Source organism: Tannerella forsythia, from assembly GCF_003860135.1.
Taxonomy (GTDB): domain Bacteria; phylum Bacteroidota; class Bacteroidia; order Bacteroidales; family Tannerellaceae; genus Tannerella; species Tannerella forsythia_A.
On the sequence record NZ_RQYN01000013.1, the window covers coordinates 1 to 57,671 of the forward strand.

Here is a 57,671-nt window from a genome sequence, read left to right on the forward strand (position 1 = left end):
TAACTTTATGGATATGGTATACTACATAAACGGAGGAAGGAATTTCCATTACCCACTCAAATCAACATAGAGCCGGAAATCCATGGATTACGACCTTGTTTCATCCTTCGTTTCTGTCTTGATGATACGATTAAACCCGGATTCCGCAATAGAACAAATCATAATGAATTTCATTCAGGCCTTCAGCCCTTGTATGCCCTGCGGACGTTGAAATGTTGAGATGTTTATTTGTTGATTCGTTGAGTTGTTTGATTGTTGAGTTATTGGCCGGCTGACCGCTGATTGCTGTAAAAGCCCTGAAAGGGCATCTTAATTCAGCCCAATGCGAAGCGTTGGGGAAAAAGTCATTGCATCTCGGCGGAGGGCTGTAAGCCTGACATATTCCAATTGTTAATGGTTAATTGTCAATGGTTATGCATGGTACCCGCCGAATCATATACCCGGTGTGACAATTAACATTAAATAATGGTAAACACCGAACCGTGTATCGCGTAATTTGGGATTAAAAAAATCATGTGTATATCCACGAAAAAAAGAAGGATTGAAACGGAAAGAATCTCCTGTTTTGGTTTTTTTAACGGGTAGAGACATGTTTTATTTTGAAAGACGCCTGAAAAATTCCATCTTTGCAACTTCAAATATAATATGTATCGGATCAAATCGAATAATTAATATAATGTTGAAAAATAGTAGATCAGGGCTGATTTTTGTCATCCTTGTCAGCTTAAGTATGTCGCTGTTTGCGCAAAACAGCACGCGTTCACCCTATACGCGCTACGGGTATGGCATGCTGTCCGACCGCTCGTTCGGAGCTGGCCGCTCCATGGGAGGGATAGGCTACGGATTGCGTTCTTCGAAGCAGATTAACCCGATGAATCCAGCCTCGTACACGAGCATGGACTCGCTCACGTTTCTTTTCGATGTGGGAGCTACGGCGCAAATGTCATGGCTCGATGACGGGCTACGCAAACAAAACGATTTGAACGGAAATTTTGAATATGCTGCCATGCAGTTTCGGTTACATAAACGCTTAGCCGTTAGTTTTGGTATTCTTCCGTATTCATCTGTCGGATATGATTATATGGCTCCGAGCCAAGGTAAAGATGGCTATACGGATGTATTTTCCGGCACGGGCGGATTAAACGAAGTGTACGGAGGATTGTCTGTTGAAATATGGAAGAAGCGTCTTTCAGTGGGAGCGAACGTAAGCTATATGTTCGGAAATATAAACCATCGGAGTACAACGAATCTGAATGTTCCGGTATATCGGTTGAATAAAGTGGTTGTACATAATTTGAAATACGATTTGGGGATGCAATACACTCATCCGCTGACGAAAACAGACCGGTTGACGCTCGGATTAGTTTATTCGCCGAAACGCCGTCTGAAAACGACAGCTTACGATATGGTTAGCAACTCCGAGTATTTCGAACGGACGATACAGGGAGATACGTTGCGTAATCAGGGTTTCGATATCCCCAATTCGTACGGCTTGGGTCTCTCCTATACCAAAGATTACAAAATGATACTGGCTGCCGATGTTTCTTATCAGGAATGGTCGGGTGCAAAGTTCTTCAACCGTAATGACGATTTTAAAGATCGTCTCCGTGTTGCTCTCGGAGGAGAGTATATACCGAACAACTTCACCCGTTCGTATCTGAACCGCATCCGTTATCGGGCCGGATTGCATTACAGCAATTCGTATCTGAAAGTGAACGGAAGCGGTTATAAGGAATATGGAGCGACATTGGGCGTAGGCTTCCCCATGTTGGATAATCGTTCGTTCATCAATGCTTCGTTCGAGTATGTGAAAATTGCTCCGGATAGCAAAGCCCTGATCAATGAGCAGTATTTGCGGTTTACGGTCAGCTATACATTTAACGAATATTGGTTCTTTAAATTTAAACAAGATTGATAGAGAGTTGTGGTTTCTTGATTTGTTGAACATAAAAAAAACAGTATAGAGATGAAAATGAAAGGAATTTTAGTTGTCGCCGGTCTTTGGGCGGCAGTAGCAGGTGCCCATGCACAGAAAGGAGTGGATAACGGAACAAGATACGGTTCGGGCGAAGACAGCATTCGCTGCCTGACAAACATCAGCCTGTTTGTTCCTTATGCGAAGGTAAACAATTATCAGGATGCTTATCCGTCCTGGAAGATTGCGTACGAAGAATGTCCGGCTGCGACCAAAGATATTTACCTTTACGGGGTTCGTATCGTGAATTGGCAGATCGAGCAGGAAAAAGACGCAACCAAGAGAGAGGCGCTCATTAACGACTTGATGGCCGTATACGATAAGCGTATCCAATATTTCGGGAACGACCGTAAGTATGGAAAAGACTGGATTACTGCCCGTAAAACGCAGGATTATCTGCGCCTCAAGGGGGATAAGGCCGACATCCCGATGGTTTACGGTTGGTTGGGACAGGTGTTGGATGAATATAAAGAAAAGACGGACGAACTCGCTGTTTCGCAGTACATGTTTGCTTCGCATAAGATGATGGAGAAAGATGAAGCCGGCCATAAGGCAAAATTTGTTCAGGACTTTCTCAAGTGCTCGTCGATCTTTGATACGCAGATCAAGGCTGCTCAGGCTGCCGGCAACCAGAAGCTGGTGGATAACCTGACTGCCATGAAAGTCGGAGTAGAAAAAGGTTTTTCGGGCAGTGGAGCTGCCGATTGCGAAACGTTGCAAAATATCTATGCTGATCAGATCGAGGCCAACAAGGATAATCTGGAATTCCTTAAAGAAACGATTACGCTCATGAGAAGAGCCGGATGTCAGGAAATCGATGCTTATTTTGCTGCTTCCGAGTATGCTTATCAGAAGGAAAAAACAGCGGAGATCGCATGGGGTATGGGTAAGCAATCCGTAAAAAAGAAAGATTATGATGCTGCCGAGCGCTATTTCACCGAAGCGGCTGAAATGGCAACCGACAATGAGATGAAGGAAAACGTATACTTTACGTTGGCGGCTATTGCACTTGAACAGCGGTCGTATCAGAAGATGCGTAACTACTGCAACAAGACACTGAGCATTAATCCGAATAACGGAAAGGCGTATATCATGATCGGAAAGGCGTATGCTGCGACGGCTTCCAGCATCTTCCCCGATGATCCGGTGAAGAAGAAATGCGTGTATTATGCTGCCGTAGATAAGTTCCAGAAGGCTCGCTCGGTCGATTCTTCCGTAGCCAGTGAAGCTGCATCGCTGATCGCCACTTACAGTTCATACTTCCCCACGACGGAAGAAGTGTTCATGCACCCCGACCTGAATAAAGGTCAAAGCTTCATGATCGGAGGCTGGATCGGTGAGCAGACGACGGTAAGATAAACACTCGGAATGACGCATTCGCGCTCAAACAAGAAATCTCGCATAGCAATCCTCTTCGGAGTGATTGCTATGCCTCTTTTATGCGCCCTGGTTTCATGCGGCGGCGAGAAGAAAGAAATCGTAGATGTCGGGTTCGATCCGGACAGCTCGTACACGATGAAGGCGACTCAAATCGTGACGATGGTCTCCGATTCGGGGATTACCCGGTATAAAGTCGTAACTGCAGAATGGCTGATGTTCGACGAAGCGGAGGAGCCGTACTGGTTCTTCCCGCAGAAGGTACATCTGGAAAAGTTCGACTCCCTTTTTCAGGTCGAGGCGAGTGTCGATGCCGATACGGCTTATTATTATAGAGAGAGAGAGCTTTGGAAGCTGTCGGGGAACGTGCGGGTCAAGAATATTGAAGGCGAACAGTTCGAAACCGCACTTTTGTTTTGGGACGATCAAGGAAAGAAAATTTATTCCGATCGTTTTATCCGCATTACCAAAGGCGATTTTGTAAACACCGGCATGGGCTTCGAATCCAACCTCACCCTTACACAATACCGGATTTTCAAGGCCGGGGCAGAGATACCCTTAGAAACAAACAAGGCGGATACGACGCAATCGGAACCGCCGCTTTCGCCGTAAAAATAAAAAAAGAAGGAAATAATTGGGTCATTTCTTTTTTTTTGTACCTTTGTGCCCCTAAATAAAGGATAAATAAATTAAAAACATAGAAAATAGATTAGATGGCTACGTTAGAAAAAATTAGAGGTCATGCTCCGCTTCTTGTTATCGTGGTGGGGCTTGCTTTACTCGGATTTATTGTAGAGGACTTTTTGAATTCCGGATCCACGTATTTCCGGCAATCACAAAATCAGGTGGTGACGGTAGACGGCACCCCGGTCGATTATCAGGATTACCAGCAACGTATTGAGGAAATGACCGAAGTATACAAGCTGCAGTATGGTCTGCAAAGTCTTACGGAAGATCAGACTACACAGTTGCGTCAGAGCGTATACAACTCGATGGTACACGAAATCGTGATGAAAGACGTGTTGGATAAAATCGGTATCGATGTGACCTCAGACGAACTGTTCGACATGATTCAGGGAGACCATGTGCCGCAAATCGTTCAACAGAATCCTTTGTTTATCGACCCTCAGACGCAGCAGTTCAGCAAAACGCGCGCATTGAGCGTGCTCAAAACGCTTGAAAACATAGACGCCGTCCCCGAAGCACAACGTGAGGAAGTATTGCGCATGCGCGATTTTTGGTTGTTCTGGGAACGGAGCATGAAAATGCAGCGGATGCAGGAGAAATATACGAATCTGCTCTCTAAAGCTATCGTGGCCAACCCGCTTGATGCGAAAGATGCGTATGAAGGAGCAACCGAAAGTTCGGATATCGTGTATGCCATGCAGTCGTACGCTTCCATTCCCGATTCGACGGTGAAAGTCAACGATTCCGAAATCCGGAAGATATATGACCGTCGCAAAGAGCAGTATAAGCAAAAAGAAGCGAGAATAGTTGACTATATTGCCGTTGACGTTCGTCCCAGTCAGGACGATTACGAGCAGGTAAGCAAAGAAATCGAAGATGTGAGAACTCAATTGATGGGGACCGACAGCATCGAGCATATCGTGTCCAGATATTCCAGAAATCCGTACATGGATTTCTTCGTGTCGGAAAAAGACATGCGAGACGAAGATTTGAAACGTTTCGTTTCGACAGCCGAAATCGGCGCTGTAGAAGGTCCTATATTTAAAGACGAAAGTTATCGCGTGTATAAACTCGTGGATAAGAAAACCGCTCCGGATTCCGTAAAGATCAGCGATATTTTTCTGGCGTCGCAGGGTGTGGTGACAGACGAACTGACTCGTTTGGCCGACAGCTTGATGACACTTCTGAAAGGTGGAGCCGACATGGACGAACTGGCCAAGAAGTATTCGTCCTTCGGTGCGGCCGAAACGGGTGCTGACTTGGGATGGCTTACCGAGGCTGCCATTGCACAAAGCAATATCGGCGCCGAGTTTCAGCGCGAGGCTTTTTCGGCTCCGCTGAGTCAGCCGGTGATGGTTAAGACGCAGAACGGGTATCACCTGATGAAAGTTACGGAACGTACGGCCAGTGTACCGAAATATAAGGTTGGTTATGTGTATATGGACGTTGCCCCGAGCAATAAGACATACAGCCAGATATTCAACGACCTGAACAGCTTTGTGGCGAAAAACAACACCGCCGATAAGATAACGGAAGCCGTGAAGGAGAGCAATTACGAGTTGGTTCAGAATGTAACGGTGACGACCGAAGAACATCATCTCGGCGGTATTCAGGATGCCCGTCAGGTGGTTCGTTGGGCTTTCGAGCACGAAAAGAAAGGTGAAGTTTCGGATATCAAGGAGTGCAAATCGAGACTGTCGAATACCGACGGTTTCCAAACGACTTACGTCGTGGCCATACTTCGCGACGTGCTGGAAGAAGGGTATCAGCCGATGCAGTCGGTAGCTCCGATGATTCGTATGGAATTGTTGGCGCAGAAGAAAGGCGAGCAGATTGTCAATGAACTGAAGGCCAAAAATCTGACATCGATCGATGCTTACGCCCAAGCGATGGGTTCGCGTATCGACACGGTGAAATACATCACGATGAATACGCCGCGCATTTCGGGTATCGGTATGGAACCCGTACTGAACGCCGGTGTAGCGTATGCCGCACAGAACGAATTGGCCGGTCCGATGGCCGGAAACAATGGCGTGTACGTCTTCAAGGTGTATAATCGCACGAAAGAGAACGTGACGTACGACGAAAAGGAGCAGATGCGTTCGTTGGAAGAAAACATGGGACCGCGTGTCGGTTACTTTGCTATCCAGAAACTGATGGAAGAAGCCGAGGTGAAGGACAACCGGATTCGTTTCGAATAAGCCCCCATCGGGCATGAATGATAAAGGGAGGGTGTGTCAAAAACAAAAAGTTTTGGCACACCCTCTTAAGGTGTGTAAGAAAGGGTAAGATGCAAGAAAATCGGCAATTCGCCTGTTATTGTACACTTCTTTTTATCGTTTTATAGATAAATAATGGAAGTAAAAAAACGTTTGTTGGGCATGACCCTCGCACAATTGCGCGAGGTAGCCGCCGAAGTCGGTCTGCCGGCTTATGCCGCCGGACAGATGGCCGACTGGCTGTATCGGAAACAAGTCGGGGCGATCGCGGAGATGACGAACATCGCCGTGGCGAAACGGCAGTTGCTCGAAACGCACTACGAGGTGGGAGCGGTAGCACCTGCGGAATCGGTACGTTCGGTCGACGGGACGGTCAAATACCTCTTTACCGCCGGCAAGAGACGTGCGGTCGAGTCGGTCTTTATTCCGGCCGAAAACCGGGCGACGCTTTGTGTCTCGTCGCAAGTAGGATGTAAGATGGGCTGCCTGTTTTGCATGACGGGTAAGCAGGGATTCTCGGCCAACTTGACGGCGAACGAGATCTTGAATCAGATCCGGTCGGTTCCCGAAGCAGACAAGCTCACGAATGTCGTCTTTATGGGCATGGGCGAACCGTTCGACAACGCGAACGAGCTGTTCAACGTGCTTGAAATACTGACCGAACCGTACGGTTACGGCTGGAGCCCCAAGCGAATCACGGTATCGACCGTCGGGGTACCCAAAGGCCTGCGCCGTTTTCTCGACGAAAGCACCTGTCATCTGGCCGTCAGTCTGCATTCGCCTTTCCCCGAAGAGCGTCTCTCCTTGATGCCGGTCGAAAAGGCTTATTCGCTCACCGATTTGGTCGGGCTGTTGCGGCAATATGATTTTGCACACCAGCGGCGCGTCTCGTTCGAATACATCCTCTTCGAAGGGCTGAACGACACACCCAAACATGTCAAGGCGCTGGCGGCTTTACTGAAAGGTATTCCGTGCCGCGTGAACCTGATCCGTTTTCATGCCATCCCTTCGGTGCCGCTCAAAAGCTGTACGCCGGCCAAGATGGAGCAGTTTCGCGATGCCCTCAACGCGAAAGGCATCGTCTGTACGATTCGTGCTTCGCGAGGAGAAGATATTTTCGCGGCTTGCGGGATGTTGTCGACCGCCCGTTTGAACGACGAGAAAAAAGATAAACGCTTGTAGAGAAGCAAAATTTTATCGGGCATACGGGTTATACAATCAAATTTTTTATGTACGTTTGTGAACAAAAAAATTTTTATACGATGAAAACTCCGATTTTAACATTTATGGCGGGGCTTCTGTTGGCGTTACTCGGCGCCTGCCATTCAACCCCGTCCGTTATAACGGCTACCGGTATGCCGTATGAGGTGGTGGTGGTCGCCACACCTGTGGTTTGGAACGATACGCTGGGTACAGTCTTGAAAGAAGAGCTGCGCCAGCCCATACGAGGGCTTCCGCAGCCTGAACCGACCATGCGAATCACTTACGTTGAACCGAATGATTTCAGTGGTCTGATGACGTATGTCCGCAATATCTTGATCGTCGACGTAGACGGAGGCAAATATACGAGACTCTCGCTGCGTACGGAAAAAAATCGCTGGGCGGCAGGACAGACCGTCGTCTATCTTACGGCTCCGAACGAAACGGTGCTGACCGACTATCTGAAGTTGCATCAAGAGGTGCTGACCGGTTACTTCACCCGTGTGGAGATGGCACGCATGGCGCAAGTGATGCAGGAAACATACAGCTCTCATGTGATGGATAAGGTGAAAAGCAAATTCAATGTGATGCTCAATGTGCCTTCCGATATTGTTTCGGACAAGGATACGACCGACTTCTACTGGGCATCGAACAATGCCAATACCGGTCGCATGGATGTCGTTGTATATACATTTCCGTATACCGATGCCAACACGTTCTCGCAGGAATATTTGAAAATGATGCGCGATTCGATTCTGGGGGCAAATATTCCCGGAGCATATCCCAACTCGCACATGACGACGGTACCTTTCGGCCTGTCGTATGAAGCAAAGAAAATACAAGGCAAATATTGCGGCGTGTTGCGTGGCTTGTGGAAGATGGAAGGCGACATGATGGGCGGGCCCTTCGTCAGCTTCGCACGTCTCGACGAAGCCAACAACCGCATCGTGGTAGCCGAAGGGTTTGTCTATGCGCCCGAAACGGACAAGCGGAATTATATCCGCCGGCTTGAGGCCTCGTTGCACACCTTGCGTTTGCCGGGCGAATTCGACAATCCGCTGGATGAGGTCGGAGAGATAAGTGAAAAAGAAGAAAACGAATGATAAAGCATAAACGGGAAGAAAAATGATGAAGGTCGGTATTACGCACGGCGATATCAACGGCATAGGGTACGAAGTGATCCTGAAAACATTCGCCGAAGACCGCATGATGGAACTTTGCACGCCGGTGATTTACGGCTCGCTCAAAATCGCTCTTGCGTATCAGAAAACGTTGGGCATCGAACCTTTGAGTTTTAAGGTGATTCAAAAGCCTCAAGAAGCGGTAGAAGGAAAGCTGAATATCATCAATTGTGTGCCGGCCGAACTGACGGCCACCCCCGGCGAATCGACCGAGGAGGGTGGTCAGGCAGCCTTCAAATCTCTTGAGGCGGCTGTCGAAGACCTCAAACGCGGCGCGATCGACACGCTCGTGACGGCGCCGATCAACAAACACAACATACAGAGTGAAGGCTTTCGCTTTCCCGGTCATACGGAATACCTCGAAGAGTGCTTCGGCGAAAACGGGGTACACCGATCGCTCATGATCTTGATGAACGACAACCTGCGCGTGGCGTTGGTGACAGGTCATGTGCCGCTAACGGAAATTAAAGACAGCCTCACACAGGAGACAATTGTGCGTAAACTCGTACTTTTCAACACTTCGCTCAAGCAGGACTTCGGCATTGTTCGTCCGCGCATCGCCGTGCTCGCGCTCAATCCGCACGCCGGCGAAGCCGGTTTGCTGGGGCACGAGGAAGAGACGATCATCGTGCCGGCCATCAACGAGGCCGAGAACAAAGGTGTCATGTCGTTCGGGCCTTATGCGGCCGACGGCTTCTTCGGTTCGAAGATGTATCAACATTTTGACGGAGTATTGGCCATGTATCACGATCAGGGACTGGCTCCGTTCAAGACGCTTGCCATGGACAACGGCGTGAACTATACCGCCGGCTTGCCCATTGTCCGCACCTCGCCCGATCATGGAACAGCCTACGACATTGCCGGTCGCAACGAAGCCTCCGAGACCTCGTTCCGCCATGCCATCTATGCTTCGATCGATATCTTTCGCCACCGCGAAATCTACCGTGAGATGACGGCCAATCCGCTACGTAAAGAATACGTAGACAAAGGTGGGCACGATAACGTCAAACTCGATCTCACGAAAGACGATATGGACGAATCGTAACGAGGCGTTCGCGTGGAATCGGGCGAACGCTTCCTGTTCGGTTTTATCGCAAACAACGCTGCGGCGAATCAATCGCTACAGGAATTTTAACTACCCAAGTTGCGGCAAATAAATTCCGAAAGGAATTTTAACCACTCGATTTGTGGGAAATAAATCGTTACAGGAATTTTAACTACCCGGTTTGCGGCGAATAAATTCCGAAAGGAATTTTAACCACTCAATTTGTGGGAAATAAATCGCTACAGGAATTTTAACCAAACAGCGTTGTGGCTAATAAATCTTCACACAGATTGATTACAATCAAGTTGCGGGGAATAAATCTTCACGCAGATTGATTAGAATCATCGATGCGGGGAATAAATCTTTACGCAGATTGATTACAATCAAGTTGCGGGAGATAAATCTTCACACAGATTGATTAAAATCGTTATTGCGGCAACGAAATCGCTGCATCGTTTCCTTGAAAAGGCCAATGCGCCTCTCTTTCGCGTGCGAAGGGGAGTATAAATTGTAAAAATTGAAAAAAAGCTGTATCTTTGCCCTTCCAGTAAGCTAAAGGAATTATGTTCAAAAATAAAACGATTGTGTATACATCGGGAACATTCGATATGTTCCATTACAATCATCTTCGCATGATCAACTATGCACGCAGTCTGGGCGATATCCTCATTGTCGGGGTAAGTACCGATGAGTTGGTTTCTTCATACAAGGCGCCCCCCATTATTCCGTTCAACGAGCGGATGCAGATTATCGAGGCGCTCAAAACGCCCGATATCGTCATCCCGCAACATACCCTCGATCATACCGAGATTGTCAAGAAACTCAATATCGACGCTTTTGTGGTAGGCGACGACTGGTACGGGAAATACGACTATCTGAAAGATGCCGACGTACAGGTCTTTTACTTCCCCTACGGCACGGGCGTTTCCTCGTCTTCGTTGCGCAAGACGATTCACGATTCGTACGAAAAGCATCTGCAAGACGAGCGCAAGGCCAAACCCGTATCGGTAAAAACGATGGAAGTTGCTCCGGTAGCGGCCGAGAATACCGCTCCGAAGAAAGCCGCGTCGAAAAAAACAAAGTGACGATGGCAAAACAAGCACTGATAACAGGCGGGACAAAAGGCATCGGGAAAGCGGTGGCCGTATGTCTGGCCAAGGCAGGATATGATTTGCTGCTTACCTACGCATCGGACGAAACAACAGCCGCGAGCCTCGCAGCCGCGTTGCGCAAAGACCATGCGGTGACGGTCGATGTGTTACAGGCCGATATCACGCGAAAGGAATCGATCGACCGTATCGAGAACCGCCTGAATGAGGCGGGCATGAAACTCGATGCCGTTGTGCTGAATGCCGGAACGACGTATCGCGCCACGTTCGAAGAGATGAACCTCGCCGAATGGGAACGGCAATTCTTCGCCAATGTGCATTTTCCGGTGTTCCTGCTTCAGCGCGTCGTGGGACGTATCGAACGGGGAGCGGCCGTCGTGTTCACCGGCTCGTTGATGGGGGTCGAACCGCATGCCACGTCGTTGTCGTATGGCGTGACCAAATCGGCCGTTCATGCCCTGACGAAGAACCTTGTCAAATTCCTCGCGCCGTATGGCGTTCGGGTCAATGCCGTAGCGCCCGGCTTTGTCGATACCGACTGGCAAAAGAACAAACCGGCCGAAATTCGCCGCAACATCGAGGCCAAAGTGGCGCTGGGGCGTTTCTGCCGTCCCGACGAAGTGGCGGAAATCTATCGTATGTTGATTGAAAACAGTTATATGAATGGCTCGGTGGTCGTTGCGGACGGCGGCTATGCGTATCGATGAAAAATGAGTGAAAAAGAATATGAAGCATCCCTGAAGTCGATCGAGACGGAGAATATCATCGATTTGTACTTCTACCGTCCCATTGGTTTCCGGATAGCCCGCATGCTCTGCCCTACGGGGATTACCCCCAATATGATTACCGTTCTTTCTATTTTTGTCGGGGCCGGGGCGGGATGGTTGTTCTATTTTACGAATAACCTCACGTATACGCTGCTCGGTATCCTGCTGCTCGTCTTTGCCAACATACTCGACTGTGTAGACGGACAATTGGCGCGTCTGACCGGCATCAAATCCGAAATCGGACGTATCCTCGACGGCATAGCCGGCGATATTTGGTTTACCGTTATTTACGTGGCACTGGCTTTGCGCCTCACGCACCTCTACGGAACGGCATGGTTCTTCGTGCCTGCCGTCGCGGCCGGACTGTCGCATCTCCTCCAAGCCGGCATCACCGATTATTACAAAACGCTTCATCTCTATTTTGTCAGCAAAGAAAAAGGCAAAGAATTTCAGCGTACCGAGCAGGTCAAGGCGCAACGAAAGGAGATCAAGAAACGCGTAAACAAATTTTTTTATGTGTTATACGGCTCATACACTTGGGTGCAGGAACGGTTGACTCCCGCTTTGCAGGCCATGCTGCGTACCTTGCATGCCCGTTACGGAGACGATATCCCCGAATCCATCCGGCTGCGCTTCCGCCGGCAAAGCCGCCGGCTGATGAAACGAACCATCGACTGGATGACGTTCAACGGTCGTACTTTCGTGCTCTTCGCTGTGATGCTTCTCAGTGTTCGATGGAGCGGGCTGGTATGGGTTTATTTTGCATACGAAATCGTCGTTTTAAATACGGTACTTTACGTATCCGTCCGCAAACACGAGCGTATGTGTGCCGCCATCTTGAAAGAGGAAGCATGAAAAAAACAGTACTCGACATACGCGATTTACAGCAGTTGGCGCCCGTTTTCAAAAAAAAATGGGCGGCTTTTTTGGGGAAACGGCTCATGAAATGGCTCAACATCGGCAAGGTCAATACGATTCACGCCCGGTACAGCCACCTGCGTGGAGCCGAATTTACCTCGGCCATACTCGCCGACCCCATGATGGACGTGAAATACAGGATTCATCACCCCGAACGCCTGAAAACACTCCCCGAAGGAGCGTTTATCACCGTTTCCAATCACCCCATCGGATCGATCGACGGAATCGTACTGATCGATCTTTTCGCCTCGCGGCGAAAAGACTTCTGCGTGATGGTCAACGGCATCTTGGAAAAAATCGGAGCGATGGCCGACAATTTCATTGCCGTTACGCCGAGGACGGGCGGACAGACGGAAACGAATCCGGCCAATGTGAATGGCGTGCGTGCTTCGCTCGAGCGCATCAAAAACGGTCATCCGATGGGATTCTTCCCGGCCGGCGCCATGTCGTTCCGCAACAAAGAAGGAAAGATTCGCGACCTCCCGTGGACACACAGCGTCATTCGTCTGATACGTAAGGCCGGCGTGCCGGTGTATCCCGTCTACTTCGATTGCCGAAATTCGAAATTCTTCTATTGGCTCGGACAAATCAGTTGGAAAATCAGGCTCCTGCGCGTGCCTACCGAAGCATTCAACAAACAGGGCCAAACGCTCGACGTACATATCGGGCAACCGATTGCGCCCGAAACGATCCGGAGCTATACCGATGATAAAGCGCTGGCCGATTTTCTCTATCGTACCACGTACGGTCAGAAAGGGTAAACACCTATCTGTTTGGCCGGCTTCTGCCGATGCGGGGATTTTCAGATGTTTTTTTGGTCATCTCCCGAAAATAAGGTAATTTTGTCAGGTCAAACTGAAAAAATTACAGCATCATGATGACAGAAGGTATACAACAAATCAAACAACGATTTGGCATCATCGGCAATAGTCCGGCGCTCAACCGGGCGATTGACGTAGCGCTTCAGGTTGCGCCCACCGATCTCTCCGTGCTGATTACCGGCGAGAGTGGCGTCGGCAAGGAAAACTTTCCGCAAATCATTCATCAGAATAGTCCGCGTAAGCATGGACAATACATTGCTGTCAACTGTGGTGCCATCCCCGAAGGGACGATCGATTCCGAATTGTTCGGACACGAAAAAGGATCGTTTACGGGCGCGTTGGCCGACCGGAAAGGCTATTTCGAAGTGGCCGACGGCGGCACGATTTTCTTAGACGAGGTCGGCGAACTGCCTATCCCCACTCAGGCGCGTTTGTTGCGGGTGCTCGAAAGCGGCGAATTTATCAAGGTCGGCTCCTCGAAGGTGCAGAAGACGGATGTGCGCATCGTGGCCGCCACGAATGTCAATCTGACAGAGGCCGTAGCGCAAAATCGTTTTCGGGAAGATTTGTATTACCGGCTCAACACCGTGCCCATCGTTATTCCTCCGTTGCGCGACCGGCCCGAAGATATCTTGCTGCTGTTCCGCAAATTCGCGAGCGACTGTGCCGAGAAATACCGGATGCCCGCCATTCAGCTCGAAGAAAATGCTCGCCGCCTGCTGCTCAGTTACCGCTGGCCGGGTAACGTCAGAGAGTTGAAGAATGTCACGGAGCGCATTTCCGTCATCGAGCGTGATCGCACCATCACGGCCGATGAACTGCGTCAGTACCTGCCCAATCTCGAAATGCAAAAACTCCCGGTGCTGGCGCATCAGAAAGAAGACCAGAAACTCTTTCATTCCGAACGAGAAATTCTGTATCAGGTGTTGTTCGATATGAAGAAAGATGTGAACGAACTAAAAAAACTCGTGCACGACATTATGGGCGGGAACATCCAGATGGCCGTACCCGTCGAACAGCCCGATGCACCGACCTATACGACGCATCCCATTGATACGTCGCCCATTCAGGAAGCCGAAACCGTAGAAGAGCTACTGGCGCTCGACGATGTGGAAAAAGAAATGATTCGCCGGGCATTGGAGAAACATAACGGTCGCCGTAAAAATGCCGCGGCCGAGCTTAAAATCTCGGAACGTACCCTGTACCGAAAAATTAAGGAATATGGTCTCGACTAAGAAAATCACCGCAACTCTGTTGACGCTTGCCACGCTGCTTATGCTCGAGGCCTGCTCGATCTCCTACAAATTCAGCGGGACATCGATCGATTATACGGTCGTGAAATCTATTTCCATCAAGGATTTTCCCAATATGGCGCCGCTTGTCTACGGTCCTTTGGCTCAAAGATTCACCGACGAGCTGAAAGACCGGTATGTGCGTCAGACGAAGCTGAGCGTACTGCGCGAGAACGGAACACTCGACTTGGAAGGCGAAATCACGGGCTACGAACTGACGCCGCAGGCGGTGAAAGATACACCCGACGGAAGAGCGTCGTTCGCCACCTTGACGCGTCTGACGGTTACCGTCAGGGTGCGTTATGCCAATCAGGTGAAACCGGAGGAAGGATTTGAACAGTCTTTCTCTTCGTATCGCGACTTCGACAATACGAAAACCATCGATCAGGTACAGGATGAATTGTGTAAGGAGATTATCAATGATCTGGTCGGACAGATTTATAACGCAACGGTAGCCAATTGGTAGACGATGACGTGTGAGGAATTATATCAACTGATGGAGGCGCCGGCCATGTTGTCGGAGAAAACGCTACCCGAACTCAAACAAATCGCGGAAGATTTTCCCTACTTTCATGCCGTTCAGATGCTTTATCTCAAAAATCTGCAGGCAACGAACGATCTTCGCCTCAATATTGAACTGAAAAAAAGAGCCGTTTGTGTCCCCGACAGGACGCAACTCTTCCTTTGGCTCGAAGGGGCACGTTACGACAAGCAACCCCGTACCCAAACCGTGGAAGATCAAGAGGGGGAAAAGCAACCTTCGCGGATCGATGAATTTTTATCCGTCCCGATGGACGGAACGGAAACGAAATCGTCGAAGCCTCTTTTTGAACCGTCTGCTTCGTTGGATTATATGCGCTGGCTGACCGAGAAAGATACCGATGCCGCTGCTTCGAAAAATAAATTGCGTCATCAAGACCTGATCGATTCTTTTATCGAAAGCGGAAACGAACGGATCGGAAGACTTACGCCCGATCAGGTTGCAAAAGACCATGCCGTAGATAGCGAAGAGCCTGAGCAGCAGCATGCGACCGAATCCGATCATAGCACTCTGGATAACTCGTATTTTACTGAAACACTGGCTCATGTTTATATTCGCCAGAAACGTTACGAGAAAGCGCTCGAGATTATTAAAAGTTTAAGTTTGAAATATCCGAAAAAAAATATTTACTTTGCAGACCAAATCCGATTCTTGGAAAAATTGATTATTCATTCTAAACAAAAAATATAATGTACGTATTTTTATCGATTTTGATTTTTATTGCATCCGTATTCCTGATATTGATTGTATTGGTGCAAAACTCAAAAGGAGGCGGGCTGGCTTCCGGATTCTCTTCGTCGAATCAGATTATGGGCGTTCGTAAAACGACGGACTTCCTTGAAAAAGCGACATGGGCATTGGCCGGCACAGTCGTTGTCTTGAGTATTCTCATTACTTCGTTCATTCCTCATGGTGAGTCGACGATGCAACAACAGCAGTCCGAAATACAACAGCAGGTGAACGATGCGGTGATGGTAGACCCCAATGCGGTAGGACCGAACTTCGGAACAGCGCAACCGGATGCTGCACAGCAACAACCCGAAACACCGGCCGAATAAGAGCGGAGAAGCGTAACGAAACGCTTTGTATCTGAATTTTTCGTATAAGCGAGGCTGTCCGGAAAGTCCCACCAGACTTTGCCGACAGCCTCGTTCGCATTATCTATCAAGACATCTTCATGAAAGATCAACCCTGACAACTTCGTTTCACGTCTATTCATAAAACTTCCATGAAACAAATCTATGGCATGATTTTCTTTTTACTGTTTTTTGCTGTTGCCGGTATGGCACAGAACGACAGTATCAGCATCCGCTTTATTTCGCTGAACCGTCAATTGACTCTGCTCAATGACTTGAACAGCATTCAGTACACCGGATTTACGTGCACCGATACTCTGGCGCACGGCAAACAATTCCTGTTCTACATCGAAGAATACGAGAACGGCGAGAGAGTGCGTCCCGACTCAACGGGTCTGGAATGTAAGGAACAGCGGATACCGATGGAAGTAAACGGGAAAACCGTCGAATATCGGTATGACCCTTGCCGTTACAGAACGTTTTTGCCGGGCGACAGTGTTTTTACGGTGATGCTTGCCGGAAAGCTCGAAGCCGATACCTTCCGCCTGCTGATGGATTATCCCGCTATCCGTCTGACGAAAAAACTCAGAGGAAATGCGGCTTATTCCCTTCGAACGATTTCTTGCAATAGTGATGGAGGAATGAGACTTCCTGTGGCTAAACTTACTCCCGTTTTTACATATACTCCTCCTTACGATACCGGAAAAGGCATGGCTTCGTACTGTGTCCTCGATGCGGGAAACGCGAAGGAGCGTTACGCGACATTCGGCATCAAACATTACTATATCATTTACCTCATCATACGATAGAATTCGTATGGTAGATGATTTTTTTATTTATTCATTAAATACCCTCATTTTATGAAACGAATTTACATCATCACCGGTTTTCTGTCGGTCTTTGTTGCGGCCGGCATGGCGCAGGAAATAACGGAAGAGAATTACCTGAAACTGGACAAAGAAATCTGGGAAGCTTATGAACGGCAAAACGATTCGATCTATGCCCTGATGAAGCGTGAACCGGAGCGGAAAGAAGCATTGAAACATGAATTTAAAAAGAATCTCGAGGATGCACAGCGACGGAATGAGCAGGCGGCTTTGCGTTTCGCATCCGTGCCGAGTGGCCTGCAACGGTTGTTTTGGGTACGTCTCAATCTGCCGAAAGATACCGTCGAGGCTGTCTGGAACCGTCTTCCTGACGAAATGAAAACGTCGCCTTATGGGAAAAGTATCCGCATGCACTTGGATACGCATCAGATAGAAGAAGGAGCCCGCTATGCCGATTTCGAAGCTACCGCTGCCGACGGCCGGCCGTTTCGCTTATCATCGCTCGAAGGCAAATACATTGTATTACTCTATGACGGGCTCAGTTGCATGGGCGAAGAGGGACGAAATGAGTTGAAGCAGCTGTACGAGTCTACCTCGCGTGACGACTTGGAGATTGTCGTTTACTGTATTTCGAGCAGTCCGGAGCAATTACGGGAAGATTACGTAGAGAAGATGAACCTTCCTTTTACGCTTGTGTCCGATTTCAAAATGGATCATACGCCGTTTAAAATCATATACGGCGCCCAAGCCCGACCGACGGTTTTTGTGATTGATCCGACCGGTACAGTCGTACTGAAAACGACCGGAGTCAATCCGCGAGATTTGAACAACATCAAATTGAAACTTCGGAAACCATAATACATAACATAGATATTTACCAATAAAACAATCTCATCTTATGAAACGAATTTACATGATGATCGCTTGGGTATCGGTCTTTATTGCGTCCGGCATGCAGGCGCAAACGAAGACGGTGGAGCGTCCGCCGGTGATGTATGGCAACACGCATTTGGTCGAATTCAGTAAGGTTACGCTTTCGGATACGGCTACTGTGCTCGATGTCGAAACCACTTATCAGCCGGGATATAGCATCAAAATCGCCTCCGACACGTACCTGAAAGCGGGCGACAAGAAGTACATGGTCCGTCACGGCGAAGGCCTTACGCTCGATTCGCTCTTCTGGATGCCACAGTCGGGACAGGCGTCGTTCAAACTTGTTTTCGAGCCGTTACCGCTTAATACGCCGATGTTCGATTTTATGGAAGGCGATTGCGAGAGCTGCTTTAAAGTCTACGGCGTAGACTTGGTGAACCCGCGCCTGCAACTGCCTCCCATCCCCGAAGAATTTGCGCGGAAACATCAGCCGGAAGAAAACTTCGTGCCGGGCTTTGAAGAGGGCGAAGCACGTATCAGCGGAAAGCTGTTGGGTTATATGTCTGATCCGGACGAAATAAAACTGCTATATACCGATCCGCTCATTGGAAACAAAGTCGAGCTGTCGATGCCGATCGCGCCCGACGGAACTTTTGGTACGTCTTTCCGCCTTCATTCGCCCGTTCACGTTTACTTGCTGTCGAGTACCAGACTGTTTCCGATCAAGGTTGCGCCAGGGAAGGAGTCGAAGGTATTGATTCATCTGCCGGAACTCTACCGTCGCAACTCGCGTTTGTTCAAGGATAGCGAATCGTATGGAGAGCCGTTCTATTACGCCGGCTATCTGGCCGGACTGAATACCGAACTGAACGATCCTCGTATCTCGCGTGCCGTCGAAGAGCAGCAGATCGATTCTATTATCGATATGGATATTCACGCGTACAAACAGTATGTCATACGTAAATACGAAGAGGCCGTCGCACATAACGACGCGCTTGACATTAGTCCGTTGGCCAAAAACGTGTTGAGAGCGGAGGCCGCATTCCAAGTGCAGAACAAGCTCACTTTTCCCGATGTTGCGCTTAGCGAGGCTTATGCGAAAAAGCACAACTTGTCGCCTAGGGAAGTCACCAAACAATATACCCGTGCGGTCAAACCTCAAGGCTACAATGAATTTCTGCGTCTACTCCCGTACGACCGTAGCGAATTGCTGCTCGTACCTAACGTTTGGTATGGAATTCAGAATCTGGCCTATGCTTCTCCCGAAAATGTCGGCCTGCTCGACGCGTTGCGTTATCTGACTGCGCATGAAAAGGTAGCCGCCGAGGATCGCAACGTGCTGAATGCCTATATCGAAGCGATGGAAAAGAACGAAAAATTCACGGATCAACAATCGCTCGAAGCGGTTTATACGAAATATAAAAAGTTAGTAGATGCTTACAATAAGGAATATCTGGGCCCCCGCTATCTGACCAAAATGTGGAATACCGATAAGGCTTTCCTGCTCGACCTTGTCAGCGCACAGCAGATCTGTGCCGGACTGAAGGACTTCGAGCTGCTTACCGACGAACAAAAAGCCGAACTGGAAACTTTACCGCCGGCTATCGCCCGAATTATTACCGACGAGAACTCCCGATTGCTGGCACGCATTGAGGAGAACAAGCGCAAGACGGGATTCACGATTCTCGATGTGCCTCAAAGCCCCGACGAAACGCTTTTCGTTGAGATGCTCAAGCAGTTTAAGGGAAAAGTCGTACTTGTAGACATGTGGGCGACGTGGTGCGGCCCGTGCCGTATCGCCAACAAGGAGATGGAACCGATCAAGGCGCAACTGGCCGATAAAGATGTCGTATTCCTCTACCTCGCCAGCGAAAACTCGCCCGAAAACACGTGGAAAAACATGATTGCCGACATCAAGGGACAGCATTACCGAGTCAACAAGGCACAGTGGGACTATCTGAGCAAGAGTCTTAACGCAAGAGGCGTGCCGACGTACGTAATCATTGACCGCGAGGGTAATCATGCTTACCACTCGAACGGTTACCCGGGAGCTGAGGTCATTAAAAGCGAACTGCTCAAAGCGCTCGAAAAGTAACACGCCTTATATTCAACCTCTCCGCGCAACTTTTTTCAAAAAAGTTGCGCGGAGAGAGATTCAAAACATAATTTGATGCAAAAATTTAAACAATACCTATCTGTCTGGCTATTCACCGGAGTTACTACCTTATTTGTCGGTCTTGCCTATACGGCTTCCGACTTCTTGACGGCTCCCACACATGCTCTCACCGACCGTTTGGTTCTTTTCTCCCAATGGCTGGCCATCCTGATCGGGATATTTCCGGTTTTTTATTTGCTTTCGATCAATAAATATGTTTTTGCGGGCATTTATCCTCTCGTATGCGTGTTGTCCGGTGTATTGGCTTATTTCCGATACACGACCGGCACTATTTTTACGACGATGATCTTTGATGCGGCCCTCGATAACGACCATAAAATCACACAGGAGTTGATCAGCGTTTGGCTTATCCTGACGATGATCGCCAGCTTATTGGCCGGAGTCGGCTTTGCGGTATATCGCTTTCGCAAGTTACGGGTTGTGCCTTTGCCGGTTTTACATACCGCTCTGGCTGTGATATTGACGATTGTGGTCTTTCAGTTACCCCGTATCGGACGTCCGATGACGGAACGTATCCCGATGAATCTGTACTTTATTCCTCAGCGTTATTTTGCCGAGAAGAAAACAGCCCGGAGTTATCGCGAACCGCTTCCCGGAAAAGTTACCGCGCCTGTTGATAAGCCCTTGGTCGTACTGATTCTCGGAGAGTCATTGCGCGCCGATCATTTGGGATTGAACGGCTATGCGCGTAACACGACTCCTCTGCTTGCGACTGAAAGCGTCGTTTCGTTTCCCAACATTTATTCCCCCTATACGTATACGAATCCGAGCATCGCGCATATCATGACCCGTGCCGACAGTCTGGCGCCCGAACGTGCCGACAGCGAACGCTCTTTCGTCGATCTGTTCAAACGTTGCGGTTTTCCTTCTGTCTGGCTGGGCAATCAGGAGCCGGCCAAAACGTATGTTTATTTTATGGAAGAATGCGACCGGTTGATTTATGGGAACATCAACAAATCGTATTACGTGTTCGATCACTGGACGGATGAGTTGTTGCTTCCGCCTCTCGATACGGTATTGCCCGATATGACGGACGGAGGATTGGTGATTCTGCACACCATAGGCTCGCACTGGTATTATAATGCGCATTATACGGACGAGTTTCGGCGGTTCGTACCTGAAACGAAAAGTCGTATCGTTACGGCCAATACACCGGAAGAAATGATTAACTCTTATGATAATACGGTCGTTTTTACCGATTATTTTATCTCCTCTATCATCAATCGACTTCGTGACCGTAAGGCACTGATGATTTATCTGTCCGATCACGGCGAAGCGCTCGGAGAGGATGGTTTGTGGCTTCATGCAAACACGGTCGATGCCGCTCATAATCCGGCTTGTATCGTCTGGCTTTCCGATGCCTATCGCGAGGCGAAGCCCGGAATGTACGAACGACTGCTACAAAACAGAAACAAACGTTATCATACCGATTTTCTTTTTCATACCATACTCGATGGCGCGGGTATAGAAGCCGAGATTTTGCAAAACTCGCAAAGCCTCTTTGCGTCGGAATGAAAAGCTTTGTCTGTCGAGCAGAGGAGATAAATTCTCCGTTTTTGTTGATGAAACACAATAAAAAAGTTTTTGCTGTGACGTCCGGTTTTCAGTTTTCTTTTTCTACCTTTGTCACGAGAATATATAAAAAGCTGTTTTCTAATTAAAAAAACGAGTCATGAACATGAAGAAAAAATCGGAAGAAAAGAAAAAGGGAGGGCTTGGTCGTACCTTGACGGTTGTGATCGCGTTGGTTTCGCTCGTGGTGGTAGGAGTGTTTTCTCTTGGGATTGCCGCGGTCAGCTCGACCGAGAGCAGATGCGAGGAATATGTGATGGACGAGATTTATTCGGGAGGAGTGAAAGACATTGTTTTTCAAGACTCGGCAAACGGTATCTGCCTATACATCAATCGAGGAGAAGATCGTCATTCGATAGAAGACCTTCGCTCGGCTTTGCTTGGAAAGAAGGCGGTATACACTTTTACCCGTTGCGGGTGGGCAAAGGCTCATCCTCTCCGCCGAATCGTATGCGAAGGGCGCGTAGTCTACGAGTCTTAAGCCAAACAGGAAGTACCGGCATATCTTTCACATTTCCAAGCGGGTGTATCAAAACGAAAAATTGGGTACATCCGTTTGCGTTTAACGGACTCCGCGTTAGGAGCGGAAACGTAAATAAAATGATGAAGCAGCATTTCCATTTACGTCGTGAGCGAATGCGGAATTCGGGTTAAACCCGATTTTGTTGAGCTGCTTCATCTCGAATCGTTAATAGAATGAAAAATGGGAACGCTTCGGGCAATCGCCCGAATGTTAAAACAAAGTGCGGGAGCCTTCGGGCAATCGCCCGAATGTTAAAACAAAGTGCGGGAGCCTTCGGGTAATCGCCCGAACGTTAAAACAAAATGGGGGAGCTTTCGGGCAATCGCCCGAATGTTAAAACAAAGTGCGGGAGCTTTCGGGCAATCGCCCGAACGTTAAAACAACATGCGGGAGGCTTTTCACGGCTCTTAATTCGTTCAAACATGATGCGGCGGCCTTTTCAGGGTGGTTCGATACGCTGCAAAAAACAACGAGCATCGGTTCGAAGCATAAGGTTAGTCTCCAAGCATGGCGATAGAAACGTTTTTATCCCGGCTTCCACGTCCGGAGCGGAAGTGTAAATAAAAGGATGCAAAGCAGCATTTCCATTTACGTCGTGAGCGAATGCGGAATCTGTTTTTATTTTTCAGGCAGCGATAATTTCCGGCCGGTATTGTCTTGTTCATCGGGGTAGGCGATCGTCAAGTACCGAGCAGCACGAGCAAAGCGGGGAAATAATCTTTAAGGGCTTGGCGAAGGATTTTAAGGGTTTTCGTGATATGATACTCGATGCTTTTGATTGAAAGTCCGAGATCATTCGCGATTTCGCGATGACTTTGGCGTTCGTACTTGCTGCGGATAAATATTTGACGCGACTGTTCCGAAAGGGAGTTGAGCGTCTTTTGTATGATGGACTGTATTTCTTCAGAGAAGAGCTGCTCCGGATTACAAGCTTCGAGGGTGGAGATGCGCACATTCAGTTCCCAGGCCTCATACTCCGAAATAAAACGTTCCACTTCCTCACGTTTTTGCTCACGTCTCAGGTAATTGATACATCTGTTCTTTACGATGGTCAGGACATAAGCCGGAATATTCGTTTGATGCGGCAGCACGGAGCGGTTTTCCCAATAGTACATCAGACTGTCCATTACGATATCTTCCGCTGTGGCCGTGTCGCGTACATAGGTACGGGCAAAACGGATGTATCGTTGACGGTAGTCGTGATACAAACGGTTGAAATCATATATATCCGTTCTCTTTTCCACAGTTCAGGTTAAAGATTGCAGTATCCGTAGGGGAGAGGGCGGGTATGGTTTATTACCGGCCCCCTCTTACGGGTACTTCTACCGATTTCATCGCACGTAAGGAAATGACGCATCGGAGCGAAGTGTTTCCTGACTCTCTCTCCGTTTTCAGAAAGGCAGATCGTCTGCCGGATCGGAAGGGGGGATTTCCGGCGGAGGAAGCGGTTGATCGATCGGTTGCATTCCGCCCGATTCGTTGTCCGGCTCCACTCGCCAGGCGCGTATATCGTTATACCAGCGTCCGTTGTATTCACGGCAATCGATGTCGAACGAAATTTTCAGATCCTGTCCTTCCTGAATGTTAAACTGGTCGATCCGGTCTCCCCAAAGGTTGAACATCATTTTTCGCGGATACTGAGCATTCCGGTCGTATTCGATCACGTATTCCTGTTTTCTCCATGTTCCGTTCTTTCCTTCGCCCGTCTGAATCGGCTGAACGACGATGATTTTTCCTCTTACTTCCATATTTCTTTCACTTTATGATATTTCTAACATCTATTAGCATGGGACTTATTAATACGCTCGTGCGAAAAGAACGCGTTGGGCGGACGGTTTGCCGGTTACCATACATTGTCCGGGCGTTGTATCGTCGAAAGGAATGCAGCGAATGGTTGCTTTCGTTTCGTTTTTGATGCGTTCTTCCGTTTCGGGTGTACCGTCCCAATGAGCCAGAATGAAGTTGCCTTCTTCGAGTTTTTCTTTAAATTCTTCATACGTATCGACTTTGACCGTATGCTTCTCACGGTTATCCAACGCTTTCCGGAAAATATTCTTCTGAATTTCTTCAAGCAGATTCTTCACGTATGCCTCGATTCCGTTGCAGGTAACCGTTTCTTTTTCGAGCGTATCGCGACGCATGACCTCGATCGTGTTGTTTTCGAGATCGCGTCCTCCCATAGCCAGACGTACCGGTACTCCTTTCAGTTCGTATTCGGCGAATTTCCAGCCGGGTTTCTTCGTGTCACGATTGTCATATTTCACGCTGATGCCTAAGGCTTTCAGACCGGCGATGATTTTATCGACCTTCTCGCTGATTTGCGTCAATTGCTCGGCAGAGCGGTAAATCGGTATGATCACGACTTGTATCGGTGCCAGACGGGGGGGCAGCACCAGCCCGTTGTTGTCGGAGTGCGACATAATCAGCGCCCCGATGAGCCGTGTGGAAACGCCCCACGAAGTGGCCCACGCATAGTCGGTCTTTCCTTCTTTATCGATGAAAGTCACATCGAAGGCCTTTCCGAAATTCTGTCCGAGGAAATGCGACGTACCGGCTTGTAAGGCTTTCCCGTCTTGCATCATCGCCTCAATGGTGTATGTATCGACGGCACCGGCAAACCGTTCGCTTTCGGTCTTTACGCCTTTGATTACAGGCATAGCCATATAGTTTTCGGCAAAATCGGCATAGACATCCTGCATCTTCCGTGCTTCGATTTCGGCTTCTTCGCGTGTGGCATGTGCCGTATGCCCCTCCTGCCAGAGGAATTCGGCCGTACGCAGAAACAGGCGCGTACGCATTTCCCAGCGCATCACGTTCGCCCACTGGTTGATGAGCAGCGGCAGATCGCGATACGACTGAATCCAGTTTTTATAGGTGTTCCAGATGATGGTTTCGGAGGTGGGGCGGATGATGAGTTCTTCTTCGAGGCGGGCGGCCGGATCGACGATGACTCCGCTACCTTCCGGGTCATTCTTCAGACGGTAGTGCGTCACAACGGCGCACTCTTTGGCGAACCCTTCGACGTGGTCAGCTTCGCGGCTCAGAAACGATTTCGGGATCAGCAGCGGAAAATAAGCATTGTGGTGTCCTGTTTCCTTAAATTTATCGTCGAGAATGCGTTGCATCTTTTCCCAGATTGCATACCCGTAGGGCTTGATGACCATACAGCCGCGCACAGCCGAATTTTCAGCCAAATCGGCTTTTACGACCAAGTCCTGATACCATTGCGAATAATTTTCGTCCTGTGAAGTAAGTTCCTTTAGTTCTTTTGCCATTGTAATTTATTTTCGTTTCTTTTTTCTTCAATATTGTTCGTTCTCGTTCGGGAAATCGCCTGCTTTGACATCTTCGATGTAGGCGTGAAGCGCCTTTGTCATCTCTTCGTAAAGATTGGCGTAGCGACGCAGGAAGCGAGGCGAAAAGTCTTGATTGATCCCGAGCATGTCGTGCATCACCAGCACCTGACCGTCTACACCGCCCCCGGCACCGATGCCGATCACGGGGATTTTCAGCTCGGAAGCTACCTGTGAAGCCAAGGCTGCGGGAATCTTTTCGAGTACCAGCGCGAAACATCCCCACTCTTCGAGCAGATGCGCATCTTCGAGCAGTTTGCGGGCTTCTTCTTCTTCTCGGGCGCGGACGGCGTAGGTGCCGAACTTGTTGATCGATTGCGGAGTCAATCCCAAATGTCCCATGATGGGAATGCCTGCGCACAAAATACGTTGTATGGATTCTTTGATTTCCGATCCGCCTTCCATTTTGATGCAGTCGGCATGAGTCTCTTTCATTACGCGGATGGCCGAGGCGAGTGCCTCTTTCGAATTGCCCTGATACGTTCCGAAAGGCAGGTCGACGACGACAAGCGCGCGTTTGACGGCCTTCATCACCGATTTACCGTGATAAATCATCTGATCGAGTGTGATGGGAAGCGTCGTCACATTCCCTGCCATTACATTCGAGGCCGAATCGCCGACGAGAATCACATCCATGCCTGCCCGATCGATGATTTGTGCCATCGAATAATCGTAGGCGGTAAGCATCGAAATCTTTTCGCCTCGCTGTTTCATTTCAAAAAGGCGGTGTGTCGTTACCTTACGGTTGTCTTCTGATATTGCTACTGACATCTCCTAAACTTAAAACGTGGCAAAGGTAGTTATTTTTTATTGCAGGAAAAAACGCGGTAGACTGTGTTGTAGCGAGGTTTTATCTGCGTCCGAAAATCTCGTGCAGTTTCTTTTCCAACCCGCGTCCGTTGATATCGGCATATGCCACCCGCCCATCGGGATCGATCAGATAGACGGTGGGAATCCATCGGATGCCGTACTGCCCGGAAATGGTCGTTTCTTTCCATTTTTTCAGTTCGCTCACATGTGTCCACGTAAGTTGATCGTGCTTTACGGCGTTCTCCCAGTTTTCGCGTTTGTCGTCGAACGATACGCCGAGAAACGTGATGTTCTCCTTGCCGTATTTCGCGAATAGCGCCACCATTTCAGGACTGGCCTTCCGACAGTCGTGACACCATGAAGCCCAGAAATCGATCAGTACATAACGCCCCTTGAAATCGGAGAGACTGATCGTTTCACCTTCGATTGAGGTCAACGTAAAAGCAGGCGCCTGCGTGCCGACTTTTAATAATGCTGAGTTGTCTTGGCCGTGCATCGTTTCAATGGTTAATGCAGCCAGAAATGAAATCCAAAACATTACTTTCATAATTTCACTGTTTTAAATATGTTTCACTGATTCTTTAAAATCTTGATGCCTTCCTTTGTAAGCTCTTCTTTATCTTTCGTTTTCTTTACGGTGTGATTCGGCTCAATTCCGTAACCGACAAATTCCTTGCCATTGGCCAGATAGTCTCTTTTCGAACATATTTGAAGCCAGCCTTCTCCGGGAAGTTCGAAGCCGATTGGATTACCCGTTGTGCCAGCTGTCGGTCTGCCGATTAAGACTCCTCTTTTCGTATTCAGAAATAAAGATGCAAAATCCTCTGCAGCAGAATATGTTTTCTCACTAATCAAAACAACGATTGGCTTCGTGAAACGTAATGATTCACGCACCGGCTTAATCATGCTTCCACTATTGTCTTGCCATTGCGTATTCCATCCCCACGAGGCATAAGCCGGCATATACATCAATGTTTTCCATCTCGACGACAAAACAGGTTCTTCAATCAGATGACTGATAACATAATTGGAGTATCCACTGTTGCCTCCCTCGTTATCCGATATGTCGATAATCAGTTTCGAGGTCTTTGTTATTTCACGATAAAGACTGTCGAACTCGCTTTTGAAGCGATCCCCCCAAAAACGGTTAATTTTCAGGTAGCCGATATTATCGTCCAATACCTTAAACTCAAATATCCGTACCGGTTCGTCCGGCTTTTTCAATCTTCTGCTCACCGAAAATTCTTTATTATCCTTCGTCCGTATCCTCAATGGCTTGTCGATATGTCCGTTCAGCAGATTGTGTTCGTAAACCTGTACTTCCATATCCTGCTTCGTGGAATAAAACACGAATGGCTGAATGTGCTTCATTGCATACTCATGCACTTCCATCCCATCTATTGCTACAATCTCCATACCGGCTGAGAGTCCTTGCCGTCCAAGCGTATCATTCAGAATACGAGTTATGAAAACTTTGTCATCGATCAGTTCCGTAACAATGGGCGGGGATACTTCGAAAACTTCTCTGAGTTCCCACGGGATAACGACCCGCGTATGTCCGTCGTTCAGCAAAGAGCAAAACTCCTGCAATATGCGATAGTATTCGTACGTCGTTTGGGTTTTCAGGACTTTCGGAATAAATGTCTGATATGTTTTGTCCCAATCCAGATCGGGTACCTGATCGAAGAATACAAAATTTTTGTCGGCCTCTTTCCAGACGGTCGACAGACCGTATATCTTCTCCTCGTCCGATAAGCGATCGGTGTTTTCTTGAATTCTCGTTCCTGCAGATGTTAGCATGGTGACTGCAATCATCAAGCTAAAAGGTAAAATGATTTTTTTCATGATGTTAATTTTATGTCTGATTAATAATGTTGAAATTCAGAATTGAGTTTACTTCTTATCCTATATTCCCGCCGGCAAATATAGAGTAGAAATGCAAAACATCGAAATTTTACCTGATACTTTTATAGTCGTATGGTAATTCCATGCGCGTTGGTTATTCATTTGCTGTCAAGGCCTCTTTGTACATGACAGGGTTTGTTTCGCAAGGAGAATGGGATTATGGAAAAAATATCTATCTTTGCCGCATGTTCAATTTTTTATTCAAACAAAAATGAGTGTAGGATTAATCATTACGATTGTCATCGTCGTAGTTTTGTTTCTTTTTTTTATGTCGGTGTACAACCGGCTGGTACGTTTCCGCAACAATCGCGAAAATGCGTTTGCCGATATCGATGTGCAGTTAAAACAGCGACATGACCTGATACCGCAGCTGGTCGAAGCCGTTAAAGGCTATATGAAGCACGAAGGTGAAACGTTGAAGAGTATCACACAGGCTCGTTCCGCTGCCATGTCGGCGCAAAGTATTGATCAGAAAATTGCGGCTGAAAATCAGTTGTCTGCCGCACTACGGGGGCTGACCGTGTCGGTCGAAGCTTATCCCGACTTGAAAGCTAACACCAGCTTTATGCAGTTGCAGGAGGAGATGGCCGATATCGAAAACAAACTGGCAGCCGTGCGTCGTTACTTCAATTCGGCAACGAAAGAATACAACAATGCCGTCGAAACGTTCCCGGCTAATCTTATCGCAGGTATGTTCGGTTTCCGTCGGGAGACGATGTTCGATCTCGGCCAGCAACAACGCGCGCAACTGGACGAGGCTCCGAAGATAAATTTCTGATCTGGTGAAATACCTCGGAATACAGACGCAGCAACGGAGAAACAGCATCCGCTCGATGATGATGTTATTGCTTTTCCCTTGCGTCATCCTTTTTCTGACATGGGTTTTCTTCGTGATTATCCATGTCTTTCTCGTTTCGGACGATGTGGCGGCCGTTTCTTCTTGGGAAGACCTCTGGTTAATCGCGAACGAATCGTTTCTCAACGCCGCGCCATGGGTAGTGGGTGTTTGTTTCGTCTGGTTTCTCGTCGCTTACTTCTCCAATACGGCCATCATCCATGCTGCGACCGGGTCGCATACTCTGGAACGACGGGACAATAAACGCGTTTATAATCTGGTCGAGAACCTTTGCATGGCCAACGGGATGCCGATGCCGAAAATCAACGTGATCGAAGACTTGTCGATGAATGCCTTTGCCAGCGGATTGAATAAACAGACGTACACCGTCTCGCTTTCGCGCGGAATTATCAACCGTCTGAGCGATGCCGAGCTGGAAGCCGTTATCGCGCACGAGCTGATGCATATTCGCAATCGTGATGTACACGTACTGATCGTTTCCATTGTCTTCGTCGGCATCTTTTCGTTTCTCACCCAGATTGTTTCGCGCAGCTTGTTGCACGGAAGTGTACGAAGTAGCAAAAACGACAAAAACGGAGGAGGGCTCGCTATTCTGTTAGTCATTCTGGTACTGGCTGTCATCGGCTATTTTATTACGATTCTGATGCGCTTTGCCATCTCCCGCAATCGGGAATACATGGCCGACGCCGGAAGCGCCGAGATGACGAAGAATCCGCAGGCGCTGGCTTCGGCCTTACGTAAAATATCGACCGATCCGCTGATCGAAGCCGTTGAACAAAGCGATGTCGCGCAACTCTTTATCGAGAACCCGATGAAGAAAGGCGCCTCGTTCGTCAACGAGTTATTTGCGACCCATCCGCCCATCGAAAAAAGAATCCGGGTGCTCGAACAGTTTTGATCGTCCCGAACTTCTTTTCTTCAAAACGTAAATCAGAGTAATGGAACAAGAAAGCCCGTTATTAAACGAACACCATAAAACGGAACATCCCCCGATGCACACGGCCGAGCATATACTGAACCAAACGATGGTGAGGATGTTCGGTTGTCCGCGCTCCCGAAATACGCACATCGAACGCAAGAAATCGAAATGCGACTATTTGCTTTCCTCCGCTCCGACAGACGAACAGATCGCGGAGATCGCAGAGCGTGTGAACGCGGTGATCGACCGGCATCTGCCCGTCACGAGCGAATACATGTCGCACGAAGAGGCGGCGGCGCTTGTCGATCTGAGCAAACTGCCCGAAGACGTTTCCGAAACATTGCGCATTGTCCGCATCGGCGACTACGACGCCTGCGCCTGTATCGGACAACATGTTTCGAACACTTCCGAAGTCGGCCATTTTAAAATCATTTCGCACGATTACGAAAACGGACGGCTCCGTATTCGCTTTAAGCTGACGTGACGCGGCTTGACACGACTAGCCGCCGGCCGCATCTCTTTCTTCCGCAGGCGTAAAAATTATGTGCTGCCGGTTGTCGGTTGGCAATTATTTTATACCTTTGCAGATGGCTTGTAAAAACAAGCTGATAAACATTCGCAACATTTAATATTCGATAAATTCAATCATTATGCAGACGATCGATTCCTTTAATTTTGCCGGAAAAAAGGCATTTGTACGGGTAGATTTCAATGTACCCTTAGACGAACAATTCAACATCACGGACGATACGCGTATCCGTGCTGCCTTACCCACCCTGAAAAAAATACTGAGCGATGGCGGCAGCGTCATCATCGGTTCACATCTGGGACGTCCCAAAGGCGTTACCGATAAATATTCACTGAAACATATTCTCAAACACGTATCCGACTTGCTTGGCGTCGATGTACAGTTTGCCAACGACTGCGTTGGCGAAGAAGCCAAAGTGAAAGCCTCTGCCCTCCAACCCGGCGAAGTCTTATTGCTCGAAAACCTGCGCTTTTATGCCGAAGAAGAAGGCAAGCCCCGCGGATTGGCCGAAGATGCTTCGGACGAAGAAAAGGCGGCCGCCAAGAAAGCCGTGAAAGAAAGTCAGAAGAAGTTTGCCGAAACGCTGGCTTCTTATGCCGACGTCTATGTGAACGACGCATTCGGAACAGCCCATCGCGCGCATGCTTCAACGGCGTTGATGGCCGCTTATTTCGATGCCGATCACAAGTTGTTCGGTTATCTGATGGAGAAGGAAGTGACTGCCGTAGAGAAAGTGCTCAACGACATCAACAGACCCTTTACCGCCATTATGGGAGGCTCGAAAGTATCGTCTAAGATTGAGGTGATCGAAAACTTGCTCAATAAGGTCGACAACCTGATTATCACGGGGGGAATGACGTATACGTTTATGAAGGCGCTGGGTGGAAAAATCGGAAAGTCGATCTGCGAAGACGATAAATTAGACCTCGCCCTCGAACTGCTGGCCAAAGCCAAAGAAAAAGGAGTGAACCTCGTATTGGCCGAAGATTCGAAGATTGCCGACGATTTCAGCAACGATGCGAAAACGGCTTATGCGGCCAGCAATGAGATCCCCGACGGCTGGGAGGGCATGGATATCGGGCCTAAGACAGAGAAAAAATATGCCGAGGTGATTCGCGCTTCCCAGACGATTCTTTGGAACGGTCCGACGGGCGTGTTCGAATTCGAAAACTTTACCCACGGATCGCGCTCGGTAGCCGAAGCCATCGTCGAAGCCACGAAGAACGGCGCTTATTCGCTGATCGGAGGAGGCGACTCGGTGGCGTGTATCAATAAATTCGGATTGGCAGACGGGGTATCGTACGTATCGACCGGAGGCGGCGCGCTGCTCGAAGCCATCGAAGGAAAAACGCTTCCCGGAATCGAAGCGATTCGCGGGGTATTGAGAGCAAAAAACGAAGCAAGATGATTCAAAAAAACAAATCGGAAGTTGTTATGTTAATTAATTGTTTAATTAGTTAGTTATTTAGGCGGAAAGAAACGCTGAGTTTCCAAGCGCGGGGGGATGACCTTCGCGCTTGTCTTTTCTTGGGGTAAAACGCGGGCGTCTCTGCCCCGATTCAGATACCTTACTAATAAGGGGGGCTTTACGTGCGCTCCCCTCTTCTCGAAATCATGAAAATCTGCACGAACAGTCCGTGTAACGGTGTACGGATCGCAATCGGGTTTGTCCATGCAATCCTTATGGATAACCAGATCATCCATCTTCACTTCTATTGTTAAAATAATAAAATACAACGGGGATCAAACCGGCAGCTGCCGTTTTATATTACTTTTGTGCGAAAATACAAAACAAGGTGAGAATAAGCGAACGATGGAAATATCTGGGCATGCTGACAGGGCTTTGTTTGTGCGCGTGCATGTCGGAAAGCCTCTCTGCCGCAGATGGCGAAAGCTACTGTTTCCGGGTGTATTTGAAAGATAAGGGCGTGGAGGCTCCGAGCGAAATGGATGCGGGGCTTTACCTTTCGGACGAGTCGGTCGAACGGCGAACGAAGCGTGGGATTGAACTGTCGGTTTCCGACATCCCGATCTCATCGGAGTATATTCGCACGGTCACTGCTACGGGCGGACAGGTAATCACGCAAAGCAAATGGATGAACACTGTCGTGGTGGAACATACCGACAGTCTGATCGCCGATCGCCTGAAAGCCTTGCCGATCGTCGATTCCGTCCGGTGTGTATGGAATGGGAGAAACCGTTTGCAACGAGTCGATTGTCCCGACGATACGAGCACCTTCGAGTCGTACGATACCCAAGTGATGCAAGCGCATTACGGACATGCCACGACACAGATCGAGATGCTGAACGGAGTACGCTTGCACGAGGCCGGCCGACACGGGAAGGGCATGCGTATTGCCGTTATCGATGCCGGTTTTCTGCATGTAGACAAGATCGCGGCGTTTGCCTCGACCGACATTATCGGAACACGCAACATGGCCTTTCCCGACAATAGCGTCTTTTGTGAAGATGACCACGGAACGAAAGTCTTATCGTGTATGGCGGCCAACCTGCCCGGCGTGATGGTCGGCACGGCTCCCGACGCGTCTTACCTGCTCATCAAAAGCGAAGATACAAGAGGCGAATATCCGATCGAAGAAGATTTCTATGCTGCCGCTTTGGAATATGCCGACAGTGTCGGGGTCGATCTCATTACCTGCTCGCTGGGCTATTTTCAGTTTGATGCGGAACCCGTCTATACTCACTCCGACCTGAACGGAAGAACGGCCTTCATTACCCGTGTGGCACAGGAGGCCGCCCGAAAAGGGATGCTGATCATTTGCAGCGCCGGCAACGAAGGGAGTAACGAATGGCAGAAGATCACGTTTCCGGCTGACGCGCCCAACATACTTACCGTAGGCGCCGTGACCACCGAAAAGAGAAAAAGCGTATTCAGCTCCACCGGACTGACGGCCGACTATCGCGTGAAACCCGATGTCGTCGCTTTGGGTACGAACGTCTGCGTGATCAATGCGGCCGGCCAGATACAATGGGTCGACGGCACATCTTTTTCTACGCCCACGCTGGCGGGACTCTGCGCGTGCCTCTGGCAGTCGCTCTCGTGGCTCAAAAGCGAGGAACTGATCGACCTGATCCGGCAAACGGCCTCCCGCTCGAAGCGTCCGGATGCCGAACTGGGCTATGGCGTGCCGGACATGTATAAAGCATACAGAAAGGAGATGAATGGACTTCTTTAACGACACGCGAAGCGAACGGACGGACGCCCTCTCGCTGACGGAGCTGAACCGGTTGGTGAAGACCGTTATCAACGAGGCACTGCCCGAAACGTATTGGGTACGTGCCGAAACGAGTGACGTGCGCGTCAACGCGGCTTCCGGACACTGCTACCTCGAATTCGTGGAAAAAGACGAGACTTCGGGACAACTCGTCGCCAAGTCGCGCGGCACGATCTGGGCGCGCAATTTCGCGATATTGAGAACGTATTTCGAGCAGGAAACGGGGCAAACCTTTATCTCCGGCCTGAAGGTATTAGTCAATGTCTCCGTCGAATATCACGAGCTGTACGGACTTTCGTTGACGGTACACGACATCGATCCGTCCTACACGGTGGGCGACATGGTCAAAAAGCGCATGGAGGTGATCCGCCGTTTGCAGGAAGAAGGCGTATTCGACCTGAATAAAGAACTTACATTAGCCATACTTCCTCAACGTATCGCCGTGATTTCCTCCCCGACGGCAGCCGGATACGAAGACTTCGTCAACCAACTGACCCATAACGACTACGGCTTTCCGTTCTACGTCAAACTTTTCCCGGCACTGATGCAGGGCGAGAAGACGGAAGAGAGCGTGATCGCCGCATTAGACCGGATTTATGCGCATCGCGAGCTGTTCGACGCCGTCGTACTGATTCGCGGCGGAGGATCGGCGGCCGATCTAAGCAGCTTCGACTCGTACGCGCTGGCAGCCAACTGCGCGCAATTTCCCCTGCCCATCCTCACCGGTATCGGGCACGAACGCGACGATTCGATCGTCGACAAGGTAGCCCATACGCGCATGAAAACGCCGACGGCCGTGGCCGCGTTTCTCATCGGTCGCATGGCGGAGCAACTTGCCCTGCTCGACGAGCTGCGGGAAACCGTCTGCGAAGCGACACGCAACCAACTGACAGCCAAGAAAACGATATGGCAGATGCTGGCCACGCGTTTTCCGGTGTTCATCACCGGACATCTTGAGCGTCATCGGACGGGTTTACACACACTGGTAGCCCGTCTGTCGTCCGTGCCACAGCTCCTCGAGAAGCACGCGGAACAACTCGAACAGGCTCCCACGCATATTCAAAAGGCGGTCCATGCGATGCTGATCCGTCATACGCACGAGCTTTCGCTCAGCGAACAACATATCAGGCTGGCATCGCCGGATCATATCCTGAAACGAGGCTATACATTGACGCTCAAGGATGGAAAAATCGTCAAACATGCGGCCGACTTATCAGCAGGCGACGAGATATCCGTCAGGTTTACTGACGGCGAACGAAAAGGAAAAATAGTTACATAAACAGATAAAACGACCATGGCAGAAAAAAAGGAGTCATACAATAAAGCGATAGAAAAGCTTCGGGGCATCATTCAAGATATCGAAAGCGGTGAACTGGATGTGGACGTGCTTTCGGAAAAGGTGAAAGAAGCCAGCCGGCTGATTAAGCTGTGCAGAGAAAAGCTCTTCAAAGCCGACGAAGAAGTGAAGAAGATTCTCGATACATTGGAGCAGGCATAATAGATGAAACGCACGGTCATTCTTGTGGCAGGCGGCAAAGGCCTGCGTATGGGCGGCGAGCTGCCGAAGCAGTTCATCCCGCTGCACGGTCGCCCGGTTCTGATGCACACCATGAACGCTTTCTTCCGCTGGGATGCGACGGCCGAACAGGTCATTGTCCTTCCCGAGGAACAACAGGCTTACTGGCAGATGCTCTGTCGCGAATTAAACTGCGCGATACCGCACCGTGTAGTGCATGGAGGAGAGACCCGTTTCCATTCGGTACGTAACGGATTGCAAACGGTCGATGGAGACGGATGGATCGCTGTACATGACGGTGTACGCCCTTTCGTTTCGGAAGTTGTGATCGACGCGTGCTTCGCAGCAGCCGGGCAGTTCGGAGCGGCAGTTCCTGTCCTTCCCATGATCGACTCCGTGCGCGAAGTCGACGGGACGCAAAGCCGTCCGTTCGACCGGGAACGATTGCGCATCGTGCAGACACCACAAGTCTTTCGCGCCGACTGGTTGCGCGATGCCTACGAACAACCTTACCAACCACACTTTACCGACGACGCTTCACTCGTCGAAGCAGCCGGATATCCCATTCATTTAGTCGACGGTAACCGTGAAAATATCAAAATCACCACCCCCATCGACCTGCAATGGGCGCAAATACTGACGACAGAAGAAACAGAATTGCATACGTCAGCGCTCCCTCGTCCTTAACGCCCCCCTATTTCACCCATTCTTACACACCTAAAAAAAGGGTGTGCCCAAACATCGCGCTTTGACACACCCTCTCTATATCTCTCTCCAGCCGTTTTATCGGAAATCAATGTTCACATATAAAAGATTAATCCGAGAGGTAAAATGAATTCTTTCTTCTTGTAAACATCCGATATAGACAAAAGCGAGAGATTCTACAAAAGTCACTCAATCTATTCTTACTTCTTGGTAAGCACATATTGATCGGCCAATTCGCCGACAGGCTTGTTGCCTTCTTTATCCAGCATAGTAACCTTGTCGCCTTCGATCAGCCACTTTGTCATATCTTCTCCTTCTCCTAAAGTTACGATGTTGCTGGCAGCGTCCCACATAATCGTTCCTGACGATTCGAAGCGCCCATCTTCTTTTTCCTGATAAACTTGCGTCAGCTTATACGTCTGGTCGCTCATGAGTTCAAGGGTCGTTTCGATGCCGCTGCAATCGGCACACGGAAGAACGCCGTAATATACGCCGGCCTTGTCAAAAGCGGGTGCTTGTACGGTTTCAATCATCTGATCGTTCTCGCTGGTTTCCGTATTTTTGTTACCGGGTTTGCAAGATACGAGTCCAAACAGGAGTGCTGCGACTCCCCAAAAAAACAAATTCTTTTTCATACGATATAATAATTATGTTGAGTTAATCCAAAAACTAAAACAAACTTGCTGGTAAAATGTTCACTACACCGCCGAAAAGACGTAAACATTTCACATCTTTTCGACCATTTAAACACTTTTGGCCATTAGGTGTTATTCATTCGAAGGCCTGAGTTCCCGATCCATGGCAGCGGCAGCCCTGCGACCGTCGCCCATGGCGAGGATGACGGTGGCTCCGCCACGCACGATATCGCCTCCGGCATATACATCGGGTAGAGAAGAACGCATATCGTCTTCATGAACGATGATGGTGCCTTTCGATGAGATCTCCAATCCTCCGAATGCTCTTGGGATTAATGGATTAGGGGATACGCCTACACTGACAATAACCTCGTCGACTTCAAGCGTTTCTACAGCGCCTTCGATCGCTACGGGTCGGCGCCGTCCGGAGGCATCGGGCTCTCCCAGCTCCATCTTCTGCAGGCGCATCTGTTTCACCCGCCCATTTTCGTCACCCAGATACTCGATCGGGTTATGTAGTGTCAGAAATTCGATTCCTTCTTCTTTGGCATGCTTCACTTCTTCCAGTCGGGCCGGCATTTCTTCTTCGCTGCGACGGTAGACGATCATGGCACGCGAAGCACCTAAACGGCGTGCCGTACGTACCGAGTCCATCGCCGTATTCCCTCCGCCGATCACCGCCACACGTTTACCCTGCAACACCGGCGTATCGGAATCTTCGGATGCCGCATGCATCAGATTGACGCGAGTCAGGTACTCGTTCGACGACATGACTCCGATCAGGTTCTCGCCGGGGATATTCATAAAATTCGGCAAGCCGGCGCCACTGGCCACGAAAATCCCTTTGAAACCGTCGGCATGGAGATCATCGTAGCTGATCGTTTTTCCTACGATGCAATTTGTAATGAAGTGAACGCCCATGCGCCGCAGACCGTCGATTTCGAATTCGACGATTTGGTTAGGAAGACGGAATTCCGGTATCCCGTATTTCAATACACCGCCGATCTCGTGCAATGCTTCGAACACGGTCACCTCATATCCGCGCTTGGCCATATCGCCGGCAAACGAAAGTCCGGCAGGCCCGGAGCCGACGACGGCGATACGTATGCCGTTGGCCGGCATCATCTCCGGAGTCGACGCCTGACCACTCTCACGTTCGTAATCCGCCGCGAAGCGTTCAAGATAACCGATGGCTACGGGTTCTTTTTTCATTTTCAGATGTACACACTGTGCCTCGCACTGTTTCTCTTGCGGGCAGACACGACCGCAGACAGCCGGCAGGCTGCTCGTTTCTTTCAGCGTCTGAGCGGCCTTCAAGAAATCACCCGCTTCGATATATTTAATAAACGTAGGGATATTGATGCTGACCGGACACCCGCTCATACATGTGGGATTGGGGCAGTCGAGACATCGCTGTGCTTCTTGCATGGCTTCGTCGGCCGTAAGCCCGAGGTTGACTTCTTCATGATTACCGCTACGGTAGTCGGCATTAAGCTCATTCATCCGTACACGCGGAATATCGGTGCGCTCTTTGTTTTTCTTCGTTTTGCGTAAGGCTTCTCTCCAAGGTTCGGCACGCCGTACCGTAATGAGTTCTTGTGTTGTCATACTGATTCCGGTTGTTTTTTATCGATTCCTTTATAGGCATTTAAACGCATCATCATCTCGTCGAAATCGACCTGATGTGCGTCGAATTCAGGCCCGTCTACACAGACGAACTTTGTCTGTCCGCCTACTGTCACGCGGCAGGCGCCGCACATGCCTGTTCCGTCGACCATAATTGTATTTAGCGAGGCCACTGTCGGTACCTGATATTTCTTGGTCAGTTCGGAGACAAATTTCATCATGATGGCCGGGCCGATGGTCACACATAAATTGACGGGTTCACGGTTGATTACCGATTCGACCCCGTTCGTTACCAGTCCTTTCGTTCCGTATGATCCGTCGTCCGTCATGATCAGCACTTCGTCCGAGCAGGCACGCATCTGTTCTTCCAGGATGACCAGCTCTTTCGTTCGTGCGGCCAAAACGACAATCACGCGGTTTCCGGCACGATGAAAGGCTTCGACGATAGGGAGTAAGGGAGCAACGCCGACTCCTCCGCCGGCACAGACTACCGTTCCAACTTTTTCGATATGGGTGGCTTGTCCTAATGGACCGACTAAATCCGTAATCGATTCGCCGGCATTCAGCTCGCACAATTTTTTGGACGAACGACCGATGGCCTGAACGACCAACGTTATCGTGCCTTTTGATGTGTCGGAGGCTGCAATCGTCAGCGGAATGCGTTCTCCCTTTTCGCCTACACGGACAATCACAAAGTGTCCAGCCTTACGCGAACGCGCAATCAAGGGCGCTTCCACCTCCAGCTTTACGACGTGAGGAGAAAAATACTCTTTACTTACAATTTTGTTCATGATATTTTTCCGTTTGTTATTCAAATAATTCTTTGTCTCTGACTAACATTAGAATGGCCGAATGCGGAAGGATCAGGTATTTCTCGTCGTTCAGGCTGACCTCGTAAGCCGAACTTTGCAGATAGACGGCCAGATCTCCTTCCTTGGCTTGTAAAGGCAGATAAGAGCTTTTTTCGTCTTTCTTCTTCCATGGCTCATCTTCGTCGGTGGGCAAGGGCAGAGGATAACCCGGACCAATACGGATAACGTAGCCTGTCTGTAGTTTTTCTCCTTCCTGTACTAAGGGAGGGAGTAATAAACCCGATTTGGTTTTTACCTGCGGATTGGTGGGTTTAACCAATACCTTATCTCCCACCATCAAAAACTTGTCAAACGCTTTATGGTCTATTGACAGTTGCATTTCTTTTCTTTTTTTATAACAGACGCAAAAGTAATATTTATATGTAAAGAAGCCAAATTAATCCTTTACCAGTGCGCGAAAGGTGGATGGGATAGGTGTTTCGAAAGTCTCCTCACGTCCTGTGACCGGATGGATGAACGAGAGCCGGAAAGCATGTAGCATGAGGCGTTGCGCCGGGTCGGTCTTTGCTCCGTATTTCGGGTCGCCGGCGACCGGATAGCCGGCTTCTTCCATTTGGGCGCGTATTTGATTCTTACGACCCGTTTCCAACTCGCACTCCACAAGCGAGTAGCGGTCGTTGCTCTGTAATACGCGATACTGCATTACGGCCTCCTTGCCGCGCGAAGCATCGGTGCAGAACACTTTCATACGGCTGTTTTCGGCCAGATAGGAGACAAGCCTGTCCTGTGCAGGATCAGGTCTGCCTTCGACCACGGCTACGTACGAGCGGCGCGTAATCATGGTCGACCAATCGTTGCGCAGTTTCTCCTGTACGCCTTTGTTACGTGCGAACATCATCAGCCCCGAAGTGCCCTTATCTAAACGATGAAGCACGAATACCCGATTACGCGGATCTTGCTCGCGCACATAGCCCGACAGGAAGGCATAGGCGGTGCGCTCTTGCGCTTGTGATTCGGAAACTGACAACAGACCGTCTTTCTTCTCAATGACGATAAGCGATTCGTCTTCCCAAACAATACGCAAATAAGGATTATTGAACGTTGTCTTGGCGCGTTCATGGCTGATCAACACCTCATCACCCGGACGCAAGGGGGTGTCGAAGTGTGTTTTTACTTTACCGTTTACCCATATCTGCCCGTGTTTGAGCAGGCTTTTAACCGAGCTTTTGCTGCGGTCTTTAAGCAGGTCGAAGAGGTAAGGAAGTAGCGTGGTGTCTTGTTTGACCGTTGCACGCTGTCCGCGCGGAAGTGTTTTGTTGCTTGACGAGAAGCGGTTACCACGACCATATTTCCGTTGTGATGTCATCTTTACTTTTATTTTACAGCCGCCAAAGTTACGCAATTATCCGCGAATCGGGCGGAGATCGCGTTTTTTGTCACAGGCTGGCGCGTTAAAATGACTTTGTTGCAACGGTATTCTCCGGAAGTCTCCGCACGGTTCATTAAGATTTCCGACGAGGCACGAAAGTCTCCGCGAAACTCGCTAAGTCTTCCGTCGATGTCCGGAAGTCTCCGCACGGTTTATTAAGATTTCCGACGAGGCACGAAAGTCTCCGTGAAACTCGCTAAGTCTTCGGTTGGTGTCCGGAAGTCTCCGCATGGTTCATTAAGATTTCCGACGAGGCACGAAAGTCTCCGTGAAACTCGTTAAGTCTTCCGTCGGTGTCTGGAAGTCTCCGCACGGTTCATTAAGATTTCCGACGAGGCACGGAGGTCTCCGCGAAACTCGCTAAGTCTTCCGTCGGTGTCCGGAAGTCTCCGCATGGTTCATTAAGATTTCCGACGAGGCACGAAAGTCTCCGCGAAACTCGCTAAGTCTTCCACCAGTGTCCGGAAGTCAAACGTTCTCACCGATTTTTCTCCACTTCTGATTGAGAAAAAAGGAATTGTTTATGTTGGATGTTTGTTAGAAAGGAGTTTTATAGCCAATATAACAGAGTAGGTCTTTACTTTTTATCAATGATTGCAGATGCTTCATTCGTTCTTCGGTGGGACTTTCCTGTTCATCGAAGACATATTTTTGGCCTAACTGACGATATTTGGATTCTCCTAATCGATGAAAAGGCAGGATGTTAATGACTTCCAAACCGATCTCGCGGACAAATTCCGCTGTCCGGATTATATTTTCATCATCATCATTAAAACCGGGTATAATAATAAGTCAAATAAGTTTGTCAGAAAAACAAACCACATAGATACGCCATAAGAAGCGGCATAGGTAACATATCAATATTTTATTCCCTCCAAAACCCGTCAAGGTATTAGTTGAAATATATCACATTTCAAAGAATCAAAGTCTCGGTTGCAAATAAATAAAAAGAGAGTGCGAAAAGCAAATAATATCGATTTATTTATAAAAGATTAACGTTTTGGTGATGTAATTAAGAAATATAAAAGAAATTGCAGCAAATTGTGCGATAGAAGTTTTACTAAAAACCTTTTTGAGGAATTTGGGTTTATCTGTATACGATCTCCATCTCGTACTTCCTCTTTCTCTCCATTTTGAAAAAAAGCAGAAAACGTTTTTGAGTTAATCTATTAGATGAATGGCGCTGATGGGCAAACGCAGACCATTCTTAAGGTTTAACATGGCATTGATCAGGATGAGTTCGTCGTATTCTTTCAGAGTTGTGATATGTACCGGAGCTTCTTTGATGCGGCCGGATTTTAGCAGAAGTTGTCTTTGGGTTCCGTTTAAAAGATAAGTCTCCGGGGTGATGTATTCATTTCCTCTTCTGAGCACGATGTTGGAAAAGGAGCTATCGGTGAGGAAGCCGTCTTTTAAAAAGACGACCTCATCGAAGCCTTTGCGCTTCCATTCCTCATATTCCAGAACTCTCCTGTCGGCGTATTTGAAAGCGTAATCGAGTTTGTCGGCATTTACGGCAATCAAGGAAGTAATCTTTCTGGGTGTATAAAGCTCAAAAGTGATGTCGCGGATAAGCTGGTCATAAAGCAGTCTGCACTTTACCGGACCGGACTTCAGCGAAGGCGGCATGATGCGTGCAAGGTTAGGGAAATTAGGTGAAGAGAAACCGAAATGTGCGGCTGTTTCGCGCATTCGTTTCAGATGACCGTCCCGATTGATCACACGACCGTCTCGGATAGCGATTGTTTCGATAAATTCCATCGTGTTTGTTTTGTGGGCTTGTGTCGTTTAAAACGGTAGATATACTTTTTTTACCACCTCGTCGTACTCGTCTTCCATCTTGCTGTTTACGGTAATTCCTCCTCCGCTGCGGTACACATACGGCGAACTCTCCAGATCGATGAAACGGATAAGCACGGCAGAGTCAAGACTCCTGCCATCGAAATAGCCGGATACGCCGGTGTAAAATCCACGGTGAGCTGCCTCCGCTTTCCTGATCAGCTTGAGAGTCGCTTCTTTGGGAGCGCCGGAGATAGAACCGGCAGGCAAGAGCGTTCGAATAATCTCTCCCAAACGACCTTTCCAATCGCTCGGCAGGTCTCCTTTTATCTCGGAGCTGACTTCGAGGATGGGGCCATTCGACGTTTCGATACGGTCGATGTAGCGGAATCGTTCTACCCGCACCTGAGAGGCCACCATGGATAGATCGTTCCGTATCAGGTCGACAATAGTGTAATGTTCGGAAAGTTCTTTGTAATCACTTAATATCTTTGTCTCTGCGTCGGGAATGCGTGCATCGATCGTACCTTTCATCGGGTTGGATGAGATGCTGCCTTCTTCTATTTTTACAAACCGCTCGGGAGAAAAGCAGACAAAAGCGCCGGGAACATATACCTTATATAAGGCATCGGATCGATGAAAAATTTCCTCGGGAGATAGATTGGTCTCGATGGGCGTTTGGACTGTCAGATTGGTCAGAAAGGAATCGCCCCGAAGCAGACCTTCACGTACGATGGAGAAACGGCGAGCGTATTCTGTTTGCGTTTCGGGGTATTTATCAAACCGATAGCTGGAGGAGTCTGTTGTTTTCGGTTGGCAATTCGAAAAACCCTGAAAATCGAAAAGCACATCCTGCTGTTCGAGTGGGTTGGGGATAAAGAATCCCCGGCACAGCTCAAAGTTGAGCCCGAAAACAAACGGGCTTCCTTCAGCCCCTGCCTGATTCATCATCCGAATGACTTCTTCCGCTTTTTTCATGTTATTCTTTCAAATATTTTCGTTCCTCTAAATTTTCCAGTATTTGCATCTGTTGAATCGCTATTTGATTTAGTTTTATAAGTCGTTCGTGCTGTGGCAATCCCTCATTTATTAGAACAGCATTGATATTTTCCATGTTCGAGAGGCAAATCAGTTCGTTGATGGTAGCATAATCACGGATATTTCCTTTTAATTTGGGGTTAATCTCTCGCCATCGTTTAGCCGTTATGCCAAACATGGCAACATTGAGCACATCCGCTTCTTCTGCATAAATGATATTTGTTTGTGTCGGAGTAATCTTTTCGGGAATCAGATGCCGTTTGATAGCATCTGTATGAATACGATAGTTTATCTTGGCAAGTTCTCTTTTCGCACTCCAGCCTAATAGTTTTTGTTCCTCCGATTTAAGTCGTTGAAATTCTTTGACCAAATATAGTTCAAACTCGACCGAAACCCAACTTGCAAACTTAAATGCAATATCATGTTGAGCATAAGTGCCTCCACCGGCACCTTTCTGTGTGATAATACCTATAGATGCAGTTAATTCAATCCATCGAGAGGGACTCATCGTAAATGCGTTGCTACCGGCATCTGCCAGAAGGGGGTCGAATTCGACCCCTTTAAATTGAGGGTTGTTCAATTTTTCCCACAAACCAAGGTATTCTAACGTATTCTTCTGTCGCATCCAGTTTTTTACGACATCTTTTGGCTCGGCAGGATTTTTTTGCCGGGCAATATCCGTAATACAGATATAGTCCATGCCATCTTTCTGCATAGTCTTGATGACAATCTCTTTGACAATGATTCCAGAAGTTATTTTCATGTTGCAAAAATATTGAAAAAACTTGGACTTGTAGACGTTTTAGTTTTACTTTTGCGCAGTGGAAGCGATAGAACCGAAACATCTGTTGATTGTCGACAATCACGATTCGTTTGTGTATAATCTTGTGCAAATGGTCGAAGAAAACGGGCATTGCACGTTCGATATCGTGCGGAACGACTGCCTTGTTCCGGAGAGTATCACCGGGTATAAAGGCATCTTGCTTTCGCCCGGTCCGGGACTTCCCGGTGAGGCCGGTAAACTCTGTCGCCTGATCGAAGAAACACACAGGCATACGCCGATACTCGGCATCTGCCTCGGACATCAGGCCATTGCCGAAGTGTTCGGTGCGCGGCTGACAAGGCTTGACCAGCCGCTTCACGGACACAGGTCAGCTCTCCTTATTACCGAACCTGACGAGTTGCTGTTCCGGGGTGTTGAGGATGGAAGTCCGATCGGACACTATCATTCCTGGGTCATCGAACGAGAGAGTTGTCCCGAAGAATTACTGACGACAGCCGTAGATGACAAGGGTTTGATCATGGCTATCCGTCATCGCTGTTATCCTGTTCGAGGTCTTCAATTTCATCCCGAATCGATCATGACGACGGCGGGGAAAAATATGATTGATAATTGGATTTTATCTTTATAATACATTTATTCTATGGTAAATATCTTGATTTCTGGGCTGGGAGGCGTTGGCGGTTACTACGGAGGGAAATTGGCGCAGGCCTACGCTACAAGCGAAGAAGTAGCCATTTATTTCATTGCCCGTGGTGAACATAAGGAGGCGATTGAGCGGAACGGCCTGCGTATCCAATCGATCTGGGAAAATTTTACCGTTCGACCCAAAGGATTATCGGATAAAGCGGAAGAGCTGGGTATTAAGGCGGACTATATCCTCTGCTGCACGAAAGATTACGATCTTGAGGAAAATATCCGTTCCCTCCTGCCAGCCATCGATAAGAATACGATCATCGTACCTCTGCTTAACGGAGCGAATATACGGGAGCGGATCGCTGCCGTAGTTCCCGATAACGAGGTCTGGTGCGGGCTGACTTATATCGTGGCGATGAAAGCCGGTGCGGGTGTGATTGAAAATGCACTGGAACACCCGAAACTGTATTTCGGAAGTCCTGTCGGTCGCCATCGGCGCGAAAAAGAGTTGGAAGAGATCCTGCAAGCGGCAGGGATTAACGGCGAATGTCGGGAGGATATCCTTTATCAGGTGTGGAAGAAATACATTTTGATTTCGGCTTCGGCGAGTTCGACTGCGTATTTCGACAAACCTACACGAGTGGTGATCGAGACAGAAGCGGAAACGTTCCGCTCACTGCTCAGAGAAGCTATTGCAGTGGCTCAAGCTAACGGTATCGATATTTCGGAGGAGATGTGTCAGCATGTGCTCGACCATTTCTGGAAAAACGATTTGACGACAACGACTTCCATGCACCGCGATTTTATGGCAGGTGGAAAAACGGAACTCGAAAGTCTTTGCGGATATCTCGTTAGAGAAGGGGAACGAATGGGAATCCCTGTCCTGACGTATCGTAAAATTTATGAGGCGCTTCTGTCGAAAGAGAAAGGGGCGAAAAACGGAGTGTAAAAACGTTCGGCAGACTGGTTCCCGCAGGCTTTGTTACAATACGATCAAGAGGCCAAGTCCGACGGATACGCCTGTTGCGATCAGTCCGGGAATCATAAAGGAATGATTTAGCACATATTTTCCGATACGTGTCGTGCCGGTGCGGTCGAAGCTGATGGCTGCCACTACCGTCGGGTAATTCGGGATAAAGAAGTAACCGTTGACAGCCGGGAACAAGGCGATCAGCATCCACGGCGACAGGCCCAATGCAATTCCGAGCGGAAGCATGGCACGAACGGTAGCCGCTTGACTAAAAAGCAGCACGGACATCACGAACAGCGCCAATCCGAACAGCCATGGCATCGTTGTCACATATTGTTCGATGCCGCCTTTCAGTGCGGCCATGTTGCCCGAAATAAATGTGTCGCCCATCCAAGCGATACCGAATATGGCGATGACCGCCTGCATCCCTGCCGAAAAGACTGAACCTTGCACGGCTCGAATCCCGTCGGTGCGAGTCCCGATAAGTATCAGGGCAGCAGCCGAAAGCATTAGAATCTCAATAATATGGGCCATTTGCATCGAGACTGTCCCTTCGTCGGTATGAAATACGGGCCTCAATGTTGCGGACGAACCGAAAACGACAATGCCGACCGTAGCCAGCAGGAACAGAACGACCGAAAGCAAAGCTCCACGGGGATTCCCGACTTCGCGTGTTTGATGATGGCTTCTTTCGAAAGCACCTGCTGCAAGCCGGTGCTGATACTCCGGATCGTCCGCAAGCTCTTTCCCTATCTTCATCGAATAGAGGGCGCCGATCAAGACCCCTGCCAGTGTACAGGGAACGGCGATCATCATAATGTCAGTTAAGGTGATGTCATATCCCGCCAACATGCTCAACAGTGCTACCGTTGCGGCGGAGATGGGGCTGGCTGTGATGGCCTGCTGCGAGGCGATAACAGCGATGCCGAGCGGCCGTTCCGGACGTATCTTGGTCTCTGCCGCCACTTCGGCAATCACCGGCAGTACAGAGTATGCGACGTGCCCCGTGCCGGCAAGAAACGTGAACAGATATGTCACAAAAGGACTTAGCAGGGTGATATGTTGCGGATGACGCCTCAGTAGACGCTCGGCCCATTTGACCATCAGATCTAACCCGCCCGCAGCCTGCATACAGCTTGCCGCCGCAATAACTGCGGCAATCATCAACATCACGTCGATGGGGGGCGAGGTCGGACGAAGCCCGAAACCGAACGTTAGTACCGCCAGTCCTAGACCGCCGGCAACTCCCAGACCGATCCCTCCTTTGCGTGCTCCTATGACAATTGCTGCCAATACAATAAGTAACTGAAGAATCATCGTATGCTTTTTCTATCCGAAAGCGCAAATGTACATGATATTTTGCTTATATGCATGTCTGAATGTACATTTTCTACAGGGCTGACGCATTAAAAACAGCTTTCTATGTATTTTTATAGTCGTTAAAACTCCGTTAGTTATGTATCATTCTCTATTTGAAAGTCTCTGCATGGTCTCAGACCCACGGATAGAGTGTAAAAAGTTTATCCTTTTGACTTTTTACTCCTGATCGTTTTCCTCTCTACTCTCTCAGGCAATACCCCCTGGTATGAGATTGAAGATTATGCCGAGGAATACGAAGAAGAATTGAAAATTTTGTGCGAAATGCTTATCGGTTAGCGGTTTCCGTATACCATGTCCTCTCATGATACCTTCAACAGGTGCATCAGTCTCTTGGATGTGCTTGACTTGGGAGGGACTGTTGTCTCCATTGATGCCATAGGCACGCAAACAGCCATTGCCGAACAAATCATCGATAAAGGTGGAGACTATGTATTGTGTGTTAAAGCGAATTAAAGTTTGAGCTTGCAAGAGATAGAAGCCTATTTCTGCCCTCTGTTTCAGAAATATATCCTCCTTAACGAGCAGACGGAACTATCTTATGGACGCATAGAAACACGTCTCTATCAAAGTATTCTCAATCCCTTGGAGATAGAAGCCAACGAGGTATTAACTCGCCGGAAAGGCTTGAGCTCGATACACAAAGTTGTACGCAAACGAAGGGATAAAAAGAGCGACAAAACGAGCGAAGAAGTGGCCTACTATATTTCGTCATTGACAGATCTTTCTTTATTGAAGCAGGCTATTCGTGGGCATTGGGCGATAGAGAACAAGTTGCATCACTGTTTAGATGTCTATTTCGGACACGATGCCTCGCACAAGCGAACGCCATTGTTGCAATGGTATTAAAAAGTAGGAGTTATTGGTCTATTTTTGTATTTGCAAACATCTTTGTGTAATTTCCGAAACAGAACACTCATAAAAAGACAGGAGAACGAATGAAGCAAAAAAATCCGCCCAACTGTCACATAGGTTACATTTTCAGGGTAAGGGTCGAGCTATCTTTGCGCTTGTAAAACGAATCATAAAATAAATACGATGACAACTTTCGACAAAGCGACCGTGATAGCTCTTGAGGCTTCGGTCGATTACACGCAAGGCGGTGTGATCAGTAAACAGGTGACAAAAAACCGAGCGGGAAACATCACGATTTTCTCGTTCGATAAAGGACAGGGATTAAGTGAGCACACGGCGCCCTTCGACGCGTTTGTGCAAGTCTTCGACGGTGAAGCCGAGATACGCATCGATGGTGCGCCGCACATTTTGAAAAAAGGCGACTGCATCATCATGCCGGCCCATCGTCCGCACGCACTGAAAGCCATTGAGCGCTTCAAGATGTTATTAACGATGATCCGCGGCGAAGAGTAACTTAACTTTTCGACACAGAGCATTATATGAAACTGTTTAAATATCCGAAGAAAAATCATGAGTGAATTGATTAATAATTCGTCGCAGCGCAAAGAGATGTTGCGGCATTTACTCCTTCGGTTGCACGAAGGAGACAACCCCGAGGCGTTACGTAATCGTCTCGTAGAAGTACTGAGCTCGATTCCGTACAACGAAGTGGTGGAAGTGGAACAGGAATTGATTGAAAGTGGCGCGTTGAGCGAGGATGAGATTCTCGCGTTTTGCGACCTGCATACAGCCGTACTCGATGGAAGTATCGACCAGCGCGGCGCTAAGCCGATTCCTGCGGGACATCCCGTCGACACGTTCAAGCGCGAGAACCGTGCCATCCGCGAACAGCTCGACCGGTACGGGGTGCTGAAGAACGAAGTTGAACAGCTGACGGACGCGCAAGCGGCCGAGTATGCCTTGAAACTGCGTGCCGTCTTCAACAGTCTGGCCGACATCGACAAGCATTACAAACGAAAAGAATACCTCGTGTTTCCGTATCTGGAAAAGCATCAAATCACCGGACCTCCCAAGGTAATGTGGGGTAAGCACGACGAGATACGTTCTTTACTTAAAGGCGCCTTCGAAGCGCTGGCCGGTTCTTTCCAAAACGCCGCGGAATTGAATTCGACCGTACAGCTCGTACTTGATCCGGCGGTCGAGATGATTTCCGGCATGATCATGAAGGAAGAAGAAATTCTCTTACCCATGGCCATGGACACGTTTACCGACGAAGAATGGTATAAGATTTATCAGGAAACGCCCGAATTCGGTTACTGTCTGTTCGATCCTTCCGACGAGTGGAGACCCGACGGCGTACAGATTGAGAAGCAGGAATACGTCTCGGCCGATGCCATCCGCCTCTCGTCCGGGCTGTTTAGCCTCGAAGAGTTGGAAGCCCTCTTCATCCATTTACCTGTCGATATTACGTTCGTCGATAAAAATGATAAAGTCGGTTTCTTCTCGCACAGCCCCAATCGGGTCTTTGAGCGTAATCGTTCAATCATCGGACGCGACGTGCGTATGTGTCATCCTCCCGGAAGCGTACACATCGTCGAACAGATTCTGACCGATTTCAAGAGCGGCAAAGAGAACAAGGCCGTTTTCTGGCTCTCGAATTTTATGGGACGATTCATCTACATCGAATATACTGCCGTGCGAAACAAAAACGGCGACTATCTGGGTGTGGTGGAAGTAACGCAAGATATTACGCAACTGCGCCGTCTCGAAGGCGATCAACGGCTCTTGTCTTATGCTCAAAAATAAGCCGCCGATTACGCCGGATACGAAAGTGGGCGAGCTGCTAAAGCATTATCCCGAACTGGAGGAGTCACTCCTTCAGTTCTCTCCCGCTTTCGCGGCGCTGAAGAATCCCCTCCTGCGCCGCACGGTTGCTCAAGTTACTTCGCTCCGACAAGCGGCCAACGTAGGGAACGCGAATATTATAGAGATGATTGATACGCTGCGTCAGGCGGTAGGGCAATCCACTTTGGGCGAAAGCGCATTGATCGAAAGCGGAAGCGTCCGTATGCCGTTAACCGGAAAAGCGCCCGCGGCAATCGCTTTTATCCTCGATGTACGTCCCGTGCTCGAAAAAGGAGAACATCCGAAAGAACTCGTACTGAACGAAGCCGACCGCTTGCAGACCGGCGAATGTATGGAACTCCTCACCCCTTTCCCACCCGTTCCGCTCATCGAACTGCTCGAAAAGAAAGGCTTCGCCGTAACCATGACCGAACCGGAGGACGGGGGTGTACGGACGTTTATCTGTCGGAAAGAAGGAGAGATGAAATAAAAAGCAAACGACATTGTATCGGTTCAGATATCCTTACAAGCATCTCGGAAATAAATAGGCCCATTCTCTAAATAAAACAAGAGGGTGTATCAAAGCGCACGCCCTCATTGATATACTGAAAAACACAGGTAAACTCGTACACCCAAGACATCAATCAATAACTTCATCATGAATCTAATCTTATTTATAGGTGCATACTGTTTTTACGACAACAAACCTGAAGTTATTTATAGATAACCATACAACAAACTAAACAGATAGTCTTATTCTAATAAAGATGATTCCGAACTCGCGTCATTTTTGATGGTGATTAATAGCTTTACTGTAGAATCTATAAAAAAGTTGCCCGGATATGAGTAGATATCTCGGGCAACAGTTGTTTTGCGAAATAAAAACGGTCTTTATTTGCAAAACATCAGAAAGGAGAAATGATTAGAATACGAAACCTAATTTAAATCCGGCATTGGCTCCTACCGAAATAGCATTTGAGCTTCCTGCTTTCTGGCCTGTGGTAGAAGTACCACCGCTAGTGTGAGTTACTGAACCAACCGATGCGGTACCAAAATCCAGTCCGGCTTCTACACCCAGATACACATTTTTTACAAAATAGTAGTCTGCACCAAAGAATAATCCCATTGCAAAACCAAAGGTGCTCGGTCCTTCTACTTTGGTCTTGTCTCCATGTTTAGGTTCTGAAGAGGAAGATTTCGTGTGATATGCGATACCCATATCACCACCGATATATGGAGAAAGTCTGTCCGTACCGCTGAAATGTTTTTCCACACCGAAACGCATGCCGATCTGACTTTTGCTTTGTTTGTTCGTCACATCTTCGTTCGATGTGTCTTTTTGTGAGTCAGTCATTAAGGAGAAAGCACCTCGCAAAGCCATCCCATCAGAGATGAAATAACGTCCTTTCAACATGCCGCTGTTAAGCATCACGGGACTTTCAGTCGCGAAAATACCTTTAGAGAAAAGTGACAAGTCGGCGGTTACACTCCCTTTTCCAGGTTTAAATTCCTGCGCGTTTACTGCGCCCCAAGCAGAGACTAACGCTACTGCTGCAATCAATAATTTTTTCATTTGTTCTTTTAACTTTGTTATTAAAATCGGCGGCAAACTTACATAAAAAATATGACTTCGTTGTTTTTTTACCCAAATTGCTGTTGTTGAGAATATAGATCTTTGTCGAATGTGGCCAGGCTGTATCGTTGAACGCGGCTTTCAACGGAAGAAGTACTTTATTTCATCCATCGAATTCGGCTTACAAGAAGTAAAAAACATCTTTTTTGCATTGTCCCGATGAATGTGTCGTTATTTTTTTGATGGTCTTCATTTCTTTTTGTACTTTTGCAGCCGCAATAAAAAGAACAACTTATTGTATTGATTTCGGGGTGTAGCGCAGTCCGGTTAGCGCACCTGCTTTGGGAGCAGGGGGTCGCAGGTTCGAATCCTGCTACCCCGACCATCCGGAAAAGCCTTTAAAAGTCATAGCAGTAGAGACTTTTGAGGCTTTTTTTATACCCGAAATAGATTTTTCGGGTATACTGATGCGATGGTTTTTGGGATTGTTTTTCCCTAAAAAACTTTTTTGGCCGTTCGTTCGGGCATTCGCCATTTGGCAGATTCGACAATCTTTCCTACTTTTACGACATGAAACCGAAACACGATTTAACGCAAGGGGCGGTCTGGAAAGTCATCTTGACGTTTGCTTTTCCCTTGCTTATCGGCAATCTGATTCAGCAAGTTTATAACCTTACCGACAGTGTCATCGTCGGGCGGTTTTTGGGCAAGGAGGCATTGGCGGCCGTTTCGGCTTCGTTTTTCATCTACTATTTCATCATCTCGTTCGTGATCGGTATAGGAAGCGGTATCACGGTCATTGTTTCGCAATATTTCGGGGCGCGGCAGTACGAGAAAGTACAGCGCGCTTTTTCGTCGTTTTGCGGTTTCACGCTGATTGCCGGTCTTTTTCTGTCGGTGTTCGGTATCGTATTTACCGAAGATTTTTTTCGGCTGACCCGCACGCCTGAAGATGTCATTCCGCAAGCCGTCCGCTATTTTCGTATTTATGTGGGCGGGACCGTGCTGTTTATTACGTTCCACAGCATGTCGTCCGTTTTGCGGAGCATGGGTGATTCGGCGCGTCCGATGGTTTTCGTCCTCATCACCGCCGTGCTGAACATCCTGTTCGATTTGCTTTTTATCATCGGGTTCGGGTGGGAGATTGAAGGAGCTGCTCTTGCGACCGTCGCGGCGCAGGGTGTTGGAGTATGTATTGTATTGGTATACATCTACCGGCTTCATCCGTTGCTGTCCATTCGTCGGAGGGATTGGGTCTTCGACGCCAAACTCTTTATGCAGGGGTTGCGTATCGGTATCCCGACGAGCATACAGCAGGTCTCCATCGCCATCGGTCTGGTGGCGCTTCTGGGGATTGTCAACCGGTTCGGAACCGACACGTTGACGGCCTACGGGGCAGCCGGAAAGGTCGATTCGTTCATCACGCAGGCGCTCCTGACCGTTTCCAGCGCTCTGGCTGCTTTTTGCGGACAGAATATCGGCGCGCAACGGTTTGACCGTGTACGTGAAGGCGTACGTTTTGCCTTGACGTTTAATCTGCTCTTTTGCGCAATGGTGTTTGTCGCCGTATGTTGCTTCGGTAAAGCGATGATGCGGGCTTTTACACACGATGTGGACGTGATTGCCATCGGTTACGAGTATCTGTTGATTCTCGGAGGTTTTCTGGTGGTTCACGGAGCGTTGGGGATCTTCAACGGCGTGATGCGCGGAGCCGGTGATACGCTGTTTGCGATGGTGACGACGATCGTTACCTTCTGGCTGATCCGTATCCCGTTAGCTTACGGTCTCAGTCATGCGTGGGGACACGTAGGCATCTGGTGGGCGATTGTACTGAGTATCTCACTCGGATTCGTCGCCACATACATTTATTATCATACGGGGCGATGGAAAAAGAGGAGGGTCGTTTCCTGACTCCTCCTCTCTTTTCTTACGTTTTATTGAAATGTCATCAGTTTGCTGAGATATTTCCCGATGATGTCGAATTCGAGGTTCACGACCGTTCCCTGCTCGATTTGCCCGAAGTTCGTATAATCGTGCGTATAGGGAATGATGGCTACCTCAAAACGGTTGGTCTGTGAGTTGCAGACGGTCAGACTGACGCCGTTCACACAGACGGAGCCTTTCTCGACGGTCATGTATCCTTGTTTGGCCATCGCCGGGTCGATTTCATATTCGAAAGCGTAGTACCAGCTGCCGTCGGCTTCCGTCACGCGTGTGCAAATCGCGGTCTGATCGACGTGCCCCTGCACGATGTGTCCGTCCAGCCGGCCGTTCATCAGCATGCTGCGCTCCAGATTCACCTTGTCGCCCACCTTGAGCAGCCCCAGATTCGAACGTTCGAGCGTCTCTTTGATGGCCGTTACGGTGTAGCTCTCCGGCGTTTTCTTCACTACGGTCAGGCACACCCCGTTGTGCGAGATGCTCTGATCGATTTTCAACTCGTCGACAAACGAGCAATGCAGCGTAAGATGCAGGTTGCCCTTGTCTTGCTCCAGCGCAACGACGGTTGCGGCTTCTTCTACGATTCCTGAAAACATAATAATATAATGTGGGATGATTATTTTTGTTGTTCCAGCTGCAACGTCTTCGTCGGTTGGTCGCATACGCTCGACGGCCCGAAGTACTGTATCGGACCTGGGTAGACATAATCCGTGCTCAATGCCCACTCTTCGCGACGTGCGGCATACGCTTTGAACGGAGCGCCTTCGAGTTTGACGAGCGCTTTCTGAATCACCGGTTTCATTTCTCCGTGACGACGCTCCATGTTCATCATCATCGTCACCGGAATACCGCCCGCAATCCATTGGTCGGCCGATGCAGTCGTATTGCGTACCGACGACATATAACCCGTTTTACCCGCATGAATCAGGCAGGCTGCCGCGTATCCGAGCGAGTAGCAATAGTCGGCGTCGTAGTTCGACGGAGCGGCACAACGGCCTTCGTAACCGAAGAAGTGCATCTGAGTGGCGAATTTGCCGGTATATTTTCCTTCCGCTTTCCATTCGGCCAGACGGTTACCTACCATCTCGGCCAGTAGTTTCTCTGTTTCGATGAGCGAAACCTGTACGTTGCCGTGCGGGTCGCGTTCGAGGGTGAGCTGACGGGCTACGCCTTCGGGCAAGCTGGCATACAGCTCCGAGTTTTCTTTCGTCAGCTTCGCGATGATGTAGCTGCGCTGCTCGCTCTTCTTGATCATCTTGAATTCCGTTTCGTGCTTGGCGAGGAAATCGTTCAGTTCGGCGATCAGCCGTTTCATGGCCGGGATAAATTCTACCAGTCCTTCGGGGATCAGCACCGTGCCGAAGTTGTTGCCGGCTTCCGAGCGTTTGAGGACAACCGTTGCGATCTGGTTCACGATATCGTCGAGCGTTTGGTTTTTGGCTTCCACTTCTTCCGAAATGATGCAGACGTTCGGGTGTGTTTGCAGGGCACATTCCAAAGCGATATGCGAGGCCGAGCGTCCCATCAGTTTGATGAAATGCCAGTATTTACGTGCCGAGTTACAGTCGCGCTGGATATTTCCGATCACCTCCGAATAGACCTTACATGCCGTATCGAAGCCGAACGACGTTTCTACCTGCTCATTTTTCAAGTCGCCGTCGATCGTTTTCGGACAGCCGATCACTTGTACGCCGGCTCCGATCGATTTGTAATACTCCGCCAGTACGCAGGCATTCGTATTCGAGTCGTCACCACCGATGATCACGAGCGCCTTGATGTCGAGCTCTTTCAGGATTTCTAATCCTTTGTCGAACTGTTCTTTCTGTTCCAGCTTCGTACGTCCTGAACCGATCATGTCGAATCCTCCGGTGTTACGGTATTCGTCGATGATATCGGCCGTTAGCTCCATATATTTATGCTCGATCAGACCGCTCGGGCCTAAAATAAATCCGTACAGACGGGAATCTTTGTTTCCCGACTTCAGTCCGTCGAACAGTCCGGCAATCACGTTGTGGCCGCCCGGCGCTTGTCCGCCCGACAAAATCACACCGACGTTGATCGGCGGCATCGCTTTCTTTTCGTTGCTTTTCTCGAACGTCACAACCGGCATGCCGTACGTGTTCGGGAACAATTTCTTGATATCTTCCTGATCGGCTACCGATTCGGTGTATTCGCCATCTACGGCCTTTACGGCTCCTTTCAGTGCGGTGGGCATCTTGGGAACATAGTGTGCCCGCTCAATTTGTAATGCGCTCTTTGTCATGATGTATTGCTTTTTTTAGTAAATCTTTTTGTCTCTTGTTTTTTGCGTCCGCAAAGATAATATTTTTCCGCAAACCGCCTACCGTACAGGTCGGCCTTTTTCGCGTAGCTCATCCATTTGCGACCTTTTTGTCGGTTATGTTGCAGCGAGGTAGAGAATCCGGTTGCGATCATTTGTTTTCTGCGGTGCTACACGATCGGAAGGTCCCGACACCTTATCCATGTACTTTTGGAAGATTTTCCCCAATTTGGGGACGTTTTTCAGGATGTTTTTATACATCGGGATTTCTTTGCTAACGTGCTTTTGGATAGTAGAGAAGAAAGAAAATGCGGAGAAACTACTCCTTTTAGTTATATTTAACTATGAAAATTAGTTTGAAAACTAAATTATCTCGTTATTTGTGGCCGTAATTTGAACAATGAAGATACACGTATGCAAAAGTTAACGGCTAAAGAAGAAGAATTGATGCTCTTTTTTTGGGAAAAAGGAGCGTTGTTTGTCAGGGAAATACTCGATTTTTATCCGGCTCCGAAGCCTCATTTCAATACGCTCTCGACCATTGTGAGAGGGCTGGAAGAAAAAGGGTTTCTGGCGCATAAGACGTTCGGGAATACGTATCAGTACTACGCCGTCATCAGTAAGGAAGAGCATCGGCGCGGTACGTTGCGGAGTGTCATCCGTAAATATTTCGATAATTCGTATCTGCACGCCGTTTCGTCGCTTGTGCAGAGCGAAAATATATCGGTCGAAGAATTGAAGGCTTTGATCCGTGAAGTGGAAAAAAACTCACCGCCGGCAGGCAATAAATCTTGATGTATCATGGGAGCATTTTTTTCTTATTCGCTGCAATCTGCGTTGTGCCTCGCGGTATTCTATTTGTTTTATACCGTGGTGCTAAGCCGTGAAACGTTTCATCGGCTCAATCGCTACACGCTACTTGCTATCATGGCGCTGTCGTGGATGATACCGCTACTCGCCGGTGCGTTGTCGTTCCGTACAGGCGCGAATGTGGTGCCGGAAATGATCGTTGAGCAACCGCTCGCAGCTCTTTCCGCAGGTACTGTGACGCCATTTGAGTCGTCTGTCTGGCATTCTGTCTTTGTACCGATTTTTACGTTATATCTCATCGGCATCGTTGTTTGCGTGTTTTATCAGGCAGTGTCTTACTTACGGTTATGGCGGTTGCTCTATAAAGGAAAGCGTATGGTGTTGAATAACGATATCCGGCTGATTCTGCACACCGACACGCGCATAGTTCCATTCAGTTGGATGAAGTATATTGTGCTTTCCGAGGATGATTATACCGAAGACGGGGCTGCGATCATCGCACACGAAACGGCGCATATCCGCCTCCGCCACTCGTGGGATCTGATGGCTGCGCATGTTTTCGTCATCTTGCAATGGTTCAACCCTTTCGCGTGGATGGTATACCGCGACTTGCGGAATACGCACGAATATGAGGCCGATAAATCCGTCCTCGACGCAGGGTTCGAAGCGCAACATTATCAATTATTGCTTATAAAAAAAGCCGTCGGCACACGACTCTACTCTATGGCCAACGGCTATAATCACAGTAATAACCTCAAAAAACGTATCACTATGATGTTACAAAAAAAATCGAATGCATGGGCACGGTTGAAGTACGCGCTTGTACTCCCGTTGGCAGCTACGACTGTTGTTGCCTTCGCCCGCCCGGAAATCTCACGTCCGTTCGACGAGATTTCGAGTGTCAAAGTTAGCTATTTTGCTCCGACCGCCCAACCCGTCGAAGCAAAAAGTGTAGAAAAAGTCGTTGCTCCGCCTCGACAGGAAGTTGCCGCACCCGTTGAAACGGTAGCAGAAACACCCGCTCCTCGTGAAACGAAAGCGCCTACCGCTAAACCTAAACCTGCGCCGACAACGCCTAAGGATACCGTGGTGTTTATGGTGGTGGAGGAAATGCCTGAATTTCTGGGTGGAATGAGTGGTTTGATGGAATATCTTAGAGACAATCTTAAGTATCCCGTCAAAGCTAAGGAGAAAAAAATAGAAGGACGGGTCACCGCTGCGTTTGTTGTAAGCCGGGATGGAAGTATTCGGGATGTTCAGATTGTAAGAGGTGTT

General features: G+C 48.8%; 55 protein-coding genes, 1 tRNA gene and 1 pseudogene (1 of these 57 running past the window's edge). 38 read left to right on the forward strand and 19 right to left on the reverse strand.

The window, feature by feature from the left end; genetic code table 11:
* Nucleotides 1–676: 676 nt before the first annotated feature.
* From EII41_RS05015 to EII41_RS05110, 20 genes are all read left to right on the forward strand, one after another.
* A complete protein-coding gene (locus EII41_RS05015; protein WP_124789687.1) occupies nucleotides 677–1,915 on the forward strand; it encodes a hypothetical protein in 1,239 nt (412 codons plus the stop codon).
* A gap of 51 nt (nucleotides 1,916–1,966) precedes the next feature.
* Nucleotides 1,967–3,334, forward strand: a complete 1,368-nt coding sequence (locus EII41_RS05020) for a tetratricopeptide repeat protein (RefSeq protein WP_124789688.1) — start codon at nucleotides 1,967–1,969, stop codon at nucleotides 3,332–3,334.
* A 9-nt stretch (nucleotides 3,335–3,343) separates the two neighbouring features.
* Entirely contained in the window at nucleotides 3,344–3,964 is a 621-nt protein-coding gene (lptC, locus tag EII41_RS05025; protein WP_124789689.1) for an LPS export ABC transporter periplasmic protein LptC, read from the forward strand.
* Between the two features lie 101 nt (nucleotides 3,965–4,065).
* Nucleotides 4,066–6,240: a peptidylprolyl isomerase gene (locus tag EII41_RS05030; protein WP_124789690.1), complete on the forward strand. Its 2,175-nt coding sequence runs from the start codon at nucleotides 4,066–4,068 to the stop codon at nucleotides 6,238–6,240.
* A gap of 153 nt (nucleotides 6,241–6,393) precedes the next feature.
* Nucleotides 6,394–7,440, forward strand: coding sequence for a 23S rRNA (adenine(2503)-C(2))-methyltransferase RlmN (gene rlmN, locus EII41_RS05035; RefSeq protein WP_124789691.1), 1,047 nt, complete (start codon nucleotides 6,394–6,396; stop codon nucleotides 7,438–7,440).
* 80 nt (nucleotides 7,441–7,520) lie between these two features.
* Nucleotides 7,521–8,561, forward strand: a complete 1,041-nt coding sequence (locus tag EII41_RS05040; protein ID WP_124789692.1) for a DUF4837 family protein — start codon at nucleotides 7,521–7,523, stop codon at nucleotides 8,559–8,561.
* Between the two features lie 22 nt (nucleotides 8,562–8,583).
* The gene (gene pdxA / locus EII41_RS05045) at nucleotides 8,584–9,684 is read left to right on the forward strand and encodes a 4-hydroxythreonine-4-phosphate dehydrogenase PdxA (protein ID WP_124789693.1); all 1,101 of its coding nucleotides are present in this window, start codon (nucleotides 8,584–8,586) and stop codon (nucleotides 9,682–9,684) included.
* Between the two features lie 563 nt (nucleotides 9,685–10,247).
* Nucleotides 10,248–10,769, forward strand: a complete 522-nt coding sequence (locus tag EII41_RS05050; protein ID WP_124789694.1) for an adenylyltransferase/cytidyltransferase family protein — start codon at nucleotides 10,248–10,250, stop codon at nucleotides 10,767–10,769.
* 2 nt (nucleotides 10,770–10,771) lie between these two features.
* Complete coding sequence (locus EII41_RS05055) at nucleotides 10,772–11,500, forward strand: SDR family NAD(P)-dependent oxidoreductase (RefSeq protein WP_124789695.1); 729 nt, start codon at nucleotides 10,772–10,774, stop codon at nucleotides 11,498–11,500.
* A 3-nt stretch (nucleotides 11,501–11,503) separates the two neighbouring features.
* On the forward strand, nucleotides 11,504–12,415 hold the full coding sequence (locus EII41_RS05060; RefSeq protein WP_124789696.1) for a CDP-alcohol phosphatidyltransferase family protein: 912 nt from the start codon (nucleotides 11,504–11,506) through the stop codon (nucleotides 12,413–12,415).
* The gene (locus tag EII41_RS05065) at nucleotides 12,412–13,239 is read left to right on the forward strand and encodes a lysophospholipid acyltransferase family protein (RefSeq protein ID WP_124751007.1); all 828 of its coding nucleotides are present in this window, start codon (nucleotides 12,412–12,414) and stop codon (nucleotides 13,237–13,239) included. Before EII41_RS05060 ends, EII41_RS05065 begins: the two co-directional genes overlap by 4 nt.
* A 116-nt stretch (nucleotides 13,240–13,355) precedes the next feature.
* Nucleotides 13,356–14,534 (forward strand): sigma-54 interaction domain-containing protein, encoded by a 1,179-nt coding sequence (locus EII41_RS05070; protein ID WP_411292578.1) that lies wholly within the window; start codon nucleotides 13,356–13,358, stop codon nucleotides 14,532–14,534.
* A complete protein-coding gene (lptE, locus tag EII41_RS05075) occupies nucleotides 14,521–15,057 on the forward strand; it encodes an LPS assembly lipoprotein LptE (RefSeq protein ID WP_124751009.1) in 537 nt (178 codons plus the stop codon). The genes EII41_RS05070 and lptE overlap by 14 nt, the downstream gene beginning before the upstream one ends.
* Before the next feature lie 3 nt (nucleotides 15,058–15,060).
* Entirely contained in the window at nucleotides 15,061–15,822 is a 762-nt protein-coding gene (locus EII41_RS05080) for a hypothetical protein (protein ID WP_124789697.1), read from the forward strand.
* A complete protein-coding gene (gene secG / locus EII41_RS05085) occupies nucleotides 15,822–16,190 on the forward strand; it encodes a preprotein translocase subunit SecG (protein WP_124751011.1) in 369 nt (122 codons plus the stop codon). Before EII41_RS05080 ends, secG begins: the two co-directional genes overlap by 1 nt.
* A gap of 170 nt (nucleotides 16,191–16,360) precedes the next feature.
* Nucleotides 16,361–17,017: a hypothetical protein gene (locus EII41_RS05090; RefSeq protein ID WP_124789698.1), complete on the forward strand. Its 657-nt coding sequence runs from the start codon at nucleotides 16,361–16,363 to the stop codon at nucleotides 17,015–17,017.
* A gap of 51 nt (nucleotides 17,018–17,068) precedes the next feature.
* Complete coding sequence (locus EII41_RS05095; protein ID WP_124789699.1) at nucleotides 17,069–17,893, forward strand: peroxiredoxin family protein; 825 nt, start codon at nucleotides 17,069–17,071, stop codon at nucleotides 17,891–17,893.
* A gap of 40 nt (nucleotides 17,894–17,933) precedes the next feature.
* The gene (locus EII41_RS05100) at nucleotides 17,934–20,003 is read left to right on the forward strand and encodes a TlpA family protein disulfide reductase (RefSeq protein WP_124789700.1); all 2,070 of its coding nucleotides are present in this window, start codon (nucleotides 17,934–17,936) and stop codon (nucleotides 20,001–20,003) included.
* Between the two features lie 75 nt (nucleotides 20,004–20,078).
* Complete coding sequence (locus EII41_RS05105) at nucleotides 20,079–21,599, forward strand: phosphoethanolamine transferase (RefSeq protein ID WP_124789701.1); 1,521 nt, start codon at nucleotides 20,079–20,081, stop codon at nucleotides 21,597–21,599.
* Nucleotides 21,600–21,756: 157 nt separating this feature from the next.
* Complete coding sequence (locus tag EII41_RS05110) at nucleotides 21,757–22,137, forward strand: hypothetical protein (RefSeq protein WP_124789702.1); 381 nt, start codon at nucleotides 21,757–21,759, stop codon at nucleotides 22,135–22,137.
* Nucleotides 22,138–22,859: 722 nt separating this feature from the next.
* Here EII41_RS05110 and EII41_RS05115 read toward each other — a convergent pair.
* From EII41_RS05115 to EII41_RS05140, 6 genes are all read right to left on the reverse strand, one after another.
* Nucleotides 22,860–23,423 carry an RNA polymerase sigma-70 factor gene (locus tag EII41_RS05115; RefSeq protein ID WP_124751016.1) on the reverse strand — a complete coding sequence of 188 codons (564 nt, stop codon included), beginning with the start codon at nucleotides 23,421–23,423 and terminating at the stop codon, nucleotides 22,860–22,862.
* 147 nt (nucleotides 23,424–23,570) lie between these two features.
* The gene (locus EII41_RS05120; protein ID WP_124751017.1) at nucleotides 23,571–23,927 is read right to left on the reverse strand and encodes a DUF3127 domain-containing protein; all 357 of its coding nucleotides are present in this window, start codon (nucleotides 23,925–23,927) and stop codon (nucleotides 23,571–23,573) included.
* A 48-nt stretch (nucleotides 23,928–23,975) separates the two neighbouring features.
* A complete protein-coding gene (gene proS / locus EII41_RS05125; RefSeq protein ID WP_124789703.1) occupies nucleotides 23,976–25,454 on the reverse strand; it encodes a proline--tRNA ligase in 1,479 nt (492 codons plus the stop codon).
* Between the two features lie 27 nt (nucleotides 25,455–25,481).
* On the reverse strand, nucleotides 25,482–26,303 hold the full coding sequence (gene panB, locus EII41_RS05130) for a 3-methyl-2-oxobutanoate hydroxymethyltransferase (protein ID WP_124789704.1): 822 nt from the start codon (nucleotides 26,301–26,303) through the stop codon (nucleotides 25,482–25,484).
* Between the two features lie 79 nt (nucleotides 26,304–26,382).
* Nucleotides 26,383–26,889, reverse strand: coding sequence for a peroxiredoxin family protein (locus tag EII41_RS05135; protein WP_260425486.1), 507 nt, complete (start codon nucleotides 26,887–26,889; stop codon nucleotides 26,383–26,385).
* A 23-nt stretch (nucleotides 26,890–26,912) separates the two neighbouring features.
* Nucleotides 26,913–28,187: a S41 family peptidase gene (locus EII41_RS05140; RefSeq protein ID WP_124789705.1), complete on the reverse strand. Its 1,275-nt coding sequence runs from the start codon at nucleotides 28,185–28,187 to the stop codon at nucleotides 26,913–26,915.
* Nucleotides 28,188–28,458: 271 nt separating this feature from the next.
* Here EII41_RS05140 and EII41_RS05145 point away from each other — a divergent pair, with 271 nt between their 5' ends.
* The 8 genes from EII41_RS05145 (at nucleotide 28,459) to EII41_RS05180 (ending at nucleotide 35,990) form a co-directional block, all read left to right on the forward strand.
* Complete coding sequence (locus EII41_RS05145) at nucleotides 28,459–29,025, forward strand: LemA family protein (RefSeq protein WP_124789706.1); 567 nt, start codon at nucleotides 28,459–28,461, stop codon at nucleotides 29,023–29,025.
* Nucleotides 29,026–29,029: 4 nt separating this feature from the next.
* The gene (locus EII41_RS05150) at nucleotides 29,030–30,001 is read left to right on the forward strand and encodes a M48 family metallopeptidase (RefSeq protein WP_185711834.1); all 972 of its coding nucleotides are present in this window, start codon (nucleotides 29,030–29,032) and stop codon (nucleotides 29,999–30,001) included.
* A 40-nt stretch (nucleotides 30,002–30,041) separates the two neighbouring features.
* The gene (locus EII41_RS05155; RefSeq protein ID WP_124789708.1) at nucleotides 30,042–30,506 is read left to right on the forward strand and encodes a hypothetical protein; all 465 of its coding nucleotides are present in this window, start codon (nucleotides 30,042–30,044) and stop codon (nucleotides 30,504–30,506) included.
* 166 nt (nucleotides 30,507–30,672) lie between these two features.
* The gene (locus EII41_RS05160) at nucleotides 30,673–31,959 is read left to right on the forward strand and encodes a phosphoglycerate kinase (protein WP_124789709.1); all 1,287 of its coding nucleotides are present in this window, start codon (nucleotides 30,673–30,675) and stop codon (nucleotides 31,957–31,959) included.
* A gap of 421 nt (nucleotides 31,960–32,380) precedes the next feature.
* Nucleotides 32,381–33,748 carry a S8 family peptidase gene (locus EII41_RS05165; RefSeq protein ID WP_124789731.1) on the forward strand — a complete coding sequence of 456 codons (1,368 nt, stop codon included), beginning with the start codon at nucleotides 32,381–32,383 and terminating at the stop codon, nucleotides 33,746–33,748.
* The gene (gene xseA, locus EII41_RS05170) at nucleotides 33,735–35,066 is read left to right on the forward strand and encodes an exodeoxyribonuclease VII large subunit (RefSeq protein WP_124789710.1); all 1,332 of its coding nucleotides are present in this window, start codon (nucleotides 33,735–33,737) and stop codon (nucleotides 35,064–35,066) included. Before EII41_RS05165 ends, xseA begins: the two co-directional genes overlap by 14 nt.
* A 15-nt stretch (nucleotides 35,067–35,081) precedes the next feature.
* Nucleotides 35,082–35,285: an exodeoxyribonuclease VII small subunit gene (xseB, locus tag EII41_RS05175; protein WP_124751026.1), complete on the forward strand. Its 204-nt coding sequence runs from the start codon at nucleotides 35,082–35,084 to the stop codon at nucleotides 35,283–35,285.
* Nucleotides 35,286–35,288: 3 nt separating this feature from the next.
* Nucleotides 35,289–35,990: a 2-C-methyl-D-erythritol 4-phosphate cytidylyltransferase gene (locus EII41_RS05180; protein WP_124789711.1), complete on the forward strand. Its 702-nt coding sequence runs from the start codon at nucleotides 35,289–35,291 to the stop codon at nucleotides 35,988–35,990.
* Nucleotides 35,991–36,208: 218 nt separating this feature from the next.
* Here the strand turns inward: EII41_RS05180 and EII41_RS05185 are convergent, their stop codons facing one another.
* The 8 genes from EII41_RS05185 to EII41_RS05220 all read right to left on the reverse strand — a co-directional run bounded on the left by EII41_RS05185 (nucleotide 36,209) and on the right by EII41_RS05220 (nucleotide 44,090).
* Nucleotides 36,209–36,643: a copper resistance protein NlpE gene (locus EII41_RS05185; RefSeq protein WP_124789712.1), complete on the reverse strand. Its 435-nt coding sequence runs from the start codon at nucleotides 36,641–36,643 to the stop codon at nucleotides 36,209–36,211.
* Nucleotides 36,644–36,775: 132 nt separating this feature from the next.
* Complete coding sequence (gltA, locus tag EII41_RS05190; protein WP_124789713.1) at nucleotides 36,776–38,251, reverse strand: NADPH-dependent glutamate synthase; 1,476 nt, start codon at nucleotides 38,249–38,251, stop codon at nucleotides 36,776–36,778.
* Nucleotides 38,248–39,060, reverse strand: a complete 813-nt coding sequence (locus tag EII41_RS05195) for a sulfide/dihydroorotate dehydrogenase-like FAD/NAD-binding protein (RefSeq protein WP_124751529.1) — start codon at nucleotides 39,058–39,060, stop codon at nucleotides 38,248–38,250. Before EII41_RS05195 ends, gltA begins: the two co-directional genes overlap by 4 nt.
* Nucleotides 39,061–39,076: 16 nt before the next feature.
* Nucleotides 39,077–39,460, reverse strand: a complete 384-nt coding sequence (locus EII41_RS05200) for a co-chaperone GroES family protein (RefSeq protein ID WP_124751528.1) — start codon at nucleotides 39,458–39,460, stop codon at nucleotides 39,077–39,079.
* Between the two features lie 57 nt (nucleotides 39,461–39,517).
* Nucleotides 39,518–40,447 (reverse strand): RluA family pseudouridine synthase, encoded by a 930-nt coding sequence (locus EII41_RS05205; protein WP_124789714.1) that lies wholly within the window; start codon nucleotides 40,445–40,447, stop codon nucleotides 39,518–39,520.
* 1,224 nt (nucleotides 40,448–41,671) lie between these two features.
* The gene (locus EII41_RS05210) at nucleotides 41,672–42,271 is read right to left on the reverse strand and encodes an aminotransferase class IV (RefSeq protein WP_124789715.1); all 600 of its coding nucleotides are present in this window, start codon (nucleotides 42,269–42,271) and stop codon (nucleotides 41,672–41,674) included.
* 27 nt (nucleotides 42,272–42,298) lie between these two features.
* Nucleotides 42,299–43,267 (reverse strand): aminodeoxychorismate synthase component I, encoded by a 969-nt coding sequence (locus EII41_RS05215; protein ID WP_124789716.1) that lies wholly within the window; start codon nucleotides 43,265–43,267, stop codon nucleotides 42,299–42,301.
* Nucleotide 43,268: 1 nt separating this feature from the next.
* Entirely contained in the window at nucleotides 43,269–44,090 is an 822-nt protein-coding gene (locus EII41_RS05220) for a KilA-N domain-containing protein (protein ID WP_124751520.1), read from the reverse strand.
* Nucleotides 44,091–44,148: 58 nt separating this feature from the next.
* On the opposite strand from EII41_RS05220, the gene EII41_RS05225 reads away from it, so the two are divergent.
* Nucleotides 44,149–44,739, forward strand: a complete 591-nt coding sequence (locus EII41_RS05225) for an anthranilate synthase component II (protein ID WP_124789717.1) — start codon at nucleotides 44,149–44,151, stop codon at nucleotides 44,737–44,739.
* 12 nt (nucleotides 44,740–44,751) lie between these two features.
* A complete protein-coding gene (locus EII41_RS05230) occupies nucleotides 44,752–45,693 on the forward strand; it encodes a ketopantoate reductase family protein (protein ID WP_124789718.1) in 942 nt (313 codons plus the stop codon).
* 33 nt (nucleotides 45,694–45,726) lie between these two features.
* On the opposite strand, the gene EII41_RS05235 is transcribed toward EII41_RS05230, so the two are convergent.
* Nucleotides 45,727–47,031 (reverse strand): anaerobic C4-dicarboxylate transporter family protein, encoded by a 1,305-nt coding sequence (locus EII41_RS05235; RefSeq protein ID WP_124789719.1) that lies wholly within the window; start codon nucleotides 47,029–47,031, stop codon nucleotides 45,727–45,729.
* Nucleotides 47,032–47,170: 139 nt separating this feature from the next.
* Here EII41_RS05235 and EII41_RS05240 point away from each other — a divergent pair.
* From EII41_RS05240 to EII41_RS05255, 4 genes and pseudogenes are all read left to right on the forward strand, one after another.
* Nucleotides 47,171–47,919: pseudogene (locus EII41_RS05240) on the forward strand (ISAs1 family transposase); the annotation flags it as partial.
* 210 nt (nucleotides 47,920–48,129) lie between these two features.
* Nucleotides 48,130–48,459 (forward strand): cupin domain-containing protein, encoded by a 330-nt coding sequence (locus tag EII41_RS05245; protein ID WP_124789720.1) that lies wholly within the window; start codon nucleotides 48,130–48,132, stop codon nucleotides 48,457–48,459.
* Between the two features lie 57 nt (nucleotides 48,460–48,516).
* On the forward strand, nucleotides 48,517–49,752 hold the full coding sequence (locus EII41_RS05250; RefSeq protein ID WP_124789721.1) for a DUF438 domain-containing protein: 1,236 nt from the start codon (nucleotides 48,517–48,519) through the stop codon (nucleotides 49,750–49,752).
* Entirely contained in the window at nucleotides 49,739–50,281 is a 543-nt protein-coding gene (locus EII41_RS05255; protein WP_124789722.1) for a DUF1858 domain-containing protein, read from the forward strand. The genes EII41_RS05250 and EII41_RS05255 overlap by 14 nt, the downstream gene beginning before the upstream one ends.
* 432 nt (nucleotides 50,282–50,713) lie before the next feature.
* Here EII41_RS05255 and EII41_RS05260 read toward each other — a convergent pair whose 3' ends face one another.
* A complete protein-coding gene (locus EII41_RS05260) occupies nucleotides 50,714–51,364 on the reverse strand; it encodes a BT1926 family outer membrane beta-barrel protein (protein WP_124789723.1) in 651 nt (216 codons plus the stop codon).
* Nucleotides 51,365–51,671: 307 nt separating this feature from the next.
* On the opposite strand from EII41_RS05260, the gene EII41_RS05265 reads away from it, so the two are divergent.
* Nucleotides 51,672–51,749, forward strand: a tRNA-Pro gene (locus EII41_RS05265).
* Nucleotides 51,750–51,934: 185 nt separating this feature from the next.
* Nucleotides 51,935–53,275 carry an MATE family efflux transporter gene (locus EII41_RS05270; RefSeq protein ID WP_124789724.1) on the forward strand — a complete coding sequence of 447 codons (1,341 nt, stop codon included), beginning with the start codon at nucleotides 51,935–51,937 and terminating at the stop codon, nucleotides 53,273–53,275.
* 23 nt (nucleotides 53,276–53,298) lie between these two features.
* Here the strand turns inward: EII41_RS05270 and EII41_RS05275 are convergent, their stop codons facing one another.
* From EII41_RS05275 to EII41_RS14110, 3 genes are all read right to left on the reverse strand, one after another.
* Nucleotides 53,299–53,901: a riboflavin synthase gene (locus EII41_RS05275; protein WP_124789725.1), complete on the reverse strand. Its 603-nt coding sequence runs from the start codon at nucleotides 53,899–53,901 to the stop codon at nucleotides 53,299–53,301.
* A 20-nt stretch (nucleotides 53,902–53,921) separates the two neighbouring features.
* Nucleotides 53,922–55,568, reverse strand: a complete 1,647-nt coding sequence (locus tag EII41_RS05280; RefSeq protein ID WP_124789726.1) for a diphosphate--fructose-6-phosphate 1-phosphotransferase — start codon at nucleotides 55,566–55,568, stop codon at nucleotides 53,922–53,924.
* Nucleotides 55,569–55,703: 135 nt separating this feature from the next.
* The gene (locus EII41_RS14110) at nucleotides 55,704–55,847 is read right to left on the reverse strand and encodes a hypothetical protein (protein ID WP_185711835.1); all 144 of its coding nucleotides are present in this window, start codon (nucleotides 55,845–55,847) and stop codon (nucleotides 55,704–55,706) included.
* 153 nt (nucleotides 55,848–56,000) lie between these two features.
* Here EII41_RS14110 and EII41_RS05285 point away from each other — a divergent pair, with 153 nt between their 5' ends.
* Nucleotides 56,001–56,381, forward strand: a complete 381-nt coding sequence (locus tag EII41_RS05285; protein WP_124751508.1) for a BlaI/MecI/CopY family transcriptional regulator — start codon at nucleotides 56,001–56,003, stop codon at nucleotides 56,379–56,381.
* Between the two features lie 6 nt (nucleotides 56,382–56,387).
* Nucleotides 56,388–57,671: the 5' portion of a M56 family metallopeptidase gene (locus EII41_RS05290; RefSeq protein ID WP_124789727.1), read on the forward strand. It continues 153 nt past the right edge of the window; 1,284 of the gene's 1,437 nt are visible here — the first part of the coding sequence; it begins with the start codon at nucleotides 56,388–56,390; the stop codon falls past the right edge of the window.

Bases quoted from the DNA above. Each gene is read 5' to 3' on its own strand.
- EII41_RS05180 (WP_124789711.1), top strand. From the start codon at position 35,289: ATGAAACGCACGGTCATTCTTGTGGCAGGCGGCAAAGGCCTGCGTATG.
- EII41_RS05065 (WP_124751007.1), top strand. From the start codon at position 12,412: ATGAAAAAAACAGTACTCGACATACGCGATTTACAGCAGTTGGCGCCC.
- panB (WP_124789704.1), bottom strand. From the start codon at position 26,303: ATGTCAGTAGCAATATCAGAAGACAACCGTAAGGTAACGACACACCGC.
- lptC (WP_124789689.1), top strand. From the start codon at position 3,344: ATGACGCATTCGCGCTCAAACAAGAAATCTCGCATAGCAATCCTCTTC.
- EII41_RS05145 (WP_124789706.1), top strand. From the start codon at position 28,459: ATGAGTGTAGGATTAATCATTACGATTGTCATCGTCGTAGTTTTGTTT.
- EII41_RS05255 (WP_124789722.1), top strand. From the start codon at position 49,739: ATGCTCAAAAATAAGCCGCCGATTACGCCGGATACGAAAGTGGGCGAG.
- rlmN (WP_124789691.1), top strand. From the start codon at position 6,394: ATGGAAGTAAAAAAACGTTTGTTGGGCATGACCCTCGCACAATTGCGC.
- EII41_RS05110 (WP_124789702.1), top strand. From the start codon at position 21,757: ATGAACATGAAGAAAAAATCGGAAGAAAAGAAAAAGGGAGGGCTTGGT.
- EII41_RS05060 (WP_124789696.1), top strand. From the start codon at position 11,504: ATGAGTGAAAAAGAATATGAAGCATCCCTGAAGTCGATCGAGACGGAG.
- secG (WP_124751011.1), top strand. From the start codon at position 15,822: ATGTACGTATTTTTATCGATTTTGATTTTTATTGCATCCGTATTCCTG.
- proS (WP_124789703.1), bottom strand. From the start codon at position 25,454: ATGGCAAAAGAACTAAAGGAACTTACTTCACAGGACGAAAATTATTCG.
- EII41_RS05235 (WP_124789719.1), bottom strand. From the start codon at position 47,031: ATGATTCTTCAGTTACTTATTGTATTGGCAGCAATTGTCATAGGAGCA.
- gltA (WP_124789713.1), bottom strand. From the start codon at position 38,251: ATGACAACACAAGAACTCATTACGGTACGGCGTGCCGAACCTTGGAGA.
- EII41_RS05245 (WP_124789720.1), top strand. From the start codon at position 48,130: ATGACAACTTTCGACAAAGCGACCGTGATAGCTCTTGAGGCTTCGGTC.
- lptE (WP_124751009.1), top strand. From the start codon at position 14,521: ATGGTCTCGACTAAGAAAATCACCGCAACTCTGTTGACGCTTGCCACG.
- EII41_RS05070 (WP_411292578.1), top strand. From the start codon at position 13,356: ATGACAGAAGGTATACAACAAATCAAACAACGATTTGGCATCATCGGC.
- EII41_RS05285 (WP_124751508.1), top strand. From the start codon at position 56,001: ATGCAAAAGTTAACGGCTAAAGAAGAAGAATTGATGCTCTTTTTTTGG.
- EII41_RS05250 (WP_124789721.1), top strand. From the start codon at position 48,517: ATGAGTGAATTGATTAATAATTCGTCGCAGCGCAAAGAGATGTTGCGG.
- EII41_RS05080 (WP_124789697.1), top strand. From the start codon at position 15,061: ATGACGTGTGAGGAATTATATCAACTGATGGAGGCGCCGGCCATGTTG.
- EII41_RS05020 (WP_124789688.1), top strand. From the start codon at position 1,967: ATGAAAATGAAAGGAATTTTAGTTGTCGCCGGTCTTTGGGCGGCAGTA.
- EII41_RS05015 (WP_124789687.1), top strand. From the start codon at position 677: ATGTTGAAAAATAGTAGATCAGGGCTGATTTTTGTCATCCTTGTCAGC.
- EII41_RS05230 (WP_124789718.1), top strand. From the start codon at position 44,752: ATGGTAAATATCTTGATTTCTGGGCTGGGAGGCGTTGGCGGTTACTAC.
- EII41_RS05275 (WP_124789725.1), bottom strand. From the start codon at position 53,901: ATGTTTTCAGGAATCGTAGAAGAAGCCGCAACCGTCGTTGCGCTGGAG.
- EII41_RS05185 (WP_124789712.1), bottom strand. From the start codon at position 36,643: ATGAAAAAGAATTTGTTTTTTTGGGGAGTCGCAGCACTCCTGTTTGGA.
- EII41_RS05270 (WP_124789724.1), top strand. From the start codon at position 51,935: ATGAAACCGAAACACGATTTAACGCAAGGGGCGGTCTGGAAAGTCATC.
- EII41_RS05165 (WP_124789731.1), top strand. From the start codon at position 32,381: ATGCTGACAGGGCTTTGTTTGTGCGCGTGCATGTCGGAAAGCCTCTCT.
- EII41_RS05195 (WP_124751529.1), bottom strand. From the start codon at position 39,060: ATGAACAAAATTGTAAGTAAAGAGTATTTTTCTCCTCACGTCGTAAAG.
- EII41_RS05105 (WP_124789701.1), top strand. From the start codon at position 20,079: ATGCAAAAATTTAAACAATACCTATCTGTCTGGCTATTCACCGGAGTT.
- EII41_RS05210 (WP_124789715.1), bottom strand. From the start codon at position 42,271: ATGGAATTTATCGAAACAATCGCTATCCGAGACGGTCGTGTGATCAAT.
- EII41_RS05050 (WP_124789694.1), top strand. From the start codon at position 10,248: ATGTTCAAAAATAAAACGATTGTGTATACATCGGGAACATTCGATATG.
- EII41_RS05090 (WP_124789698.1), top strand. From the start codon at position 16,361: ATGAAACAAATCTATGGCATGATTTTCTTTTTACTGTTTTTTGCTGTT.
- EII41_RS05140 (WP_124789705.1), bottom strand. From the start codon at position 28,187: ATGAAAAAAATCATTTTACCTTTTAGCTTGATGATTGCAGTCACCATG.
- EII41_RS05220 (WP_124751520.1), bottom strand. From the start codon at position 44,090: ATGAAAATAACTTCTGGAATCATTGTCAAAGAGATTGTCATCAAGACT.
- EII41_RS05200 (WP_124751528.1), bottom strand. From the start codon at position 39,460: ATGCAACTGTCAATAGACCATAAAGCGTTTGACAAGTTTTTGATGGTG.
- EII41_RS05030 (WP_124789690.1), top strand. From the start codon at position 4,066: ATGGCTACGTTAGAAAAAATTAGAGGTCATGCTCCGCTTCTTGTTATC.
- EII41_RS14110 (WP_185711835.1), bottom strand. From the start codon at position 55,847: ATGTATAAAAACATCCTGAAAAACGTCCCCAAATTGGGGAAAATCTTC.
- xseA (WP_124789710.1), top strand. From the start codon at position 33,735: ATGGACTTCTTTAACGACACGCGAAGCGAACGGACGGACGCCCTCTCG.
- EII41_RS05280 (WP_124789726.1), bottom strand. From the start codon at position 55,568: ATGACAAAGAGCGCATTACAAATTGAGCGGGCACACTATGTTCCCAAG.
- EII41_RS05215 (WP_124789716.1), bottom strand. From the start codon at position 43,267: ATGAAAAAAGCGGAAGAAGTCATTCGGATGATGAATCAGGCAGGGGCT.
- EII41_RS05260 (WP_124789723.1), bottom strand. From the start codon at position 51,364: ATGAAAAAATTATTGATTGCAGCAGTAGCGTTAGTCTCTGCTTGGGGC.
- xseB (WP_124751026.1), top strand. From the start codon at position 35,082: ATGGCAGAAAAAAAGGAGTCATACAATAAAGCGATAGAAAAGCTTCGG.
- EII41_RS05040 (WP_124789692.1), top strand. From the start codon at position 7,521: ATGAAAACTCCGATTTTAACATTTATGGCGGGGCTTCTGTTGGCGTTA.
- EII41_RS05135 (WP_260425486.1), bottom strand. From the start codon at position 26,889: ATGAAAGTAATGTTTTGGATTTCATTTCTGGCTGCATTAACCATTGAA.
- EII41_RS05160 (WP_124789709.1), top strand. From the start codon at position 30,673: ATGCAGACGATCGATTCCTTTAATTTTGCCGGAAAAAAGGCATTTGTA.
- EII41_RS05055 (WP_124789695.1), top strand. From the start codon at position 10,772: ATGGCAAAACAAGCACTGATAACAGGCGGGACAAAAGGCATCGGGAAA.
- EII41_RS05095 (WP_124789699.1), top strand. From the start codon at position 17,069: ATGAAACGAATTTACATCATCACCGGTTTTCTGTCGGTCTTTGTTGCG.
- EII41_RS05155 (WP_124789708.1), top strand. From the start codon at position 30,042: ATGGAACAAGAAAGCCCGTTATTAAACGAACACCATAAAACGGAACAT.
- EII41_RS05205 (WP_124789714.1), bottom strand. From the start codon at position 40,447: ATGACATCACAACGGAAATATGGTCGTGGTAACCGCTTCTCGTCAAGC.
- pdxA (WP_124789693.1), top strand. From the start codon at position 8,584: ATGATGAAGGTCGGTATTACGCACGGCGATATCAACGGCATAGGGTAC.
- EII41_RS05100 (WP_124789700.1), top strand. From the start codon at position 17,934: ATGAAACGAATTTACATGATGATCGCTTGGGTATCGGTCTTTATTGCG.
- EII41_RS05120 (WP_124751017.1), bottom strand. From the start codon at position 23,927: ATGGAAGTAAGAGGAAAAATCATCGTCGTTCAGCCGATTCAGACGGGC.